This is a genomic window from Rothia mucilaginosa (genome assembly GCF_001548235.1).
In the GTDB taxonomy this organism is placed as follows: Bacteria; Actinomycetota; Actinomycetes; order Actinomycetales; family Micrococcaceae; genus Rothia; species Rothia mucilaginosa_B.
On record NZ_AP014938.1, the window covers coordinates 749,730 to 807,400 of the forward strand.

Sequence of the window (57,671 nt, forward strand, 5' to 3'; positions counted from 1 at the left end):
GACACCCCCGAAATTCAGCCGATGGTCGACACCCCCACTCCGGCCTTCCCGGTGACGTTCAAGGATTTCAACGGCACTGAGGTGACCGTTAAGTCCGCTGACCGTGTGCTGGCGCTGGACCTGTACGGCACTCTGGCTCAGCAGATGATTGCGCTGGGTCTGGGCGGCCGCCTGGTTGGTCGTGTCACCTCCTCGACTGAGCAGTCGCTGGCTCATCTGCCGCTGGTGACGCAGAACGGTCACGACCTGAACGCTGAGGCGATTCTGGCGACCTCCCCGGACCTGGTGCTGTGGGATAAGAGCAACGGCCCGATTGAGATTGTGGATCAGCTGCGCGCTGCGGGTGTGACCGTCGTGGCATTCGATCATGAGCGTCGTATGGATAAGATCATTCCGCAGCTCAAGGCTGTTGCGCAGGCGCTGGGTGTTCCGGAGGCGGGCGAACAGGTTGCTGCCCGCGTGCAGAAGGACCTGGATTATGCCCTGCAGGTGCTCAAGGATGTTGCCCCGAAGGGTGAGCAGCAGGTGTCGTTCGCGTTCCTGTACGTGCGCGGTACCGCTGGCGTGTTCTTTGTGCTCGGTAAGGGTTCGGGCGCTGATGATTTGATTCAGGCTATTGGCGGCAAGGATGTGGCGTCTGAGCAGAACGCGACGAATATTATTCCGGCGACCAGTGAGGCGCTGGTGAAGCTGAACCCGGACGTCATTCTGACCATGAGCGGCGGCATTAAGTCCACTGGTGGTTTGGATGGTTTCTTGGCGCGCCCGGGTGTGGGTGAGACGACTGCCGGTAAGAATAAGCGCATTATCGATATGGGTGACGGCCAGATTCTGTCCTATGGCCCGAATACTCCGGCGGTTTTGCTCTCGCTGGCTAAGGCTGCGTACTCGACTCCTGCGGGAGCCCAGTAGTGGCTGCGGTGAAGAGTGCGGCGAGTGCACGGGATTATCGTGCTTCGCGTCGGCGTCGTGCCGGTCTGACGTTTACGTTTTTGGCGGTGGCGCTGTGCGCTGTGATGGTGCTGTCTGCGGGTTTGGGCCAGTACAATATCCCGGTTGATCAGGTGGTTGCTTCTGTGGGCCGCCGTCTGGGTCTTGCACCGGAGAACCCGGCGATGCAGCTGGCGGATAGCACCCTGTGGAATATCCGTTTCCCGCGTGTGCTGTTGGGCGTGCTGGTGGGTGCCGCTTTGGGCACTTCCGGCGCGGTGATGCAGTCGGTGTTTGGTAACCCGTTGGCTGAGCCGGGCGTGATTGGTGTTTCTTCGGGTGCGGCGGTTGGCGCGTGTTTGTCGATTGTGTTGAACCTGCAGTTCTTCGGTATTTTCACGACTCCTGCATTCGCGTTTGTGGGTGCGTTGGCGGCTACCGCGCTGGTGTACTTCCTGTCGCGTTCTTCGGGCCGCGCGAAGGTTCTGTCGATGATTTTGACGGGTATTGCGGTGACTGCGGTGGCGAATGCGATTATTGCGTTCCTCATGTTTATTGCTGATACGACGAGCCGCGATCAGATTGTGTTCTGGCAGATGGGTTCGCTGAACGGTTCCACATGGAAGGCTGTGGCGAGCGTGTGGCCGGTTATTCTGATCGGCTTGGTAGCGTGTTTTGTGATGGCGTCTTCGCTGGATGTTCTGGCGTTGGGTGAGCGTGCGGCGCAGCATTCGGGCGTGAACGTGGAGCGTCTGCGTGCGGTGTCTATTGCGGCGACGGCTTTGTTGACGGGTGCTGCGGTGGCGTATGCGGGCATTATTGCGTTTATTGGTCTGATTATTCCTCACCTGTTGCGCATGATTTTGGGTCCGTCGAATCGTGTGTTGTTGCCGGCTTCGGCGTTGGGTGGCGCCTTGTTGATTGCGCTGTCTGATTTGGGTGCGCGTACGCTGGTACCTTTTGCTGATTTGCCGATTGGTATTTTTACGGCTTTGGTGGGCGGCCCGACGTTCTTCGTGTTGTTGCGTCGTTCCCTGGGTCAGGGCGGAGGTGCTTCGTGAGCGAGTTGTTGAGCCTGTCCGGTGTGTGTTTTAACGCTGGTGGGCGTCAGATTTTGAATGATGTGTCCCTGTCGGTTTCTGCGGGCGAGGTTGTTTCGCTGATTGGTCCCAATGGTGCCGGTAAGTCGACTCTGTTGGGTGTGATTGCTGGTGATATTGCGCCCAGTAGCGGCGAGATTCTGTTGGATGGCGCCCCTCTGGGTTCGATTCATGCCCGTCAAATGGCGCGTCAGCGTGCGATGCTACTGCAGAAGTTGAATGTGGCGTTTTCGTATACGGTGCACGAGGTGGTTCAGATGGGCCGTACCCCGTGGAAGGGTACGGAGCGCGCTGAAGAGGATGACGCCGTGGTTGCTTCGATGATGGAGCGTACGTCGGTGACTCATTTGTCTGATCGCGATATTACGACTCTGTCCGGTGGTGAGAGTGGTCGTGCGCATTTGGCGCGTGTGTTTGCTCAGCAGACTCCGCTGATTCTTTTGGATGAGCCGACTGCGGCGTTGGATATTACGCATCAGGAGCAGACGTTGCGGGTGAGCCGTGAGTTGGCTGCTGAGGGTGCCGCGGTGCTGACGGTGCTTCATGATCTGGATGTGGCGGCTGCGTATTCTGACCGTATGGTGTTGTTGCGTGGTGGTGAGGTGGTTGCTTCGGGTTCCCCTGAGCAGGTGTGTTCGGCGGAGTTGTTGTCTGAGGTGTATCAGCATCCGATTGAGGTGTTGAGGCATCCGGTGACGAATCGTTTGTTGATTCTGCCAGAACGCTGAGTCTGCTAGCGCGTTGAGTTTGCTGGCGCGCTGATTTTATAGGGCGTTAGCGAACCATCCCGCAAACACTTTCCACCTCAAAATATGCCAATATTCGCATATATTAAATCTCCGTTCTGGAATGGCTGTAAATATCAGTTCATTACAGGGCGGAGATTATCTTTATCCCCTCCTGCACGGATACACTGAAAGGTAGTGTCCGCAATACTGAACTCTATTCAGTTCAGCATTCCATCCATTCGAGAAAGAGACCCCCGCATGGATCCTCAGCAGAAAACGGCAGCGCCTGCCGTTGCCGGCTACATTCCCGAATATTCTGAAACACCGCATAGCGGATCTTTCGATATTGCCCAGCACGGTTTGAGCAGCGATGATGTTGCTCGCCTGACTGCTGAGGGCAGGGTCAATACCCAGAACAATAAGTCTTCTCGCACGCTGTGGAGCATTATGCGTGCGCACCTGTTCACGGTCTTCAACTTTGTGTTGGGTGCCTGTGGTGCCGTGGTGATCATGTACCAGCGTTGGGCTGATTTGCTCTTCCTGGCGGCTGTTATCGCTAACGTGGTGATTGGTTTTGTGCAGGAGTACAAGGCGAAGCTTGAGCTGGACCGCATCTCCCTGCTGGACCGCTCCCCCGCTACTGCCGTGCGTGACGGCAAGAGCGTTGAGGTTCCGATGGAGCAGCTGGTTGAGGGTGACGTTGTCATCCTCAAGCGCGGCGATCAGGTTCCCGCGGATGCTGTTGTGCTCACCTCCGATTCTTTGGAGCTGGACGAGTCCCTGCTGACCGGTGAGAACGACCCGATTGCTAAGCGCCCCGGCGATATGGTGCTGTCGGCGTCGAGTGTGCTGGGTGGTACCGGCCGCGTCCTGCTCTCTCACGTGGGTGCGAATTCTCGTGCAAGCAAGATTTCTGATGAGGCGCGTCAGTTCTCGCGTATTCAGTCTGAGCTGCGTGATGCACTGAACCGTGTGGTCCGCTGGATTACGGTGGGTCTTGCGGTCATTATTCCTGTGGTGTCGTGGGGTCAGATTCAGGCGGCTGGTGGCCTGGAGACCGTGCAGCAGAACCACCTGTGGGAGCAGGTTTCTATTGCTGTGGTGTCCTCGGTTGCTTCGATGATTCCGCAGGGTCTGGCGCTGATGACTACTCTGGCATTTGCGGCGGCGGCTGTGGCGCTGGGTCGTAAGCACAACATCCTGGTGCAGGAGCAGCCTGCGGTTGAGGTTCTGGCTCGTGTGGATGTGGTCTGCTTTGATAAGACCGGCACCCTGACTGAGGGTGGCGTGATTTTTGATTCGGTGCGCCCGCTGGACACCGTTGCTGAGGCTGAGGGCCCGGATGCTGACTCGGCGGAGCACACTTCTTGGCGTGCTTCTCTGCCTGCCGGTTGGAATGAGGCGCTGGCGTGGTTTGGTCACGATGAGAACGCGAACCCGACCGCTGCGGCTCTGACCGGTGGTTTCTCGGATGCTTCCTCAGCGTCGGTGAGCGGTATTGTGCCGTTCTCCTCGGCTCTGCGTTTTAGCGCGATTGAGTTTAAGGATTCGGGTGCGTGGCTTCTGGGTGCTCCGGAGGCGCTTCTCGCCAAGGGCACCGCTGAGCGTGAGCGTGCCGCTGAGCTGGCGGCGCTGGGTCTGCGCACGATGGTTTTGGCGCATGCTTCTGCGGTGGTTCGCAATGAGAAGGATGAGCCGATTCAGAAGATCCCGTCGGATGCTACCCCGGTTCTGTTCGTAATTTTCCGTGAGAATGTGCGTGCGGATGCGCCTGAGATTGTGGAGTATTTCCACCGTCAGGGTGTGACTTTGAAGGTCTTCTCGGGTGATAACCCGTTCACTGTGGCTGCGGCTGCGAAGACTGCGGGCATGGATACGTCTGCGGGCGCGGTTGATGCTTCGACTCTGCCTGAGGACGGTCCGGAGCTTGCTGAGGCTGCGGCTACTCACAATATTTTCGGTCGTGTGTCGCCCGAGCAGAAGAAGAACATGGTGATTGCTCTGAAGGAGCGCGGCCATGTGGTGGCGATGACCGGTGACGGCATTAACGATGCTCTGGCGCTTAAGCATGCAAGCTTGGGTATTGCGATGGGTAACGCGGCTCCTGCGACGAAGGCTGTTTCTCGCCTGGTTCTTCTGGATGGTAAGTTCTCGTCTCTGCCGGCTGCGTTGGAGCAGGGTCGTCAGGTCATTACGAACATTGAGATGGTGGCTAACCTGTTCTTGACGAAGACTGGTTTCGCGATTCTTCTGGGTGTTCTGTTCAGCCTCTTCGGTTTGACCTTCCCGTTCTTGCCGCGTCAGTACTCGACTGCGGACTTCTTGATTGTGGGTGCGTCGTCCTTCGCGTTGACTCTGTTGCCGAATTCGCGCCGTTACGTGCCGGGCTTCTTGCGCCGCGTGCTGAATTACACGGTTCCGAACTCGATTATTGTGGTTGCGATGCTGTTGGCGGTGACGTTCACGGCTCGCGGCATGGGTGTTGAGGATATCCGTCAGATTCAGACGGCTTCGTTCATCACCCTGGTGATGATGGGTCTGTGGAACTTGGCTGCGGTGGCTCGCCCGTTCAACCGTGCTCGTGTTCTGCTGTTTGGTGCGTTGCTTGCGGTGTTCTTCGCGGCGTTGTTCGTGCCGATTCTGGTGGAGTACCACCAGTTCGTTACTGTGCTTCCGCATCTGCTGTGGACGGCTCTGGGTGCCGGTGCTCTGGGTGCCGCGCTGATTGAGGTGAATGCGCATCGTAATCGCCGTTGGCAGAAGCGTAATTACCCTGAGCTGGAGGTTGCTCCGCTGAATTTCTTCCCGGCTAAGTAGTTAGTCGGAAGGTAGCTGCTTCGGTAGCGTGTGGGCCCCGTATCCTGTGGATGCGGGGCCCTTTCGTGTCTTCATGAGCGCCGTCTTCGAAAGCACCCGGTCCGGGGGCGTATCTGGGCGTACCGGAGGGCTCTGGAACCCTGCCCGAGCCCTACCCGAACCCTGCTGGAGTTCCAGCCGGGAGGCGCCCCGCAATCAGTGCCGAGAGCGTGTCTCAGCTATTCTCAGCTATCACTTGGGTGAAACATTTAACAGCTTCTGATAGCTTTTGCCTCTCACCTTGCTCTTAACCTGGGAAAACCCTTAGAGTTACAGGGAACTATTTGAGAAGGGAAACCTTCTTCAGGGTTGTTACTGGTTTGGCAGGCAAGACCTGAGTTACTCAACACCGTATGGGACGGCAGCATATATCTGCCGAGAATCCCCTCTATTTGCTGTACCGAAGCTCCATAGTGGGCACGAGTGTAGTGCTTCCGGTGGTCGAGAGACTCGGGTCTTTTGTGTTTTCTGGCCGTGTTTTCCGGGGCTTTTTCGGCCACCGCAACGTCAGGTAGGCACAGCCTCCGGCAACAACCGTATAGACATTGACCGCATATCTAAGGAAGTATCGTGAATAACCGCGAACTTGGCGAGAAGATTCTTGACGGCCTGGGTGGCCCCGAGAACATCGCGCACATTACTCACTGTGCAACCCGCCTTCGTGTCACTCCTGTGTCTAACGATGCAGTGCAGAACAAGAAGATTGAGAGCCTGCCCGGCGTTCTCTCTGTGATTGAGCAGTCCGGCCAGACTCAGGTTGTTCTGGGCGAGCGCGTTGAGGCTGTGTACAACGAGATCAACGCTCTGCCTTCTATGTCCGGCCACGCTGAGGGTGACACCAAGGTTGAGGCTGAGGGCAAGAAGTCTGGCTGGCTTACCAACGTCTTCGACGTTCTGTCTGACTCCTTCCGTCCTCTGCTGTGGGCACTTCTGGGTACCTCGATGATTCTGACCCTGATTGTGTTCCTGCAGCAGCTGGGCTTCTTCGGCCAGTACACTGACTTGACCGGTCAGAGCGTGAACATCGACATCATTAACGGTGCTCGTGTGGCTGACCCGGAGGCTGCTAAGGCTCTGAACAACCAGTGGATGCAGCAGTTCGCTTTCTGGTACATCCTGAAGGCTGCTTCGCTGTCGGTTCTGAACTTCATGCCCATCATGCTGGGCGCTACCGCTGCTAAGCGTCTGGGCGCGAACATGTGGGTTGGTGCGGCTATCCCCGCTGCGCTGATGACCGGTACCTTCACCGATCTGACCGCTCTGGCTGACCCCGCCACCAAGATTCTGAATGTTCCGTTCTTCGGTCTGGATCTGCCGCTGTACGCATTCAGCTACACCGGCCAGGTCTTCCCCCCGCTGCTGGCTGTTGCTCTGCTGGCTCCGTTTGAGCGCTTCCTGAAGAAGGTTATTCCTTCGATGCTGCAGATGGTGTTCGTGCCGATGATTTCGGTCATCATTCTGGTTCCGGTGACCGCGTTCCTGGTTGGCCCCATCGGTATTGGTGTGGCTATGGGTATCTCTGACTTCCTGAAGATGGTTAACGACCAGGCTCCGGCTCTGGTTGGTGCTCTGATTGCTGGCCTGTACCTGTTCATGGTTCCGCTGGGTCTGCACTGGCCGCTGAACGCTGTCATGATTAACAACCTGCAGACCATGGGTACTGACTTCATTCAGTCCCCCATGGGTGCTTACAACTTCGCTGTGTTCGGCCTGGTCACCGGTGTGGCTATTAAGGCTAAGCACGACCGCGAGCTGCGCCAGACCGCTGTTGGCGCGTCGATGTCCGGTCTGCTTGGTGGTATTTCTGAGCCGTCCCTGTACGGTGTTGTGCTCCGTTACAAGCGTGTGATTCCGATTATTCTGGTTCCCGCTGTTATTGGTGGCGCTACCATTTCCTTCCTGGGCGTTAAGTCCTACGCATTCGCGTTCACCTCGCTGCTGTCGATTCCGGCTATGCAGCCTTCCTACCTGTACGTGATTGGTCTGGCTATTGCGTTCTTCGGCGCTATGACCGGTGTTCTGATTTTCGGTTACGAGTCGAAGGCTGACGCTGTAAGGCACGCTGCGGAGCGTAAGGCTGAGGATGCTGAGGCCGCTCCCAAGGCTGAGGCTGTTGCTGCTAAGGCTGCTCCGGCTGCTGCTGCGTCTACCGCTGTTGCTGCTGAGGTTGCTGCACCCGCTGCTTCCGCCGGTGAGGTCATTGAGCTGCACTCCCCGATTGAGGGTACTGCTGTGGCTCTGTCTGATGTTCCGGACCCGATCTTCGCTGCGGGCAAGCTGGGCGAGGGTGTGGCTATTGAGCCGACCGGTACCACCGTGGTTGCTCCCGCAGCCGGTAAGGTTGCTGCAACCTACCCCTCGGGCCACGCTGTTGGTCTGAAGCTGGAGAACGGCATTGAGCTGCTGATTCACGTTGGTCTGGATACCGTGAACCTGGACGGTAAGGGCTTCAGCGTGAAGGTTGCTAAGGGCGACGTTGTTGCTGCTGGCGATGCTCTGATTGAGTTCGATCCCGAGGTCATCAAGGAGGCGGGTTACCCGCTGATTACCCCGGTTATCGTGACCAACACCCGCAAGTTCGCTGAGGTGAAGGGTCTGCCGGGCGTTGCTCACCAGAACCTGAGCACTGTCCTGAAGGTGACCACTAAGTAGTTCCCTTTATAGGCTCTAAGGGGCCCCACCATTATGGTGGGGCCCCTTTCCTTATGCCTCCCTTTCCTGATGCCCTGCTTCCTGATGTGCTGATTCTTTAGGCAGGGTTTGCTGGGCAGGTTTTGCTGGGGTTTAGGCACTAGCCGGGGGGGGTATTTCTGCTAGTGTGATAATAAGCTCAACAAGGAAGTTCTCACGTGATAGGGAGTACGATGATGTCTTCTGATACTAGGGTATGGGATACCGAGGTGTGGGAAGAGCAGCAAAAAGAGTTGCGTGCTCTATCTCCTGTTCGGCGCCTGATGCGCCGGCTCAATCTTGAGGCGCTCGTCTACGAGTCCGCGCCGTTTCCCGTTCTGCTGCGCAAGCTCTCCGCGTTAATTCCCGCGTGCCTTCTGTGGTGGGTTATCTACGAGCCGCACCGGCTTGCTTCCTCCGCAAACCTCCCCGAGGGCACTCACGCTATTACGTTGCTCCCCGGAGCCTGGGGCGACCCCGCTACGGGGGCTTATGGAGGTCTTCCTGAGCTGCCGGGGGTCCTCGTGCGCTGGGTACTGTGCATCGCGGCAATGGTGGCTGTCGTTCATCTCTGCGGCGTCAAGGCGAAGGGCCAGAGCTTCACCATTCCTCACGATGCGCGTTCACGGTTGATTGCACTGATGCAGGCGCTGGGCATTTTCGGTGCTTTTGCGCTGGTCGTCTGGATCGAGTACATGATGACTCCGCTGACCCTCATGTTTGAAACCGTGTACGCGGGCCCGACCGCCGTCTATAGCGGCGATGGCATGATTCCCCTGCACCTGTTCCTGTCCTCGTCGTTGAGCGCTATTTTCTTGGGCTATTTTTGTGTGAACATTCTTGCCTCGCTGAATATCCCCGGGTACCTGGGCATCCCCGCAATTATTTACGTGGGGGCGCTCCCTTGGGCTCAGGCGGAGCGGCACCAGTTCACGTTGGCGCTGGCGTGGGTCATTGCGGTGGCACTGGTGAGTTGGCTCGTGCGCGGCATGTGGGGCACTCTGCTCGCCTGCGTTGGCTATTCTCTCTGGATTGTGCTGGTGGCAACCAGCGGTGATCCGTTTGATCTGTCCGCCAATATGAGCCGTGTACTCGTGATTTTGGGTTTCCCGCTGGCTTTCATCGTTGCTGGAGGCGGCATTTACCGCATCTTCTATCTGCGGCAGAACCCGAAGATGTTGAGGTACCTGCAGGAGCGTGCCCTGTACCTGGGCGAGTGGTAGCAACCGGTTAGGGCGGTGTTCCCCTAGTTTTTGTAATTACATATCCCGCTAAAGGGCACAAAAAATCCCGGGCACTCTCTCGTGAGAGTACCCGGGATTTTATTGTCCTATAGGACGGCTAGAGCGTTACCGTAAGCGGTACTACTCCTGCCAGCCAACGTTGACCCAGTAGTCAGCGCTGGTGTAGCTCTGCTTGAACAGGGACGGACCGTAGTTCGCAACCTTAGCCTTGACAGCGGCGTACATCGGGCCGTTTGCGTAGGGCAGGTACACTGCGACCTTCTCGTAGTAGAGCTTCTCCGCCTCGTTAGCGATCTTGATGCGCTCGTCTTCCTTCTCGGTGTTCTGCAGCTTCTCGATGAGCTTATCAACTTCGGGGTCACCGACTCCGAACACCTCGGTGGTGAAGAAGTAGGGTGCCGAGGAAGCCAGGTCGGGCAGAACGCCCCAACCGGTGAAGATTGCTTCGTAGCTCTTCTGGCCGAGCACGGAGTTGGAGTTCGACTGCGGCTGGTTGTCAGCGCTCAGGCGGATACCTGCGGACTTCAGCTGCTGCTCCAGAATCTGGTAGACCGCCTGGTAGACAGCCTCGGAACCGAAGGAGGTCAGCGCGAAGCCAGCAACCTTGCCGTCCTTAGCGTAGTAGTCGCCGGACTTGGAGTAGCCTGCTGCCTCCAGAATCTTGCCAGCTGCCTGTGCACCGGTGTCACCAGCGTAGTTGTTCTGGTAGCCCTTCTGGAACGGCATTGCGATGATGGAGCCGGGCAGCGGCTCGGTCCAGCCGAGCTGCGAGAAGTATGCCTTAGCAATCTGCTCGCGGTCCACAGAAGCGAGGATTGCGCGGCGCAGTGCCAGGTCCTCGATGCGCTTGGGGTTCAGCTGAATGATGTTGACGTTGGTGTTCTGGCTCTGGCGAATCTCGGTGCCTGCCTGGCCCTTCACAGCGTTGTAGCTGGTTGCGCCAACGAAGGTAAAGGCGTCCAGTTCGCCGTTCTTGAAGCTTGCACGGATTGCTTCGGAGTCCATCTGACGCCAGATGATGCGGTCCAGCACCGGCTTCTCGCCCCACCACTTGTCGTTCTTGACCAGGGTGAGCACCTTCTGGGAGGAGTTCCACTCGCCAACCTTGAAGGGACCTGCCCAGTACTGGTCGAGGGGCTTGTCAACGAAGCCTTCGTTGAAGAGGTTGACGTCTTCCAGGGCGGGGTGGATTGCGAAGGCGCACAGACCCTCGGAGGGGTAATACGGAGCCTTCATGGTGACCTTGACGTGGAAGTTGTCGCCGTCCACAGCCTCGATGCTCTCAACCTGCTGCCACATGGTGTTATCGGTGATGTGGTAGGGGTTGTCGGTGGTTGCGCGGTAGACCTTCCACACGGCGCGAACAGCGTTCACGTCCATGGGGGTGCCGTCGTTGAAGGCAGCCTTGGGGTTGATCTTGAAGGTCGCGGTCTGCACGCCATCGACGGTCTCGGTCTTGTGCTCGGTGCAGAACTCGGGGTTGAGGGTACCTTCGCCTTCGGGGCTCATGGTGTAGAAGCCCATCACGGCGGGAATGTTGCAGGGTGCCAGAGCGTCCAGGTTGCTGGAGGTGTAGCCGCTCTGGGTCTGCAGGTTGAAGTTGGGGCCCAGGGCGGTAGCCGCGAGGGTCAGGGTGCCACCCTGCTTGAGGGAGGAACGGTCCTGCTTGTTGACCTGAAGGTTCTTCAGAATATCTTCAGCGTTGTTAGCGGCGCTACCGCCAACCTTTTCCTTCGAGCTGCCGCAGGCAGCCAGTAGACCAACGGTGCCGAGGGCAACGGTGCCGGTCAGGAGGGTACGGCGAGAGACAGACATGCTCTTCATGGAATTTCTCCTAGAGTATTCGCAGTGTTGTGGAGGCGGTACGCGAACGGTGCGCAACTAACACTCCAACCCGGCGGGAGGACAGTCTCTGCCGGGGTTGCGGGCAGAATGCCCACATTTGTTTTAAGTATATCCGTGCGACTCTCTTAGGAACGGGAAAGCGGCGTGCTACAGAAGGTTTTAATCCTTTTGTAACACGCCGCTGTAGCGCTTTTACCCCTTATGGAGTGTGTGAGCGGTGCTCAACGCTTAGTTTTGCTTCTCCCAACCGACGTTGATCCATACGTTCGGGTTGTAGTAGGGCAGGCCGAAGAGCATGGGGCCGTAGTTCGCCAGGCCCTTACGGCACGCCTTGAAGTTCGGGCCGTTGTGGGTGGGCACGTAGATGGCGACCTCGTCCAGGTGGCGCTTCTCCAGCTCGTTCATGATCTTGAGCTGTTCCTTCGGGTCCTCGGTGGACATCATGGTTGCTGCCAGCGAGTCCAGATCCTTACCGTGACCGTTGTTGGTCTCGGAGATGTAGAAGTAGTTCGCCGCATCCACCGGGGAGGTGGTGATGCCGTAGCCACCGGTCTTAATCGCGAAGTTCTTCGAGGAGATGATGCTCGACATTTCAGAGGCACCGTGGTTCTCGATGGTCAGTTCAACGCCGATTTCCTTCATCTGCTGGACGAGGAACTGCGCGGTGGAGCTGACAACCGGGTCGCTACCGAAGGTGATGACCGGGTAGGAGACCTTAGCGCCGTCCTTGGTGTAGTAGTCACCGGACTTGGTGTAGCCTGCGTCCTCAAGGATCTTGGTAGCGACGTCCTTGCCGAGCTTGGTCGGGTAGTTGTCCTGGTAGCCTTCCTGCATGGGCAGCATGCACATGGAGCCGGGCAGGGTTTCCTTCCAGCCGAGCTTCTCGTAGCGCAGCTTCTGCAGCTGCTCACGGTTCAGGGCTGCAACGAATGCGCGGCGGACGGGCAGGGGCACCTTTTCGGGGTTGATTTCGTAGTTGCCCACGCTGAGAGCGCTACCCTTGCGAATGTCGGTGTTTGCCACGCCGGAGAGCTCGTTGTAGGAGCTGAGGGTGCTGGCGTCCACATAGTCGATTTCGCCGTTCTTGTAAGCTGCCTGCTCTGCCTGGGAGCTCATTTCACGCCAGGTGATGCGCTCAAGAGCGGGCTTGGTGCCCCACCACTTCTCGTTGCGGACGACGGTGAGCACCTTGGAGGAGGAGTTCCACTCGCCGACCTTGAAGGGGCCTGCCCAGTACTGGTCGAGGGGCTTGTCGTTCAGGCCGTCGTTGAAGAACTTGGGTTCGACGAATGCCGGGTGCAGGAAGGAGGTGAAGCTGCCTTCGATGGGGTACCAGGGCTTGGACATGGTGACCTTCACGTGGCGGGTATCGCCGTCCACAGCCTCGACGCTTGCGACCTGCTCCCAGATGGGCGAGGGGGTGATCTGGTAGTCCGAACCGGATGCCGCGGCGGTGTAGATGGTCTGGTAGCTCTTGACGGCGTTCACGTCGATGGGGGTACCGTCGTTGAAGGCTGCCTTGGGGTTGATCTTGAAGGTCACGGTCTGCACGCCATCAACGGTCTGCGCCTTGTACTCGGTGACGTAGTCCTGGTTCATGTGCGACTCGCCGCGGAAGTCAGCGTAGAAGCCGCCGGTGAAGGCGGAGTTGATTGCCGCCTGAATATTCAGGTTACCGGCGGTGTAGCCGTTGGTGTTGAGGATGTTGAAGTTCGGGCCAATGCCGTCTGCGCTCAGTCGCAACTCGCCGCCGTCCTTGAGGGCGGAGCGGTCCTTCTCGTTGTAGGAGACTGCCTTGGACAGGTCGTCGCCGGCGGAGAGAGCGCTGTTCTCGTTCTTGGAGGAGTTGCCGCCGCAGGCTGCGAGCAGGCCGACGGTGCCCAGGGCAACGGTGCCGGTGAGCAGGGTACGACGGTTGAGGGTGAAAGTGGTCATTAGTTTTCCTCAGTTAGGTGGGATGCTGCTTTGCTGTACGCGGGGGAACACAACCCGCACACCTTTGTGACAGCACGCACATTTTGCATTGGCAATAGTATACACACATTTCCCACCCACTATGACCCAGTTCACCGTTTTAGGGGAAATATTTCAGCAGAAACTTTTCTTTCCCCAATCTCAAGCAGTCCTCCCCGGGAAACAGAAAAGTCCCACGGTACCCCACCTCTAAGGCGGAATACCGCGGGACTTCGCCCTTCCGAAGCCTATGCCGGCGCCTCCAAAAATTCAGAAACTACCGAATAGGAATCCAGAAAATTAGCCTGTGGCTTTAGTTCTGCCAACCCACATTGGTCCAGCGCTTGGGGTCGGTGTAGCTGGTTGCGAAGAGGGAAGGACCGTAGTTAGCCAGCTTCTCCTTCACAGCTGCGTAGCTGGGGCCGTTAGCGTAGGGGAAGTAAATAGCAACCTTCTCCATGTGCTGCTTCTCAGCCTCAGCAGCCATCTTCAACTGCTCCTCGTGAGATTCCTTCTCGTAAATGGACGCGATGAACTTATCCAGCTCGGGATCGCCCACACCTTCGTTGATTTCGCTGGTGTAGAAGTACTGAACGCTGTCTGCAGGGTCAGCACCAATACCCCAACCGGAGAAGGCGCAGTCGTACTGCTTAGCACCCATCACGGAGTTGAACTGGGACTGCGGCTGGTTGTCCTGCTCGAGCTTAATACCTGCTGCCTTGAGCTGCTGCTCGAGGTTCTGGAACTGAGCCAGAGAGGTTGCATCCGAACCGAAGTAGGTGATGGAGAAGCCTGCAGTCTTGCCATCCTTGGCGTAGTAGTCGCCATTCTTGGAGTAGCCTGCTGCTTCCAGGATCTTTGCCGCAGCCTCGGCACCGGGGTTAGAAGGCATAGCGTCCTGGTAGCCCTTCTGGAAGGGCATAGCAATCATGGAGCCGGTCAGGGGCTCTTCCCAGTTGATCTGGCCGAACTTGACCTTAGCCAGCTGAGAGCGGTCAACCGCGGCGAAGACTGCACGGCGCAGGGCGGTGTCGGTCACGCGGGTCGGGTTGAACTGCAGGTTGATCACGCCAACGCTCTGGCCGGAGCGAATCTGAACACCGGGCTGACCCTTGACAGCGTTGTAGGTTGCCAGGCCAGCGAAGCCGATGCTGTCCAGCTCGCCGTTCTTGAACGCTGCGCGCTCTGCTTCGTCGCCCATTTCGCGCCAGATGATGCGATCCAGCAGCGGCTTCTCGCCCCACCACTTGTCGTTGGGCACAAGGGTGAGGGTCTTAGCCGAAGAGTTCCACTCGCCAATCTTGAAGGGGCCGGACCAGTACTGATCCATGGGCTTGTTCACGAAGCCGTTGTTGAAGAGCTCCTTGTCGGTCAGTGCGGGGTGCAGACCGAGCAGGCCGAGGGTCTCAGCGGGGTACAGGGGCTTGGACATAACAATCTTGACGCGGGTCTTGTCGCCATCCACGGGGTCGATGGACGCCACCTGCTGCCAGAAGGGAGCGGCGATAACGTTGTAGCCGTCATCGGGGTTGCGGTAGACGGTCCACGCGGCGCGGATTGCCTCAATGTCAACGGGGGTGCCGTCGTTGAAGACAGCCTTAGAGTTGAGCTTGAAGGTGATGGTCTGCACGCCGTCAACAGTCTCAGCCTTGTAGTCGCTGACGTAGTCGTCGTTGAGGCTGTAGTCGCCGGCAGGGCTTAGGGAGGTGAAGCCGATAGCGGAGGGGATGTTGCAGGCGCCACCGAATGCGGTGAGGTTCTCGGTGGTGTAGCCGCTCTGAGTCAGAATGTTGAAGTTCGGGCCGACTGCAGAGACGCTACCGCGGAACTCGCCACCCTGCTTGAGGGAGGAGCGGTCCTGCTTGTTGATTTCGAGGTTCTTGACGATTTCCTCGGTGCTCGAAGCAGCCTTACCGCTGATCTTCTTGTCAGAGCCGCCGCCGCATGCAGCGAGCAGGCCGACGGTACCCAGGGCAACGGTGCCGGTCAGCAGGGTACGGCGATTAATACGTAGATGAGTCATGTATTCTCCTCATGCCGGAGGGCTCAGGTGCTATTCGATAAGCGCACCGTGTTGTGCGCCGATTTTGCGGGAGCGCCGAAGCTCCCGCCCATCACCTTTGTGAGAGCCCCCACATTGTTTGTGGTTGAAACACAGTATACCCCCAAAAGAAGCGACGCAGACCACAGTCCAATCCGTGGAAGAACTATACACCGTCTAAAAATCACGGGTTCAGCGCCTGAACCCGCATCATCACGCGGAAGCCGCGTGCGAAAACTAAAAAATGAAATATTATGTCGCATTGGCGCGCGAGCGCGTCACACCCGGTACTTTGAGAGTCGTTACAAGTTACAAGCACAGCGTCGGGGCAACTAAAGCGCGCTGAACCCTCCACAAGAAAAAGCTCCCCACCCCTATACGACACTGCGAAAACGTATAGGGGCGGGGAGCTTAAAACTGCGGCTTACGCCATCCAGCCAACCGAAGACCAGTCGGTGCTCTTGAAGAGGAACGCACCGTAGTTAGCGAGCTTCGGGCGGCATGCCTTGAAGTCCGGACCATTGAGGAACGGGATGAAGAGGCAAACCTCGCTCATGTGCTTCTTCTCAATTTCGTTGCACTTCTCGGCGCGCTTAGCGTCGTCGAGGATGGTGACCATCTCGTCGACCATAGCGTCGATTTCGGGGGTGCCGACGCCGTTCCAGTTCTTGGAGTGGTAGAAGTACTCGGTAGAGCTGGTCGGCTCGGAGCTCACACCGAAGCCCGAAATGCTCACGTCGTACTCGCGGTTACCAACGACCTTCGAGAATTCAGACTGTGCACGCGAATCGAGCTCGAAGTTAATGCCGATTTCCTTCATGCTCTGGATGAAGGTCTGTGCCTGGCCCTTGGTGGTGGCGTCATCACCGAAGGTGGTCAGCTTCAGGGTGATGGTCTTGCCGTCCTTCGCGTAGAAGTCGCCGGACTTGGTGTAGCCTGCCTTCTCCAGGACCTTGCGTGCTTCCTCCGGGTTACGTGCCGGGTAGTTGTCGCGGTAGTACTGGGAGGAACCCAACAGAAGCATCGAGCCGGGAACTTCTTCTTCGTAGGGCAGACCCTGGAAGCGAATCTTTGCCAGAGCACCACGGTCAATACCCAGGAAGATTGCCTTACGGACAGCAACATCGGTGATGTGCTGTGCGTTCAGGTTCATGCCGCCGGCGAAGAGGCGGCGACCGCGGCGGATTTCAGAGTTCGCAACGTCCTTCATCTCGTTGTAGGCGCTGAGGGTACGTGAGTCGACGACGTCCAGCTCGCCGTTCTTGTAGGCGGCGCGAGCTGCGGCGTCTGCCATTTCACGCACGACGATGCGGTCCAGCTTGGGCTTCTCACCCCACCACTTGTCGTTGGGGACTGCGGTGAAGGTCTTCTCGGAGGAGTTCCAGCCGTTGGGTGCCAGGGTGAAGGGGCCGCAACCGAGCTCGGGGTGGGGGTTGTCGACGAAGCCTTCGTTGAAGAGGTTTACGTCGAGCATCGCCGGGTGCAGAATGCCCGTGAAGAGCAGGCCCTTGACGGGGTTGTGCGCGGTCTTGAGGACAACGCGTGCGTGGTAGCGGTCGCCGTCGATAGCTTCAACGCTTTCGATGAATTCGTAGATACCTGCTGCGGCAATCTTGTATTCACCGTCGGGGTCACGCTGAATCTGCCAGGTTGCCTTGAGGGCGTCGATGTCGATGGGGGTGCCGTCGTTGAAGACTGCCTTGGGGTTCAGGCGAACCTCTGCGGTAATCTTGCCGTCTACTTCCTTAGCTTCGAAGCCGAGGCAGTAGTTGGGGTCGAGCTCATCTTCACCCTTGTAGGTGCTGCGCCAGATGCCGGCACCGGCGATAATGCCCATGGTTTCGGAGACGGAGGTGCTCGAGCCATTCTGGGAGAAGCGGTTGAAGTCCGGGCCGAGGGAGTAGGTGCTCAGGTTCAGGGTACCGCCCTGCTTGAGCTTCGAGGCATCCTGCTCGTTGATTTCATAGAACGGGGTTTCGCTTGCCTTGTGCTCGGTCTTGGAGGACGAGGAGCCACAAGCGCTCAGTACGCCGGCAGCAGCGACGGCGGTTGCGCCGCCGAACAGTACGCGGCGGCTCATGATCGGGTTGAATCCGGAGAGGGAGGGGATGGGGTGAGGGCTCATGATGGGCTCCTTGTGGGTGTGGACTGCGCTGATGCAGTGTTTGCAGTGTAGAGTGGGTGGCTCGCATGCTCTGGAGGCGGGGTTTCCGCCTACAGGAGCGTCTGCCATCTGCGGTGATGGGCGGGCAGGTCAAGCCATGCAAAATAATGTGACTTACAGCTATGTTCTAAGCCACATTTAATATTTTTAGTAGTGTACACCACACACATCACTACAAGTGCGCAACACGATAAATATTTCTTAATTATTACGACAGAGCTTAAATCCGCATCGGCATCACCCCCCACCACCTCTCATGCAGCACCCCTCCCCCGCCCCCCACAACCCAGCCTCCCAAAATAGCAAACGGGCACAGCAAAGCGGGCCGAACGCGCATATACGCATTCGACCCGCTCATAGGGTAGGAACCCCTAGGAGTTCATCCAGCCCACAGCAGTCCAGTCCATCGACTTATACAGGCGCGGACCGTAGTTAGCCAGAGCCTTCTTGACCATCACGAAGTCAGGACCGTTCGTAATAGTACCCAGGAAGGCGAACTCAGCCATGTGCTTCTTCTCAATCTCATTGCAGGCAAGGTTACGTTCCTTGTCATCTTCAATGAGAGTCATGGCATCAATAAGGGCGTCAATTTCCTTGCTGCCGATACCTTCATTGTTCTCGGAGTAGTAGAACTGCTTGGTACCCTCAGTTGCGTCAGCAGAGACCGAGTAGCCGCTGAAGGAAATATCGTAGTCCCAGTTGCCCAGAATGGTGGCGAACTCACTATCGGAGTGCTGATCAATCCGGATCTCGATACCGACATCCTTCATCTGCTGAGTGAAGGTCTGAGCCTTACCCTTGGTGGTCGGATCATCACCAAAGACCACCACAGCGCAGCCAGCCTTTACGCCGTCCTTCTCGTAGTAGTCGCCATTCTTGGTGTAGCCGGCGGCCTCCAGAATCTTCTGCGCCTCCGAAACACTATTATTCGGGGTCGGGTAAGAATCCTGGTAGTAAGGCGAGAAGGGCATGTGAATCATCGAACCGGGAATGGTTTCCTCGTAGGGCAGGCCCTGGAACTGAATCTTCGCAAGTGCTTCACGGTTAGTGCCAGCGAAGATTGCCTTACGCAGGGCAGCGTCCTTGACGCGGCGGGGATTAATATCCAGACCGCCCGCGTAGAGGCGGGTACCCTTACGCAATTCGGTACCGGCAATATTCTTCACCTCGGCATAGGTGGAGGCGGTGCTTGCACCGATAGCGTCAATTTCGTCGTTCTTGAACGCGGCACGTGCAGCGCTGGACTCCATCTGGGTAAAGACAATCTTGTCCAGCAGGGGCTTGGCGCCCCACCACTTGTCATTGGGTACAACACTGAAGGTCTTCGCGGTGGAGTCCCAACCCTTATCCGCCAGGGTAAAGGGGCCAGCCCAGTACTCGGGGTGGGGTGCATCCACAAAGCCATTATTGAAGAGCTCGACATCCTCCAGGGCGGGGTGCAGAATCTCGGAGAAGAGGCTCTGCAGCGGATAGAAGGGCTTGGAGAAAGTGACGATTGCACTGTAGTCATCTTCGCCCTTTTCTACAGATTCAACGAATTCGTAGATGCCGCTGGTGACAATGTTGTAGCCATTATCCAGGCTCTTGAAGATGTTCCAGGTGGACTGGAGCGCTTCGTAGGTGATGGGGGTGCCATCGTTGAAGACAGCCTTGGGGTTGAGCTTGACGGCAACCTGAATCTTGTCGTCCTTCTTGCTGTGCTCGAAGGAGACAGCGAAGTCGGTGTTTAGCTTGTAGGTGCCGTTAAAGTCGAGGTTCCACAGGCCAGCCTGGCTGATGGTGCTCATAACGTTGACGTTATCGCTGGTGTTACCGCTCTGGGTATAGAAGTTGAAGTTCGGGCCGATGGATCCGGCGGGCAGGCGCAGGGTGCCACCCTTCTTCAGGCTGTTTACGTCCTGAGCGTTGATGTTGTAGAGGTCTTCGATGTTGGCACCGGCGCCGGCTGCCTTGGTCTTTTCGGAGCTTGCACTGCCGTTGCCGCAGGCACTGAGCAGGCCCACAGCTCCCAGAGCCGCGGTGCCGCCAATGAGGGCGCGGCGGCTGAAGCTGTTCTTGGTCGCTTCGTGGCTACTCGCGGTGTATGCGGTGTTGGCGGTCATGGGAGTGGTTTCCTTCTGTCTTATGCGGGTGGGTGTATCCCGTATCCCCGAGTAATGATTATTTATGCAGAACACTGCATAACTTTGTATGACTCCACTGTAGCGCGCCTCCGGAACAAAAACCAAGGATTTTCACAATATTTCTTAATATTTATCGTGTTATTTGAATATTCATACTACGCATACGCTGTTTTTGTGCGATTTTTTCGGATTTTGACGGATAGCTATACCACCACTCCCCCGCATCGGTATACAAAAGCACCCAAAACCCCCTCCAGATATGCAAAAAGTGTCCACCCGGATAATCCGGGTGGACACTTTCAATAGCTCTAGGCTATTCACCTAGCAGGTGAAGGGATGAGGACTTACTTAGCCCAACCAACCTTCTCCCAGTGAATACCGGTGCCCTGGAAGAGGGACACACCGTAGTTGTGCAGACCCTTCTTCACGAACTTGTACTCGGGGCCGTTGATGAGCGGAATCAGCACTGCGAACTCAGCCAGGTGCTTCTTCTCGATCTCGTTGCAAGCCTGGTTGCGTTCCTTGTCGTCAGCAATGAGCTTCATCTTTGCAATCATCTCATTGATCTCATCGGAACCGGCTTCCTCGGGCTTACGACGCATGTAGAACTGCTCGGTGGCTTCGGTAGCATCCGGGGAGGTCGGAGCGAAACCGGAGGAGGTTGCGTCGTAATCCTTGGAGGCCATGGTCTTGTTGAACTCGCTAACAGCACGCGAGTCGAGCTCAGCATTAATGCCTACGGACTTCAGCTGCTGAACCAGGGTCTGACCGACAGCCTTGGAGGTGGGGTCCTCACCGAAGATGGAGAACTTGAAGGCAGCCTGCTTGCCGTCCTTCTCGTAGAACTCACCGTTCTTGGTGTAGCCTGCCTCTTCCAGAATCTTGGATGCTGCAGTAGCATCGTTGTTCGGGGTCGGGTAGTCGTCCTGGTAGTACTCGGTGAAGGGCATATGAATAACCGAGTTGGGGAGCTTCTCTTCGTAATCCAGACCCTGGAAACGAACCTTAGCGAGAGCCTCACGGTTCAGACCAACAACCACAGCGCGACGCAGAGCAACATCCTGCATGCGGGCGGGGTTCATGGTCAGACCGCCGGCGAAGAGGCGAGCACCGCGACGAATCTCGGTGTTAGCAACTTCCTTGAGCTCCTTGTATGCAGAAGCGGTGGTAGCGCCAATCGCGTCAAGCTCATCGTTCTTGAATGCCGCGCGCTCAGCAGCGGTATCCATCTGACGGAAGACGATGCGCTCCAGAACGGGCTTCTCGCCCCACCACTTCTCATTGCGGGTCAGGGTCAGGGTCTTCTCGGTGGAGTTCCAGCCACCTTCAGCAATGGTGAAGGGGCCAACCCAGTACTCGGGGTGCGGCTTGTCAACGAAACCAGTGTTGAAGAGTTCCTTGTCCAGCAGAGCCGGGTGCATAATGCCAGCGAAGAGGGTATCCAGCGGGTAGTAAGGTGCGGAGAAAGTTACCTTCACCTTGAAGTCATCACCGTCGCGCTCCACGGAAGCAATGCTGCTGTAGATGCCGCTGGTACCAATCTTGTAGCCGCCATCGGTGCTCTTGAGGACCTCCCAGGTAGCCTGCAGAGCCTTGTAGTCGATGGGGGTACCGTCGTTGAACTTAGCCTGGGGGTTCAGCTCAATGGAGACAACGGGCAGACCGTTTTCTTCGGAAACATCGAAGCTCTTCGCGAAATCGGGAGCCAGAGTGCGCTTACCCATGGGGTCACCCTGCCACAGGCCTGCGTAAGCCACGGGGCTCATAGCAGTCTGGGTGTACAGGGAGTTGCCGTCCGCGCTGAAAAGGTTGAAGTCCGGACCAATACCGGGAATAGCCAGGCGCAGAGTGCCGCCATCCTTCAGCTCAGATACAGCTGCCTCACCAAGGTCATAAAGCTCCTTGGCATCGGTGCCCACGGTTGCACCCTGGGTGGTTGCCTTGGAGTCCTTGGACGAGCCGCACGCAGCCAGTACGCCCACGGTACCCAGTGCTGCAGCGCCACCGAGAACGGTACGACGGTTCAGGATGAAATTCTTCTCCATGAGAGTGTCCTCTTATACGTTTGACCCTCAATAATCCCGCAGGAAAGCGTCAAGGATTCCCTGCTCATGCGCCGCAATTAGGGTGCGGTGAGCGATGAATTAGTGCCGGTCTATGAATGTGTTCCTTGAGGCACGCCCCTAGCGGCGCACCCACAGGCTTAATTATGGCTTACCCGCGGTATAGAAGCTCGCCTATAAATATTCATATCTTGAATGGTGAGAAAGGTTACGCCTAGTCAGTGCAGTTTTTCCTGTTTTCTTGCTGGTTTCAGTGCCAAGCGCCACATTCTGAGGCTCCCGCCGTCTCACCAGGTGACAATCTCAAGCTGCACGCGCCTCACCAGTACCGGGCATTAAAAAACCCGAGGGGCGAATATTCAACGAATATTCGCCCCTCGGCACACATGCGACTTATTCAGCCGACTCTAGAGCTACACCGTAGCGGCCTCAGCCTCCGGGAAGTAGCAAGCATAACCGTGATCCTCACCCTCAACGTGGGTCAGCTCCGGCATCTCCTCCAGGCAACGACGCTTCTTGTCCTCAGGCAGCAGCTTGAAGACCGGGCAACGGCTCGAGAAGCCACAACCCTTAGGCGCGTTCACCGGAGTGGGCAGGTCGCCCTCAAGCATAATGCGGTGGCGCTTTGCCTCAACCTCGGGATCCGGAACCGGAATTGCCGAGAGCAGTGCACGGGTGTACGGGTGGATCGGGTTGTCGAACACCTGGTCGACGTCACCAATCTCAACAATACGACCCAGGTACATCACTGCAACGCGGTCGGATGCGTGGCGAATCACCGCGAGGTCGTGAGCAACCATCAGGTAGCTCAGGCCCAGGTTTGCACGCAGCTCCTCCAGCAGGTTAATCACACCAGCCTGGACGGACACGTCCAGTGCGGACACCGGCTCATCCAGAACCACGAGCTTGGGGTTCACAGCAAGCGCACGAGCAATACCGATACGCTGACGCTGACCGCCAGAGAACTGGTTCGGGAAGCGGTTCACGTGGTCAGGCTGCAGACCCACAATGTGCATCAGTTCGATGACGCGCTTCTTGATGTCTGCCTTGTTCATGCCCTGGTTTTCCAGCGGCTCGGCAAGCACCTCGTAAACGGTGAAGCGCGGATCCAGAGCACCGGTGGGGTCCTGGAACACCATCTGCTGGTTCTTACGCAGCTCAAGAATCTCACCTGCGGACTTGCCGTCCTTGGTGGAGGTTCCGTTGATCAGAATCTCACCGTCGGTGTTCTTGTTGAACTCCATGATTTCCAGCAGGGTGGTGGTCTTACCACAACCGGACTCACCCACGATGGAGAAGCACTCGCCCTCGCGAATGTCGAAGGACAGGCCGTTCACAGCCTTCACAGTGCCCACGCGGCGCTTAATCAGCGCACCCTTCATGAGCGGGAAGTGCTTCTTGACGTTGCGGACCTCCAGGACGGGGGCACGCTCCTCACGCGGAATACCGTCGTACTTCGATACCGGGGGCTCCGGAACCGGGTACAGCTCGTCAGCGGTCTTACCGACCAGCTCCTGAGAGATGGTGCAGGAGGAGTAGTGGCCCTCGCCAACGCCTTCCAGCAGCTGCAGATCGGGCTCGCCGTTGGAGTCCTGGCAGCACTGGCCACCGCTCTTAGCGATGGGGCAACGCGGGCGGAAGGAGCACGCGGTCACCGGGTTAATCAGGTTCGGAGGGGTACCCTCAATCGGAACCAGGGAGACCTTCTCGGAACGGTCCACACGCGGGACCGCACCCAGCAGACCGATGGTGTACGGGTGGGAGGGATGCTTGTACAGGTCTTCTGCCTTCGCAATCTCCACCGGCTTACCGGCGTACATCACCAGAATGTCGTCAGCCATACCAGCCACAACACCCAGGTCGTGGGTAATCATGATGGTCGCTGCGCCAGTCTCTTCCTGAGCCTTCTGCATAACCTCCAGCACCTGCGCCTGAATGGTCACATCCAGTGCGGTGGTGGGCTCATCGGCGATGAGCACGCGGGGGTCATTCGCAATCGCCATAGCGATCATGATGCGCTGACGCATACCACCGGAGAACTCGTGCGGGAAGGAACGCAGGCGGTCAGCCGGCGAGGGAATACCCACCATACGCATCAGTTCGATGGAACGGTCCTTGATAGCCTGCTTGCTCATGCCCTTGTTGTGGACCTTGAGCACCTCAGCGATCTGATCACCAATGGTGTACACGGGGGTCAGCGAGGACAGCGGATCCTGGAAGATCATAGAGATCTCCTTGCCGCGGTATGCGCACATTTCCTTATCGCTCAAGCCCAGCAGCTCGGTGCCGTTGTACTTGACCGAACCAGTGATGTCAGCGGTAGTCGGGTGCAGACCCATAATCGCCATGGAGGCAACGGACTTACCGGAACCGGACTCACCCACAATACCCAGGGTCTTACCGGGGTACAGGTCAAAGTTCACACCGCGAACAGCATGCACGATGCCATTCTCAGTGTTGAAGCGGACGTTGAGGTCCTTAACGCTCAGAACGGGAGAGGTACTCATTAGTTCTTCGCCTCCTTTGCAGCGGCAGCGGGTGCCTCTGCCTTCTCGTTCTTCTTGGACTTCTTGATCTTACCGACCGACATCGAAGTCGGGTCGAATGCGTCACGCAGACCGTCGTTCATGAGGGCCAGCGGACCAACCAGCAGGAAGAAGAACAGAACCGGGAACCAGAACATGTGCGGCAGGGTGTTAATCTGCTGCGAAGCATCCGAAATCAGCGAGCCCAGCGAGTAGTTGGGGTACTTAATACCGATGCCGATGAAGGAGTAAGCGACCTCAGAGAGCACAGCGCCCATGATGCCGCTGGTGAAGTTCAGAACCAGCAGGGAGCCAATGTTCGGAACCAGGTGGCGCATCACAATCTTGAAGGGGTGCACACCCATGTAGCGTGCAGCCTTCACGAAGTCGCGGTTGATGAGGGACTGCGCCATTGCACGAATAACACGGGCGCTACCCATCCAGCCGAAGGCAATCAGCACTGCAGAGAGCAGAACCCAGGTGGGGACGCTCTTCTGAATCTGCTTACCAACCTGACCGTTGATCAGAATTGCCAGAATCAGCAGCGAGGGAACCATGATCAGGGTCTCGAGGATGAACAGCATAATCTTGTCAATCCAGCCACCGAAGTACGCCATCACACAACCGTAAACTGCGGAGATGAACACAGTGGCCAAACCGACGACCACACCAATCTGGAGAGAGGTCCAGACGGCCTCAGACATCATGGCGAACACGTCATTACCCGCGATGGTGGTACCGAACCAGTGCTCGGCCGAGGGGCCTTCACCCAGCGCCATGTAGTCAATGTCGTTGGGCTTGTACTTGGTCAGGTACTTACCGAACAGACCCATGCCGATGAACACGCACAGACCGAAGACTGCAGCCTTGTTACGCAGGAAGCGGCGCAGAATAATAACGCTCTTGTTGATGACCTTGAAGTCACCGTTCTCCTGTACCACCGGTACGGAGGAAGTTGCAGTTACCTGACTCATGAGATCCTCACTCGGGGGTCGACGATGGTGGTAGCGATATCAGCGATGATCGCACCGACAGCGAACAGTGCAGAACCGTACGCGAGGGTCACGGTCGCAGCGTTCACGTCCTGCGCGGAAATGGAGTCAATCGACCACTTACCGATACCGGGCCATGCAAAGACGGTCTCGGCGAAGAATGCACCCGCAAAAATCATCGGAATCTGGTACGCGATGGACTGTGCCACGGGGATGAAGGAGACGCGCAGTGCGTGGCGAGTAATCGCCTGGTTACGGGTCAAGCCCTTAGCACGAGCGGTACGCACGAAGTCAGCGTTCACGTTATCGAGCAGGTACTGACGCTGTGCAATCTGGTAACCAGCCCAACCGAAGATGGTCATACAGAAGGTCGGCACGACGTAGTGCGCCGCCATATCCATGGTGATTTCCCAGAATCCGGTCAGACCCGGAGTCGAAATACCGGTCACATAGAAAATCTTCTCTCCACCATTAGCAACGGCGATGTTGTTGATAGTGGTCGCGCCCTGCTGCACCACGAAGTAAGCAACGGGAGCGGGGATGATGTAGACCAGGTAGGAGTAACCGGTGATAACACGGTCAGAGAACTTGTACTGGCGAGCTGCCGAGTACACACCCAGGGCAATACCAATCACAATCGAGAGAATGGTAGCCACCAGCAGCAGGCGGGTAGAAACCCACACGCGCTGGCCAAATTCCTGGTTAATGTACGCGCCGTTGGGGCTACGGCCCCAATCGAACTTGGTGACCACATTGGTCAGCCACTGAACGTAGCGGTCCCAGGGGTTCATTTCGGGATCGAGACCCAGGGATGCGAAGTTACGGTTCACCTGCTCGGGGCTAGGCTTCGGAACCTTTTCCTGCTCCAAGAGGGCAGGCTTCAGGGCAGTAACCGCTGCAAAGTAACCCATCGTGGTCGTAATAAAGACCATGACGAGGTACGTCAGCGATCGCTGGAGGATGTACCTAAACATGGGACGGTTCCCCTCCTTGTGTAGATGTCGGTGTTAAGGCATGTGTGTCATGCTGTCCTAGCGCACTGCTTCGTGATGACTGTCACTAGGAGCATATGTACTTTATCTTATATAGCCTGTAACACTTCCACCAAACCCACATTGGGCACTTTCACCCCTTAGAACAGCCTGTATGCAAGCTAAAAGGGAGCTGGGTAAAAAAATGCCCCGGAATACCGGGGAAAAGGGGCGGATTAACAATTTTTACGAAAATTTTACATCGGAAACAATTCTCTCGACATAGGGACGTAATAACCTTTTCGATAAGCGCTTTAATGGGGCAAAACACCACGTAAACCCACTATTTAAGGGACTAAACCAACACTTCCAACCCCTAAACCAAGCACTAAGGCACACCTCTTAAGCGCGCTATTTAAGGCAACTCAGCCAAAAACGGCGCCCCGGCACGAGCACACGACTCGCACCGGGGCGCCGCTTATATAGGAAGGCAACGCCTCCGGCGCGCACCTTTTCGTTATCCCTCATTCTAAGAACGCGAGGAGCCGCCATCCTCCGAAGAACCCGCCTCAGGCGAAGCCTCCGAGCTCAACGACTCATCAATACGAGCACGAGCAGAGCCGTGCATGCTCTTCAAAGCCTGCGCGTCCTTAGCAGCCATCTCCGGAGTAATCACCGGAATCGCGCCAGTCGCCGCACGAGCAATATCAACAGCCGGCTCAGTCTCCAGGGTCGTCGCCAACGCATCCTCACGAATGAAGAACAGAAGCAGCGTAGACACCAGACCCAGCGGCACCAGGTACAGGAACAGCGGAATCAACGCATCGTTATAGGCATTCACAATGATGCCGTGCACCGGCTCCGGCAAAGACGCCACCAACTCAGGAGTCAGCGATGAAGACGCATGGCCACCCGAAGACTGAAGCGCCTGCTGCGGCATACGCTCAGAAATCAGCGAGGTCAGACGCGAGGTAAACAGACCACCCACCAGCGAGGCACCTACAGTAGCGCCCACCTGACGGAAGAAATTATTCGACGCCGTCGCCGTACCAACCACGCTCACCGGGAACGCATTCTGAACAATCAGAGTCAAGAACTGCATGGACATACCCAGACCGGCACCCATCACCGCAAGGTACATACAGAACAGCCAAGTCGGGGTATCGACATTCACGGTCGACAGCAGGAACAGGCCCAGCGCCACAATCGCGGTACCGGTCGTCACGTAACGCTTATAGCGACCGGTCTTCGACACCACGCGGCCCGTCACAATGGACACCACCAGCATGACGCCCATCATCGGGATCATCAGCAGACCGGCCACCGTAGCGCTCACACCCAGCGCCATCTGCAGATAAGTCGGGATGTACTCCACCGCACCGAACATTGCCACGCCCAGCGCCAGCGAAGCGCCCAGAGTCAGCAGGAAGTTACGATTCTTGAACAGGTACATGGGCATGACCGGCTCAGCCGCACGGTTCTCCACCGGGATAAACACCAGCGCAGCAACCACAGAGAAGACCAGCAGACCAATAATCTCGGGCGAGGTCCACTCGTACTGGTTGCCACCCCAAATCGTGGCAAGCACCAGCGCACTCGTACCCGCCATCAGAATCAGCGAACCAAGGTAGTCGATACTGTGCTTCTCACGGTCACGGAACGGGCGGTGCGGTAGCAAGAAAATCACCGCAAGAATCGACAGAATAGCCAACGGCAGATTAAGCCAGAACGCCCAACGCCAACCCGGACCCTCAGTAATCCAGCCACCAATCAGCGGACCAGCCACCGACGAGAAAGCAAAAACGCCACCGATAATACCCATGTAGCGGCCGCGGTCGCGGGGAGGGATCACGTCAGCAATCACAGCCTGAGAAAGAATCATCAGACCGCCACCGCCCAGACCCTGCAGGGCACGAGCGAAAATCAGCCAGTTCATGTTCTGCGCGAGCGCGCCAACAATCGAACCCGCCATGAAGGAGACAATCGCAAAAATCAGGAAGGGCTTGCGTCCGAACTGGTCCGATAGCTTGCCGTAGACTGGCATCGTAATCGTCGAAAGCAGGATGAAAATAGTAATCACCCAGCTCATGTGCTCCACGCCGTGAAGCTCACCAACGATCGTGGGCAGCGACGGCGCCAGAATCGTCTGGTTCAGCGAGGACATGAGCATCACAATGACCAGGCCCAGGAACATGGCGCGGATGCGGTTTTTACTTTCCTGCTTAGCCTCACCGGCTGGCGGCTGAGGTAGATTCTTTTCCTCTGTACTCATCGTTTAATCCTTAGTTACGTTCTATATATGTCTGTTGTGAGTATCCGCCGGGCTCTGGATTCGGTTACCTCGATTCGGGGCCTCCGATTCGGTTTCCGGCGGGCTTTTGTCATTTGTAGCAGTGAACCGCCGCTAGATTGCCGGTCGGTTCTGCTCAAAAAGCAGGAACTGGAAGGTCTTCACCGTCTGGCGGATATGGCGGGCGATATCCTCTTTGTCTTCCAGGTCGCGGGCAAACTCCAGCTGACGAAGCACCGCGGAGGCAAGCTGGACCTTTGCGCGCGATCGCTCGCGGAAGTGATCGGTCAGCGGGTCAGCCGGGTTTCGGCGCGGGAAGGGGCCGCGGCGACCAGCAGCATCAAAAGCCACCCAGTCGATGGTGTTCAGGTACTCGGTGAGCACCTGTTCGCACTTCATGTAGTGCATCTTCATTCGTTTCGCGGACTCGGGGAACTCCTGATAGGGAGCTCGAGGGTCCTTGCCCTTGGCGTAGTGGAAGCTCTGGAAAATGACCTCCCAGAGAAGGTGGGTTACACGAATGATCGTGTTGTCATCCTCGTGGGCACGGTCTGTTTCGAGGATTTCCTCGCTGACCACCGGTTCGCGCAGACCCAGGACGGCATCCTCTTTAGAGGGGAAGTAGTTGAAGAAGGTACGCGGGGAGACGCCCGCCTCCTGGGCGATTTCTTCAACGGTGGTTCCGCGCATCCCGTGTTCGCGGACGCGTTTGAGGGCTGCTTCGTGGATTGCCGTCCAGGTTTGTTCGCGGCGGCGTTCGCGAAGGCTCTGTTCCTTTTTCTGCATAACTGCAATTATTTCATCACTGCACACAATGCTCAAGTGCATTTTTGGCGTTAAGGCCCACAGCATAGCCAGCTAAGCTCCAGCCCCACACAAAACATCGGCATAATAGAGGGATGAACTTGTTTGCCCCCGCCTATCTCGATTTCCTGCCAGACTGGCTACGCCTCGCACTCGGCATCGCCGATATCCTCATCCGACTCGCAGCCCTCTGTTGGCTCCCCTACAACCGCAAACCCGTGGTTGCCCTGGGCTGGCTCATGGCCATCTTCTTCATCCCCTTCGTAGGGTTCATCGCATTCCTCGTCTTCGGCTCCTCGCGCCTGCCCGCCTACCGCCGCGCACGCCAACACGCCATGAACGACTTGATCCGCGAAGTCAGCGAGAACAAGCCCTTCCTCACCCGCACCGACGACCTCTCCGACCCCGCAAAGGCAGCCAGCCAGCTCAACTACACCCTGGGCTCACTCCCCCTGGTCGGCGGCAACCAATTCACCCTCCACACCGACAACCACGAGGCAATGGTCGCCATGGCGGAAGAAGTCGACCGCGCCACCAAATACGTGCACTTCGAGTTCTACATCACCGCCTACGACGAGGCGAGCGCAGTCCTCTGGGACGCCCTCTTCGCAGCCCACGAACGCGGTGTACAGGTGCGCGTACTCCTCGACCACATCGGCTCCCGCAAATACCCGTCCTATAAGAAACTCGTGAAAATGCTCAACGACTCGGGTATGCAGTGGCGCCTCATGCTGCCGCTCAAACCGTGGAAACTCAAGTGGCAGCGACCCGACCTGCGTAACCACCGCAAGGTCCTCGTCGTGGACGGACGCGTCGCGTTCTCCGGTTCGCAGAACGCTATTCACCGCTCCTACGACATGCCCGAAAACATTAAGAAGGGCTTGGAGTGGAAGGACCTGACCTTCTCCTGCACCGGCCCCATCGTTGAAGAGCTCAACGCCGTTTTCGTCTCCGACTGGTACTCCGAAACGAACCAGCTGATCCTGGCAGAAATTAACACCAATATCCCCTACTACAAGGATGGGATGCGCGCCCAGGTTGTGCCCTCCGGCCCCGGTTTTGAAACCGAAAACAACCTGCGCCTCATTAACTACCTGATCTACAACGCCGAGCGGCGTATTACCATCTGCTCGCCCTACTTCGTGCCCGAAGAGACCCTACTGCAGGCACTCACAAACGCCGCATACTCCGGTATTGAAACCACCGTGATTGTGTGCGAGAAGGGCGACCAGTTCCTGCCGAACATGGCGCAGCGTTCCTACTACGAGCAGCTGCTGCAGGCGGGCGTGCGTATTCTGCAGTACCCCAGCCCGACCGTGCTGCACTCCAAGTTCATGATGGTCGACGACGAAATCGCGTTCATTGGCTCGTCCAATATGGACCCGCGTTCCTTCTCGCTGAACATGGAAGTGTCAACGTTCGTCATTGACCGCGGCATGGTCGCGATGCTGGATGAAGTATGCGCCGACTACGAGCAGGTCTGCACCGAGCTGCTGTACACCCAGTGGGCGGAGCGCCCGCGCCGCATCAAGATGGCGGAGAACCTCTGCCGACTGTGGTCATCGCTCCTCTAAACTATTTTTCACGCACTAGCTTCACCCGCTAGGGCGCACAAGATAAAAGCTCCCCCTGAGTTCGACTGAATCAACGCTCAGGGGGAGCTTTTGTATGCCTCGCGCCATCGCAGGATACGCCAGGCCACAAGCTAGAGCAGCGCCACACGCCAAAGCGGCGCTACACGCCAGCCGCGCACAAGCGCAGGCAGAAACAGCAAAAAGGGCAAAAAGAAACACGCGACACCTCCGACATCGCATACCTTCGTATGCGGCGAATGCATCGCGCGTTCATTTCTACCCTGGACTAGTTTAGCGCCATAAACGGTTTCCCGTGTGGATTGAAGAAGGTTTAATCTGCAACCACTCCGGCGCAAGCAAGCGAACAGCCTTCGCACAACCCGACAAAGCAGTAATAATCGACTCGCAACGCTGATTAAACTCGCTCTGGTGACGTTTATCCACAATCTGCCCCGGAAAATGGCGATGCATCTTCGACACAGAGTCGCTACTCTCCTGCAAACCGTGGCCTGTATGGCCCGGAACATGCTTCACCAGCACACGCTTCTCGCGGATAGCCTCCGTCAAAGCACGCATCTGAGCCACCACGCGCTCATCCTGAATACCCTCAGAAACCCACGCCTCAAAAGCCCAACGGCTATGCGCCAAACGCAACACAAACGTCAACGCACCCAAAGAATCCGTATGAATAATCAGGCGGCGCGAACCGCTATGGAACACCGTATAAGCCGCCAACATCGCAGACAGCTCACCGGTCATAATATTCACGCCATCATAGTGGGCATGAAAATAGAAGCCGTCCTCACTCACGCCGGCGATGCCCATACGGCCGCCACGCTGATACTTCTTATTGTGAGTCGAACGGAACGAACAATCCGTGAAAACGCTATAGTCCTGCAGCTGATCCAGCGGTCGAGGGGTCAGCGCCTCCTCCACCATCTCATCCACCGCGGTACGTGCCGCGCACACCTCAGCCTGCATCCGCTCATACGCGGGCGTGCCAGCAAGCTTCACATGCACTTCACCCAAAGAATGGTTATCGTACGGGTCCAGCACCTTCTCAAAGGCGCGGTACTCCATAATCCCCTTCAACTGGTCGCAATCACGGAAAAGATGCTTCAGATTCTTACGGTCAGCAGCAATCGTCACCAGGTTCTGACGGTACTGCTCAGGAACCACATCCCACGCAGAAAGCACTGCACGACCCAGCAGACGCGGATGCACCTCATCGCAGCACTCCATCAGGGAATGAACGTGAGTGAAAAGCATCAGCTCCTCATTCACCACCGTGCGGGTGCCGTCCTGCTTAGAAATAAAAACCACCGTCGACAACGCCGAATAGCAAAAACCCTGCGCCGTACGATGCTCCTGAGCCACCGCAATCACAGCAACGCCCTGATCCGTGTACCCGGCAGGGTACGAGGCGCTATAGTCGGGAGCCTCCCAAGTCAGGGTGCATCGTTTGATATGCGCCGGTGAAAATCCCATGAGTGTCACCCCCCATGTGTGCCATACCGCTTCTCCTTCCATTCATGCGGTGTATCGTCCTCATTCTTTTATAGGTCGAAAAGAAAGGGGCACGCAAATATAAAACACCTTTTTTACAGTTAGCGAATGGCTCAGCCGAAAATCCTCTCACCCGCCGCCACGACACAAAACCCAGCACAAAACACAGTGCACAACACAGCGCGAGAAACCCCCGCGCATACCTCACCGAGGCGCGAGGGAAGGTGTACGGTAAAAGAGTCATATACGACGCGGCAACCGCCGCACCACCCCACAAGGAGAGCCCCATGATTGGTGTTTACGCCGGAGTATCCGTCAAGCCCGAGCACGTCGAAGAATTCCTCAAGACCATCGAACCGCTCGTGACCGCAAGCCGCCAAGACGAAGGCAACGTCAGCTACGACTTCGGTGCCGTCTCCGACACCGACTTCGCATTCATCGAGCGCTGGGAATCCCAGGCACTGCTCGAAAAGCACATGGGCACCGAGCACTTCCAGAAGGCTGTCGCCGCATGGGAGCCGCTGCTCTCCTCCGAGCTGGACGTTCGCATCGTCAACTTCCGCTAAGCAACGTTAAAGACCGAGGTGCCCGGCACCCCCTACGTGAGGGGTGCCGGGCACCTTCGTATTGAAAATCCTGGAGGCGAGCGCGGCTACCCGCGGTGCGCCTTCATGCTCGCCAGGTTTATCGGCGTTCTACGCCAACCTCCACCGAATCAAGCGTGAAACCATTCGTCGCGCTCACGCAATGCACCTTACCGCTATTCACCGACTTGCAGGTGTAACCATACGCAGTCACCACCTGACCGGCAGGCAGCGCAGTAATACCCTCGGTATTCACCGGCTCCGGAGTGGCGGTCTGACCGACCAGGCTCACCGCAGGAGCCTGGTCCTGCACCATGTGCACGCGCTGCTGCGCCTTACCGGAGGCGGCATCCCAACCCTCCAGGGTCACGCCCACCAAAGCCTGGCAATCCACGCCCGACGGGGTCACCGAGCACGCAACCTTAGAGTCCGGGCTGGTGAAACGCAGCGCCTCAACAGTCTTCGCCGAATCGCCCTGACCGAAAGTGCCGCCGCCGTACGCTTCAGCGAAAGTCAGCGTACCCGACAGCATGCGGGTCTGCGCCGGAATCAACGCCAGGCGAGGCTTCTCAACGCTACCGCCCTGCATGAAGCAGGCACCCGTAATGTAGTCGCGGCCCTGCACCTTCGTGGCGCACTGATACCACTCAACACTCGCCGAACCGTCCTGGTTCTTGCGGCTGTTGAAGAGACGCACCGCCTCCTGAGCCTTCGCACAATCCGAACCGTCATACACGTAAATACCGGCAGAACCACCCAGCAGACTCGTCACACCGCAGCGGGTACCCGCATCAATAATGTTCGCGGAGCCGCTCGCGGAAGCGTATGCCGCCGCGTACTCGGCGTCCGTGCTCGGCGTATCGGTCGGGGTTGCTACAGCATCAAAAGTTGCCGGCGCATCCAGACCAGCAGAAATCTGCACAGTATTCGGCTTCCAGGAGCCGTCCGCCGCCGTAAACAGCGCCTTCGCATCAACGGATGCCGAGGAAGTCGCGACCTTCATCGGAGTGGTTTCAGAATCATCAGCCTGCGGCTGAGCAGAGCAAGAACTCAAAGCGAGCGCGCCAATGCAGGCAAGAGCCGTCAGGGCACGACGAGTAAAGGCACGCTGTGCGCGTGCGGGCAGGGTAATCATGAGTGCGTCCTCGTGAGGGTTGCGAATTACGTTGTGTTTGAGTGGTTGTGCTGAGTCGGTGAATAAGTATAAAAATACCTCCTTACACCCTACTGCACCGCAACTGACAAGGCAATACGCCGCACCGGGTATCCCACGACGGCAGACAAAGAAGCGGGCAAAGAACAGCGCCCCGCCCGCAGAAAAACTGCGGAACGGGGCGCCAGCCCATCAGGGCAAATATTAAATTCTCACACGATACGTGAGGGGCTTATGCGTCCTCGGGCAGGATGCGCACGCCGCCCTTATCAGCCGAAGCAGCCAGCATGCCGTACACCTTCAGGGCGTTCGACACCTGGCGCTCACGCGGCTTCGTCGGACGCCACGGTACAGCGCCCTTCGCCTCGCGGCGAGCAGCAAGCTCCTCATCCGAAACGTTCACACGCAGGATGCGGTTGTTCACGTCAATCTCAATCTCGTCACCGGTCTGCACCAGGCCGATCGCGCCGCCAGCGGCCGCCTCCGGGGAGACGTGACCGATAGAAATACCGGAGGTACCACCGGAGAAACGACCGTCAGTAATCAGTGCGCACTTCTTACCCAGGCCCAGACCCTTCAGGTAGGAGGTCGGGTACAGCATTTCCTGCATACCCGGGCCGCCCTTCGGGCCCTCGTACTGGATGACGACAACATCGCCTTCCTTCACGTTCTTCGACAGGATCTCGTACACAGCCTCGTCCTGCGACTCAACCACGAACGCGCGACCCTTGAAGTGGAACAGCTCCTCATCAATACCAGCAGACTTGATGATCGCACCGTTCTGGGCGATGTTGCCGTACAGGACCGCCAGACCGCCATCCTTGGTGTACGCGTGCTCCACGGAGCGGATGCAGCCGTTCTCAGCGTCAGTCTCGTGGGACTCGTACTTGTTCGCGGTGGAGAACGCCTGAGTGGTGCGCACGCCGCCGGGAGCCGCGAGGAACAGTTCCTTCGCCTTCTCGCTCGCCTTGCCGCTGCGGATATCCCACTCGTCCAGCCACTCGTCCAGCGAATCAGCGTGAACAGAATGAACGTTCTTGTGCAGCAGGCCGGCACGGTTCAGCTCACCCAGCAGGGCGGGGATACCGCCGGCACGGTGCACGTGCTCAATGTGGTACTTGGTGGAGTTCGGGGCGACCTTCGCCAGGCAGGGAACCTGACGGGAAATGCGGTCAATATCCTTCAGGGTGAAGTCAGCGCCCGCCTCATGGGCAATCGCCAGGGTGTGCAGCACGGTGTTGGTCGAACCGCCCATCGCAACATCCAGCGCCATAGCGTTCTCGAACGCCTCCTTGGTCGCAATGGAGCGGGGCAGAACCGACTCGTCATCCTGCTCGTAGTAGCGCTTGGACAGCTCAACGATGCGGCGGCCAGCATCCAGGAACAGCTCCTTGCGAGCAACCTGAGTAGCCAGGGTGGTGCCGTTACCGGGCAGTGCCAGACCAATCGCCTCATTCAGGCAGTTCATGGAGTTCGCGGTGAACATACCCGCGCACGAACCGCAGGTCGGGCACGCGTTCTTCTCAACCTGAGCAAGCTCAGCGTCGCTGACGTTATCATCAACAGCCATCACCATGGCGTCAATCAGGTCGAGGCGGTGCTCAACAATGCCCTCAATGCCCTCGCCGGACTCCATGGGGCCACCGGACACAAAGATAGTGGGGATGTTCAGGCGCATAGCCGCCAGAAGCATACCGGGGGTGATTTTGTCACAGTTAGAGATGCAGACCAGCGCGTCAGCACGGTGCGCGTTGACCATGTACTCCACCGAGTCAGCAATCAAATCGCGGGAAGGCAGTGAGTAGAGCATACCGTCGTGGCCCATCGCGATACCGTCATCAACGGCGATGGTGTTAAATTCCTTGGCAACGCCGCCAGCCTCTCGAATCGCGCCGGCGACCAGTTCACCCATGTTCTTCAGGTGCACGTGGCCGGGCACGAACTGGGTGAAAGAGTTCGCGATAGCAATAATGGGCTTGCCGAAATCATCATCGCCCATGCCGGTGGCACGCCACAGGGCGCGGGCACCAGCCATGTTACGGCCGTGAGTTGAAGTACGTGAACGCAGTTCTGGCATTGTTTTACCTTCCGTAGTGATGCAAGTACTGATTTTACGCGCGGCGTCCAACGCTTCTCAGCTCAGGGTCACTTTGGTTTCATGCATCGAAACGCGCACGAGCCTGCAACCGCCTATCGGTGGGAGGGTTGAGGCCACGGGGATTGTGCCGGATCTGCGGCAGAATTGCCCCCTTTGGGGTAGATGGGGGACACCACCCCATTATGCCCCCTAATCTGGAATGAGCCCAGGCTGCGGGCGGCGATATTCAGTCGGCGAACGCCCCGGGAGGCGGCGGGCTGCTGTGTCTGCCGCGTACGGGCCTCGCTGTGCACACATAACAGCACACGTAGCAGCATACGTAGCACCGGCGCGGTTCGTTTCCAACACACTGATTTATACGCAGATTTATACGCACTGAACCCTGCATACGATTCAGAAGGTTTCCATGACACAGGCACCCACCGCATCGCTCGCCCTCACACCGGCAACCACCCTGGCAGGCGGCAAGGATTTCGCGTCCTCCGTCATCTACCAGGTGTACCCCAAGTCCTTCTACTCCTCGGCCGGTGGTGCCTACGGCGACCTGCGCGGCATCATCGAGAAGGTGCCCTACATTGCCTCCCTGGGCGTGGACATGGTGTGGTTCAACCCGTTCTTCGCCTCCCCGCAGAACGACAACGGCTACGACATCTCCGACTACTACGCCATCAACCCCGACCTGGGCACCATGGAGGACGTCGAAGAGATGATTGCCGCCCTCGCCGAGCACGGTGTGGGCGTCATGTTCGACATGGTCCTCAACCATGTTTCGACCGAGCACGAGTGGTTCCAGCGTGCGCTCGCCGGTGAGCGCGAGTACTGGGATTACTTCTATATTCGCCCCGGTAGGTACACCGAGGCCGGTCAGCTGCGCGAGCCGACCAACTGGGAGTCGAAGTTCGGCGGCTCCTGCTGGTCCCGCTTTGGCGAGTACACGGATGAGCACGGCACTCCCCTGTTCTATATGCACCTGTACGACCGCACCCAGGCGGACGTGAACTGGTACAACCCGACTGTGCGCGATGAACTGTTTAAGGTGGTGAACTTCTGGTACGAGAAGGGTGTGCGAGGCTTCCGTTTCGACGTCATTAACGTCATCGGCAAGGGTGAAGAGCTGCTCGACGCCCCCGAAGGCACCGTGGACAAGGCACAATACACCGACACCCCGATTGTGCACACCCGCATTCAGCAGCTGAACCGCGCCTCGTTCGGTCAGTATGATGACACCGTGACCGTGGGCGAAATGTCTTCGACCAGCATCGAAAACTGCGTGGGCTACTCCAACCCGGCAAACCACGAGCTGGATATGGTGTTCAGCTTCCACCACCTGAAGGTGGACTACGAGAACGGCGAGAAGTGGTCAAAGGTGCCGTTCCGTTTTGCCGAGCTGAAGCAGATTCTGAACGATTGGGCGCTGGGCATGCAGGCCGGCGGCGGCTGGAATGCGCTGTTCTGGAATAACCACGATCAGCCGCGCGCGCTGAACCGTTTTGGTGACGTTGAGCGTTACCGTGCCGAGTCGGCGACCATGCTGGCGACTGTAATTCACCTACTGCGCGGCACCCCGTACGTGTACCAGGGCGAGGAAATCGGCATGATTGACCCGGTCTACTCCTCAATCGAGCAGTACGTGGATGTGGAGGCGCACAACGCCTACGCGATGCTGCGTGAGCGCGGTCTGAGCGAGCAGCAGGCTCTGGAGATTGTGGCGTCGAAGGCTCGCGATAATTCGCGTGTGCCGATGCAGTGGACCGCAGATCCGGCGACCGCCGGGTTCGGTTCCACGTCGCCGTGGCTGGCTCCCGCCCCAGTACGTGATGCGGCGACCGGTGCCGGTATTTCGGTTGAGGATGAGGAACGCAACGGCGTGATTCTGCCCTACTACCGCAACCTGATTGCCCTGCGTAAGCAGTACCCGGTCATCTCTGCCGGTTCGTACGCGCCCTACGCGTTGGATCACGAGCGGGTTTTTGCGTACCTGCGTGAGCTGCCCGCTGAGGCTGGCTCCGAGGACGGTAGCCCGGCACAGCGTCTGCTGGTGCTGACGAACTTCTACGGTGAGCCGACCGAGGTTGAGGTTCCGGCTGAGTTCGTTCGTTCCGGTCGCGTGCTGGTGTGTAATTACAAGAATTCCGCAGTGGATTCCATTGCGGTCGATTCCACCGTGGCGGACTCTGCCGAAACGGTGACGCTGAGCCTGCGCCCCTACGAGGCTTTGGCGCTGCTGATTGAGGGCTAAAAGCTACTGTATGCCTCTCCCCTAGCCTGTGGGGCGGGATGATATAAACTGACCTGGCAATATTCTACTTCTAGAATATTCCCAGGTCGGTTTTGTTTATATCCATTCCTACAGAGGAATTTATAGGGATTGTTAGGCGGACTCTTAGAAGCCGTGCTCGTTCAGCCAGGTAGCAGCCGCCTGCGCGGGCTCCTGCTTGGATGTACCCGAAACGCGGTCATTGAGAGCGCGCAAATCGGCGGTGGTGAGCTTCGCCGAGACACGGTTCAGAACCTCCGCCGCGGAGTCGGGAACGCGCGACGTATTGATAATGGGTAACACCTGCTGAGCCAAAATCATATTCTTCGGATCCTCCAGCACCACCAGCTTGTTCTGCTCAATCGCGGGGGTGGTCGAGTAGAGGTCAACCACCTGCACGGTGTCATCCAACAGTGCTTTGACGGTCAGCGCACCACCTCCATCCGAGAGGGGCACGAACTCGGCGGGGACGCATCCGTACTTCTCTTTCAGGCCCGGGATGCCGTAGGCGCGCTCGGCAAACTCCGGGGCCGCGCCGAGCTTCAGATTCGTACAGCGGGAGGCGAGGTCTTCAAGGCTTCGCAGACCGTATTTCTGAGCGGTCTGCGCGGTAACGACCAGGGAGTCCTTATCCTCCGCCTCGGAGGCGTTGAGGGCACGAATTTCAGCCCCGGAGGTGCCGGCTGTGAGGGTGCCGAGGGCGGCGGGTAGCGCCTGCAGAATCTGCTCGGCGGTTGAGGCGGTTGCCTTCGGGTCCAGGTAGAGCAGCAGGTTTCCGGAGTAGTCCGGGATAACGTCCACCGCGCCGGAGGCGAGTGCCCCCAGGTACGCCTCGCGGGCGCCGATGCTCAGCTGGGTGCGGGCGTTGAATCCCGCCCGGGCGAGGGCTCCGGCGTAGATTTCGGCGAGGATTTGGGATTCTGCGAAGGCCGCTGAGCCGACGATGATTCCTTCGTGTTCGCCGCTGAAGACTTTGTCGCCGCTGAGCCCGCAGGCGCTGAGAATACCCGCCATGCCGAGCGCTCCGGCGGCGGTGAGTGCGGCGCGACGAGATACGGTACGGCGCGTGAAGGTTTTAGGCGTCTGATTCATCGGGTTCATGCCTTCTTCCGGTTGATGGTGAGCCCTGCGGGAGTGAGCGCGCGCTGCACAAGACCCATGAGCGCGTCCACGGCGAAGGCGAGAAGCGCCACGAGCAGGGTTGCGACGAGCATGCGCGGGTAGTCGCGCACGGCGAGCCCGTCGAAGAGGTACCTGCCGAGGGTTCCGCCGCTCAGGTAGGCGACGATGGTCGCGGTCGCAATGACCTGCACGAGTGCGGAGCGGAGCCCACCGAGCATCATGTTGGCGGCGAGCGGGATTTCGAGGCGGGTCAGGATCTGCCATTCGGTCAGGCCTTGGGCGCGGGCTGCGTCCACAAGGTCTTCGGGCACGGCGGCGAGGCCTTCAAGAACTCCGGCGAGCAGGGGTGCCGCCGCAATAATAATGAGCACGATGAGCGCGGGCAGGGTTGAGACGCCCAGCCAGAGCGCCAGGATGGTCAGCAGACCGAGCACGGGCAGCGCGCGGGTAGCGGCAACGGCGCTCATGAGCAGGTTGCTGCGGCGGCGGTTAGTGCCGCCAGAGGGCCGGTGGTGTCCAGCCCAGAGGCCGAAGGGCACGACGATGAGTGCCGCGCAGGCGGTGGCAAGGGCGGTGACACTCAGGTGTTCAAGCAGGCGCACGAGGATTCCGCCGCTTCCCTGCCAGTTGGCGCCATCCATGAGGTAGGCGAAGGTTCGTTCTATGACGTTCACGGGTTACGCCCTCCTTTCAGGGGTGCGGCGGTTCGCAGCCGTGGCTGCCTGCCAGGGCGTCAGCACCCTCGTCAGAAGGATAAGGAGCAGGTCGAGAAGCAGCGCCAGTAGCAGGCTAAGAATTACGCCAGCCAGGATCTCCGAAGGGATATTGCGCGCAAGACCGTCGGTAAAGAGCGTGCCGAGCGAGGGCACACCGATGAGGGCACCCACGGACACCATCGCAATATTTGCCACGGTTGCCACACGGATTCCCGCCATAATGACGGGCACGGCGAGAGGCAGGTAGAGCTCCATCAGCGCCTGTCGGGGCGTGTATCCGAGAGCGCGGGCGGATTCGTGCACGCTATCGGGTACGGAGTCGAAGGCGTCCACACCGGAGCGCACCATGAGCGAGAAGGAGTAGATGCTCAGGGCGACGAGCACGTTCAGCGGGGAAATAATGGAGGTTCCCAGAATGAGCGGCATCAGCACGAACAGTGCAATCGAGGGGATGGTGTACAGCAGTGAGGAGAGGTGCATGAGGGCTCGCGCACCGATGCGGCGTTCGGAACCGCGGTCGCGGCGACGACTCGCGTAGTAGGCGACCGGCAGCGCGACGAGAGTGCCAATCGCGACGGGCACGACACCCTGGTAGAGGTGGCTGAGGGTCAGTTCGAGGATGCGCTGGCTATTGGTTGCGACCCATTCCCAGTGCATATCGCTTGCGGCGAGGGGCTGCACGGTGAGAGGTTGCGCAGCGTGCGGTGGTGCCGCGAGCACAATATTTTCCGGAAGGCTCATTCGCTTTTCTCGCCTTCTACCTTGCTTCTCTGTGCTTCTTGGGAGGCGGCAAGTCGGCGTGTGCGCGCCTGGCGCACCGTCTGCTCATCCAGCAGACCGGCAACGGAGCGGCTGACGAAGGAGCGTACAAAATCATCGGCGGGGCTGTAGAGAATCTCTTCGGGAGTGCCAAACTGCGCGAGGCGGCCGCCCTCCGCGAAGACGGCGATTGTATCGCCGAGCAGGAGCGCCTCATCAATGTCGTGGGTAACGAACACAATCGTCTTGGCGAGTCGACCCTGCAGGCGCAGCAGCTCTTTCTGCAGGTCGGTACGCACCACCGGGTCCACCGCGGAGAACGGCTCGTCCATCAGCAGGACGGGCGCATCGGCGGCGAGAGCACGCGCCACACCAACGCGCTGCACCTGACCGCCCGAAAGCTGGGAGGGGTAGCGCTTCGCATACGAAGAATCCAGACCGACCACTTCGAGCAGTTCGAGGGCGCGCGCCTGCGCCTGCCTGCGGGAGGCACCGAGCAGGCGCGGCACGGTGGCAATATTCTGCGCGACGGTGCGGTGCGGCATGAGACCGCCCTGCTGCATCACGTAGCCAATACCACGGCGCAGCTCGTAGGGGTTCTTCTCGTGCACGTTCACGCCGTCAATGGTGATGGTGCCGCTATTGGGCTCCACCATGCGGTTAATCATGCGTAGACTAGTGGTTTTACCGCATCCGGAGGGTCCGACAAACACGGTAATCTGCCCGGCGGGGATGTGCAGGTTCAGGTTCTGCAACACCGTGGTGGGTTCACCGGTTCGGCTCGGGTAGCTCTTGGTGATGCTATCGAAGCGGATTCCGTCTGCCTGAGCGCTGACAGCAGCATTTTTTGCCCAGGGAATTTGGGGTGAGCTCGGAATCTGAGGTGAGCTCTGTGGAGGCTGTGTACTGGAATTCTGAGCGGTCATGGGTGCGGGATGCTTTCTAGAGTGAGCGGGCGTTGTTTCCGTATACAAAAAGGCGGCACCTCGGGGTTTTATTCCCAAGATGCCGCCTTTTCGACGGGTTGCAGTATCTGCAGCCCTCAAGTTTTTTAAAAACAAAACCCGCCCCACTGTAGAAGCCTGGAGGCGGATTTCGTGGCTCCGACCGGCGTCGATCCGGTGACCTTACGATTTTCAGTCGTACGCTCTACCAACTGAGCTACAGAGCCTTGCGTATTTACTTTTAGATACGCAATGACCGCGTCTTCGGATGAATAATCATCTGAACTTACGCGGCCAGAGCGACCCCGACGGGACTTGAACCCGCGACCTCCGCCGTGACAGGGCGGCGCGCTAACCAACTGCGCTACGGGGCCTTGTTGGAATCAACAGAAATAAATTCTATATCATCAAACTTGGCTTTGCAAATCGTGAAATTTGCAAGTACCCCCAACGGGATTTGAACCCGTGCTACCGCCGTGAAAGGGCGGCGTCCTAGGCCGCTAGACGATGGGGGCCTAGTCGATCGAACAGGTTCAGTTTTCTTCATCCCGTCGTTCGAACCTCCACTAGTCTATGACAGGTTTGCGGAGGCGTGCAAACCGTTTTGTTCGATTTTGCCCGATTTTGACCCCCATTTTCGACCATTTATTGCCTGGCACATATGCGTTTAAGCTTGTCAATGATGATTCAGAAAAACTTCAAAAAATTTTAAAATTTCTTCACAACACCCCACATCAGGGGCTTTTGGAGGGGTTTTAGCGGCTTTTGGGCACCCGTAGAAGCTTCGAGGAAGCCCTATTTTCTCCTCTGACTTCTACAGATTTTCTTCAAAATCTTCCAAAATTTTGCTTCGAAGAGAGCCCAGAGGTAGCCCGAAGGTCCTTGAACAGCCCTTCGCAAGAGTTCCAAAAATCCGCCACCCCCTCTCACTCACCTCACGGCAGCCTAAACGCGCGCAAAATATCTCCAAAAATTTTCAGTAATTTCTACAGCGCCTATATAAGGTGCACAAGCAAGCACCATCCAGCAAGCACTGCCCCGCCCATCTAGCACCACCCAGCAGGCACAGCCCAGCTTCACCCCCCCGGGGGGAGCCCAAAAAAACGTGCCATGCAAAGCAACTACCCGTCAAGATGCACCAAAATGAAAATATTCACTCCGGGGAATACAATAAAACGGCTTGTCAGACGCGTATTTTTCACTTTGTGCAAGTAAATACAGAATTATGACAACACAGAAATATAAAGATTTGATAAACCTCTAGCGATTGACAAGGAGAGATGAAAGCCAGCTGAAAATACCCCCTGAACTGGCTTGAAGCCCCCTCTTTGAGCACCGTACTATAGAGGGCGTGAGGTCACTTCCGGACCTTGCACGGGGCCACTTCCGGAGCCCCAGACGTAAAGTCACCGCACATTACAGCACCGATAAACCGAATAGAGATCCGAAGGGGGATCCAGTGTCCGCAACGATGAACCGTCGCACGGCATTCCGCGCGCTTGGCGTAGGCACCGCAACCATCGCTCTCGGCTGTGCAGCTGCACCCGCAGCGCAGGCACAGCAGATGGCGCACCCGCAGAAGGCAATGACTGCCGACCAGCAGCTCAAGCTGATTCTGCGCCGCCTCGAGCAGGTACCTGCCCGTTTGAAGTATGCGAAGCCTGGATCCTCCAACCGCGTTAATAGCGGCATTGAGAGCGCACTGGGCAACCTGACCACCGTCCAGGGCACTGACGCAGGCCGTCAGATTGCAAGCGCGAAGGCCGCTGTCCGCAAGTCTGATGGACGCGCCCACGCAGCGCTCTCCCCCGTTGGTGTTATTGCCTGCGTTGTCAGTATTGCAAAGTTTGTCATTCAGCTGGGCATCGCCATTTACAAGCTTATTAAGGCACTCGTTAACGCCTTCAAGCAGTGGAAGACCTTCAAGAACATCGTGAAGGCCGTCATTTCTGGTGAAGTCCGCAAGAAGCTGGGTACTGAAACTGAAACCGTACTCAAGGCCATTTTGGGCATTGAAGACGTCCTCAAAAAATGTGCATAGCCTACACACCGTACGGCTATGCGCTTGTTTAGAGAGCTAATCTTGGTGTTTCTTTAGCTTTCTAGACCCCGTTAAGGGATGCGCCGCACGTGAAGCCACTGCATGGGCTCGCTGCGCGTCCGGGTAGCCGGAGGGTATGTCCTCGAGTGTCTTCGGCACCTACCCAGCCCACCCCGCATGACCTCATGGTGCGGGGTGGGTTTCTTTAACCGCTCTTTCGGGCGAGCGCTTCTCGAGCTTCCTTCCTTCCGCCCCCCGCCTCCTTATGTTCCTTATATATAGACAAAAATCGACCCCGCACCGGCTCACGGTACGGGGTCGATTTCTATGCTCTACGTACTACACGTAAGGATTACTCGCCACGGGAGATGTTGATCATCTCATCACGATCCACAACCTTCACGCGGGCGCGAGGCTCACCGGCTGCATCCTTGGATGCTGCGCCCAGTGCCTTCTCGTGATCGTCCAGGCGGTGCCAGCCTTCCCAGGTGGTGTACTTGATGCCCTTGGAGTCCAGGTATGCGCTGAATGCCTCTGCCTCCGGCTCGGGTGCGGTGTAGAGGTTCTCGCGGTCCTCGAGCAGGTGGGTGATGGTCTCGAGTGCGTCAGACTTGGTGGAGCCGATCAGACCGACGGGGCCGCGCTTGATCCAACCGGATGCGTACAGGCCGGGAACGACCTCGCCGTTCTCGTCCACGACGCGACCCTCAACGTTGGTGATGACGCCGCGCTTGTCGTCGTAACCGATTTCGGGCAGTTCGGAACCGAAGTAACCGATTGCGCGGTAGACAGCCTGTACGGGGTAGTCTACGTACTCACCGGTGCCGATGATGCCGCCCTTGCCGTCGAGCTTGTTGCGCTCCATGCGCAGGCCCACGACCTTGCCGTCTTCGCCGAGAATTTCGTGCGGGGACTGCAGGAAGTGCAGGTGCAGGCGGCGGGATGCGGTCTGTTCGTTGGTCTTCTGGTCTTCCAGCCAGCCGCGCAGGGTCTTCATCATGACCTTGGTCTGTGCGTTCTTCTCCATTGCTTCTTCGGAAGCCTCGTCGAACTGGAAGTCCTCTTCGTACAGGACGATGTCCACGTCGCGGGAGTGTGCGAGTTCGCGCAGCTCAAGCGGGGTGAACTTCATCTGTGCGGGGCCGCGGCGACCGAAGACGTGCACGTCGGTCACGGGGGAAGCCTTCAGGCCCTGGTAGACGTTGTCGGGGATTTCGGTGACGAGCAGGTCGTCAGCGTGCTTGGAGAGGATGCGAGAGACGTCCAGGGCGACGTTGCCGTTACCGAGCACTGCAACCTGCTCAGCTTCGAGCGGCCAGGTGCGGGGGTAGTCGGGGTGGCCGTCGTACCAGGAGACGAAGTCTGCTGCGCCGTAGGAGCCGTCCAGGTCGATGCCCTTAATGTTCAGGGGTGCATCAAAAATCGCGCCGGTTGCGAAGATGATGGCGTCGTAGTGTTCGCGCAGGTCGGCGAGGGTCAGGTCCTTGCCGTATTCGACGTTGCCGAAGAAACGGATGTCGCCGCGGTCCAGGACCTTGTGCAGTGCGGTAATAATGCCCTTGATGCGGGGGTGATCCGGTGCCACACCGTAGCGGATCAGGCCGAAGGGGGCAGGGTAGCGGTCGAAGATGTCGATGGCGACCTCGACGGCGCCGGTGCGGACCTCTTCAGACTTGGTGAGGATGTCGGCGGTGTAAATACCGGCGGGACCTGCACCAATAACGGCGACGCGCAGGGGGCGTGCTGCTTCAGACACGAAAATCTTCCTTTCGAAGTTCACCGGCCGGCGCCCGGTGCGGCGCGAACAGGCGGTGAGCTTAGTGTTCACTTCCTGCCTATTTTACCGGGGATTGACGGGTGTTCGGGGGCTTATATGTCTTCGCCCACTAAATAGGACAATTTTCTGTCACCTAATCCGGGCGGGGTGGTACATCCAGCCCCGGGGGCTATGTATATAGGGCCTGAACGTACAACCCGCACAGGGCTACCCGGGTTAGGAGGCGGGGGCTAGGAGGCGGGTACCGCCTCAAAGGTTACAACCAGTTCGTCGCGCTCACCGAAGCGGACCAGGTGGCGGTCCAGCACATCCGCCAGGCGGGCTGCCTGCTCGTCGCTTTCAGCGCGCACCTCCATAATGAGGGCGCCCTCGGTTTCGCGCAGGTCGCCGTAGCCGCGGAAGATGCCGTCGCGGTTGAAGATGAGGCGGATGCCGTCGGGCAGTTCTGCGGTGCCGAGCTTGCGGCCCATGTGGGAGCCGAGCTGCTTGATGTAGCGGGCGGGTCGGTCGGTTGCTACGATAGCCCGCTGGCGTACCGGCAGGGATTCAGCGGCGGGGTAGTTTTCGGCGGGAACGGCGGTGTTTTCCTGCGGGGTTTCAGTCACGGTGGACTCCTTACTTATAGGTGCCGAGAAAGGCTCACCACACGGAACCCTGCATTCGGCGACACATTATTTCACCTCGAATATAGCAGGAACTTAGGGTTCACTAACCTGATATGTCATCGTTGTTCGCGCAGGGGCGATAAACAACCACCGTTCTTTACACGCCTACCTCTTGAGCTTAATCTCAGCAGCAGCACCCAACTGTGCCGAAGTCACCGCATCGTCCAACCGTTTAAAATCCGACCGGTCAGTATACGTAATCGTCAAAACAGCCTTCTGCCCATCGCACAGAAGCGTCTGGGAGAATTCAACATTCTTCGCAGCCGAACGAATAGCATTAAGCTCTTCGGTCCGCGCAAGAGCTTGCTGCACATCCTCCGGTGAAGAAGCTGTTGCACAAGCTGGTGTAGTGGTCGAATACTCATTCAGCCATGGCTCAAAAGCTCCACCCCAGTACAGGCCCAGAAGAGCACCAACGAACACCACGCAAGATACTAGAACGCCCACCACTTTTCGCGGCAGATGCCGCAATCCGTTTTTTCGAGGGGTGTCACCTCCTGAATTTTCCGGTACACGATCATACTCATCACGAGCTAGAGGACTCCTGGTCGTCATGATTCATTCTCCTTCCGAAGAGAATTTACGTTTACATCCGCCAATCCCGAATCGGGAATTCTGGTAGGGCTTTCAAGACGGCATAGCCTATCGCAGGCGGCCATCATATCCGCGTCATGAGTCGCCACGATAACTGTGGCTCCACGACGAGCAGCAGAGCTCAAAAGCTCAATAACCAATGCCCGGTTCTCAGCATCGAGACTTGCCGTCGGCTCATCCGCAAAAATGTAGCGCACACCCTTGTGGATTGCCCGAGCAATGCCCACTCTCTGCTTCTCACCACCACTCAGCAGGGCAGCCGAAGTACGCTCCTTCCCTTCAAGACCAATAATGCTCAGAAGCTCGCGGCTCTCATCCGTAATTCGGGCACGGCCAAAGGTCTTACGGTCAAGCAGAATATTCTCGATAACGCTCCATTCCTCAATAATTCCGTAATCCTGAAAAACGAAGGAAGCTTCATCAGCCCAGAACGCAAGACGCTCCTTTTCACGAGCGCGCTCCATATGGCGACCCCCGATAACCACCTCACCCTCATGAGGCGGTATCAGCAGACCCAACACATTCAGAAGCGTCGTTTTACCACATCCGCTCGGACCCACAATTCCAGTTACTTCCCCCGCATATGCCTCAAAGTGGGGACTCTGGAGAATGGGCTGCCCTTGCGCATACACCACAATATTGCGGGAGGCGATAGTTACCTCAGGGTTTTCCGCATTACTAGAGGGATAAACAGTATTCCTCATCATTCACTCCTATACGTGACGACGGTGAACCGTCGCGGTGAAGATACGGTTAAAACTCAGTCTCAGCACCAGTGCAAGAATAGTGCCGTACAACAGTGGTGCCGCCAACGCTGAAAAAGCGTACTCTGCTCCCTGCACCAGAAGAAGTACCAACGCCGCAGCAGAGCAAAGGCACACAATGCAGGTTTCTTTCAGAAGGTAGCCGCTAAAAATTGTTCTGAGAGGCAGACCAGCAGTGCGCAAAACAAAATCATTACGGGCACGAGCCGCAAGGGTAATGTACGTATTAATTGCTGTACCAATAACGAGTGCCGCACAGAGAATTGCTAGGCCCACAAGATGCGCAACATACCGGTTACGTTCCAGCTGCGCGATATAGAGGTGTTCTTCTCCCGCACGGTCCACAGAAAGTAGGGTTTGCTCAATTCCCTCAGCGTTGTAGGCAGCCCGTACAGACGCAGGCTGAGAAACCATGACGTTACCGGTAGTCAAGGCCGCAGAAATAAAGGCAGGTTGTAGATTCTGAGTCGCCGATTCGGTCACCACAAGAACAGGCTTTTTATAGTTCAGAAGCCGTGAATCCTGAGAGCTCAAAGCAGGCACCGTTACCCCCGACGAGTTGGTTTTGTCCTCCACAGTGAGCAGAGTAAATCCGCGATCCTCCCGGTCCTTCTGATGGAAAGAATACTCTGCACGCAAAGACTGAGATCCAGGGAAGCTGCTATCCTCAACCTTCTTGAACGACAAGCCAAGACGCTGCTGAAGAAGGTCCACATAGGCGCGGTTCACCATAAGAGCGCCATCGTATCCGCTGCCCTCCAAACCCTTAACGTTTTCCAACGCATAGGACAGGAGGACGCCGTTCCGTGATTCAAGAGAACCTAAAGCACGCACTGTGGCCTGGTCGTAGGAGGCGAGCGCCTGTTCATCCCGTATCGTCGCTTCAGGCACGTTCACCCGTAAGGTGTACTGGTCAGAAAGAAGAGACCAGCCAGCCGCCGAATCACTCCTACCCAAACTCACTTGAGCGCTTGAGACCAGACCCGGAATAGTGCACGCCACTAAAACCACCACAGCATACTTAGCGATTGCACTCGGAACTGTAAAACGTCGATACGCCGGTTCCCTGCGTCCCACAGCATTGATGCTCGGCCAAGTCATGAGGTTGATAAGCAGGAGAGCAACCAGCATGAGAACGGTAAACACGGCAAAAATCAGCGCTGTAACCCCCATCAGTTGAGGAAGATGCGCCACGCCGTACACGAACCCCTCTACGCATCCCATGCACAATGCTGTTACCGCTGCAGGAGGTAGCGCCAGGAGCAGGAGGTCTTGTGCATCCCTTCGCTGCAGACGATGCGGGGAGTATCCGTTCAGAAGCAGAATATTCTGAGTTCGCGAACGGACCGACAACCACCCCATGATTGCGGTACAGAAGAGCACAGCCAGGCAGATAAGGCTCGTCAGAGAGCCCGAAGAAGTAACCGCCCCGTAGACAACACGCACCGGGTTAACGGAGGTAACTTTAACATCCATGCCTTGTTCACGGGCAAGGTTTTCAAAAGCACGCACAAATTCTTGGCTACCCGCTAACGCATATTGGCCGTCAAGCGAGGAATCCCCCAGTGCTCGTGCCGGATATTTTTTCCCGTGCTTATCCGGGTCGAACCAATCGATAGTTTCACCGTCAGAGCTCAGTGAATTCGTCCCAAACACGTAGACGGATTTTCCGTGCCAGAAATCTTCGGGGTCGGCGACCACCTTGAGTAGCTGGGCACCATCGGCAGCGTAGCGATCCACCAGAGCATCAAAGTTCTGAATCAGCTCAGACTTAGACTGTTGCGAAGCACGCAGAGAAAGCTGTACCTGCACATTGGTACCCAGAGGGGTCTGCGTCTCCAGGACAGAGATGAGGGCGCTACCCAGCAGAAAGGTCAGAACCGTACACAATACTGCGCACACTCTCAGAGCATTTTTCATCGTTGAATCCCCGTCTGTAGCGGGTGGGTCTAAACTTCACCACCGCAGGCCTGGTGCTAGAAGACTACCACCTTCACAACCTAAATGGTATAGATTTTCGAATTATTTAGATTCAAAACATATATTTTTTTGCTAGTCAGCGGATTTTATAGTTTCTACAGTGCCTTTTCAGGCTTTCTGAACGAAAGCTGGGAGTTTCCTGGATTAACGCTTAGAGAAACTTTAACCGTAGAATATTTCGGTACAACAGTGTCACCTCCCCAACACACCGGGAAGTGGCACTTTTTTATGCGGGCTCGGAACCCCGGTGCCCGCCCCGACTATGAGTATCTACGGATTTTCACGAATGTCTTCTGAGAACACCGCGGCTCCCCAGACCCCCAAGGCAGAAGCCAAGGGCGCACTGGACCGTTACTTCAAAATCACTGAGCGAGGCTCCACCATCGCCGCCGAATTCCGCGGCGGTCTCGCCACCTTCTTCGCGATGAGCTACATCGTCGTGCTGAACCCCCTCATCATCGGCCTCGGCAAGGACGCATCCGGCAACGCCCTCGGTGTACCGCAGGTCGCAGCAATGACCGCACTGGTCGCAGGCGTCATGACCATCCTCATGGGTGTTATCGCCAAGCAGCCCTTCGCCATGGCGGCAGGCCTCGGCGTGAACGCACTGCTGGCAACCACCATCGCCTCCACCCCCGGCCTGACCTGGCCCGCCATCATGGGTCTGGTCGTATGGGCTGGTGTGCTGATGACCATCCTCGTGCTGACCGGCTTCCGCACCGCAGTGTTCAACGCGGTCCCCGAGTCGCTCAAGGTCGCAATCGTCGTCGGTATCGGCTTCTTCATTGCGTTCATCGGTCTCGTCAACGCAGGTATCATCCGCCGTATGCCCGACGCAGCAGGCACCACCGTGCCCGTCTCCTTCGGCGTGAGCGGCCACCTGCTCGGCTGGCCCACCCTCGTCTTCCTCTTCGGCCTGTTCCTCACCATTGCGCTGTTCATCCGCAACGTGAAGGGCGCCATCCTCTACGGCGTGCTCGCCTCCACCGCCCTCTCCATCATCCTGGAGAAGGTCGTGCCCTCCGGCAGCTCGCTTCAGTCCCCGACCGGCTGGTCCCTGAACGTCCCCGTCTGGGACTCCAACACCAGCAAGCTGCCCAACTTCTCCCTGTTCGGCTCCGCTGACCTGTTCGGTGCCTTCGGCACCCTCGGCGGCATGGCTGCAGTTCTGCTGATCTTCACCATCCTCATCTCCGCGTTCTTCGACGCAATGGGCACCTCCGTCGGTCTCGCAACCGAAGCAGGCACCATCAAGGACGGCCAGATTGAGAACGTCGACAAGGTCCTGCTCGTGGACGCCCTCGGCTCCGTAGTCGGCGGTGGCACTTCCTCCTCCTCCAGCCAGATTTTCGTGGAGTCCGCAACCGGTATCGGCGCGGGTGCACGCACCGGCTTCGCGAACGTCGTCACCGGCGCACTGTTCCTCGTCGCAATCTTCCTGTCCCCGCTGGTCACCATCGTGCCCTTCGAAGCTGTTGCACCCGCAATGGTGTTCGTTGGCTTCCTGATGATCCGCCAGGCAGTGAACATCGACTGGAACGACTGGGGCCTGGGTATCCCCGCGTTCATGACCATCATCTTCATGCCCCTGTCCTACTCCATCGCGGACGGTATCGGCGCAGGCTTCCTGTCCTACGTCTTCATCCGCCTGGTGCAGGGCCGCGGCAAGGACGTGCACTGGCTCATGTACGTGGTTTCCGCAGTGTTCCTCATCTTCTTCGCTAACGGCCTGATTACCGGCTGGATGCACTAAATACATCGGGTGCCGAACCCTCCACACGTGGAGGTGCGGGCACCAGCTGGGCGGGGTATCGGCACCTTTGGTGTGCCGGTACCCCGCCCTGCGCTATTCTTCCCCTGCAGCCGACCTAACTACAGGAGCGGGGAAACACCACGTCACCGACTGGATCGCCGCACACAACGCGTTTTAACGGCACAAGCTACGCGGCGGCGCCTACAATGGTTGAACCATTGTGGCGCCCGACCCGGGATCTACCCCGTGAGCCTGGCCCGTGAAATTCACCCCGGACTTCACCCGCGAGCTTTGCCCGCGAAACCGGCGGCGCAACAGTACACACCGAACAACATCAACGGATCCTCACATGTCTGAACCCCAGAAGGCGGCAGCGCCCACCGGTGCGCTCGACCGCTACTTCAAGATTTCCGAACGCGGCTCCTCCATCGCCGCAGAATTCCGCGGCGGCCTCGCCGCCTTCTTCGCCATGAGCTACATCGTGGTGCTGAACCCCCTCATCATCGGCCTCGGCAAGGACGCATCCGAACGCACCCTCGGTATCGCACCCGTCGCGGCTGTGACCGCACTGGTTGCCGGCGTGATGACCATCCTCATGGGTGTTATCGCCAAGCAGCCCTTCGCGATGGCGGCTGGCCTGGGCGTGAATGCGCTGCTCGCCTCCACCATTGCCACCACCCCGAACCTGACCTGGGCAGACATCATGGGCCTGGTCGTTCTTGCCGGTCTGATCATGACCGTTCTGGTGCTCACCGGCTTCCGTACCGCGGTGTTTGAGGCGGTCCCCGAGTCGCTCAAGACCGCGATTGTGGTCGGTATCGGCTTCTTCATTTCCTTTATTGGTCTGGTCGACTCCGGCATTATCCGCCGCATGCCTGACGCTGCCGGCTCCACCGTGCCGGTGACCCTCGGCGCGGGCGGTCACCTGCTCGGCTGGCCCACTCTCGTCTTCCTCTTCGGTCTGTTCTTCACCATCGCCCTGTTCATCCGTAACGTGAAGGGCGCAATCCTGTGGGGCGTGCTCGCCTCTACCGCACTGTCCCTGATTCTGGAGGCGCTTGTCCCCTCCGGTTCCGTGAAGGAGGCGGCAACCGGCTGGTCCCTGAACGTGCCCTCCTTGGATGACATGAAGTTCACCACCCCGAACTTCTCCCTCATTGGTTCCGCTGACCTGTTCGGCGCATTCACCCACATTGGCCCGCTGGCTGCTTCGCTGCTGGTGTTCACCATTCTGCTGTCCGTGTTCTTCGACGCGATGGGCGTTTCGGTCGGTCTTGCCACCGAGGCTGGCACCATGAAGGATGGCAAGGTTGAGGACATCGACAAGGTCCTGCTCGTGGACGCTTTCGGTTCCGTTGTTGGTGGTGGCGCGTCCGGTTCGGCGAACCAGATTTTTGTGGAGTCCGCTACCGGTATTGGTGCGGGTGCACGCACCGGTTTTGCGAACATTGTGACCGGCGTGCTGTTCCTGCTGGCGATTTTCATCTCGCCGCTGGTCACCATCGTGCCCTTCGAGGCGGTTGCTCCGGCGCTGGTCGTGGTCGGCTTCCTGATGATTCGCCAGGCTGTGAATATTGACTGGACTGACTGGGGTCTGGGTATTCCGGCGTTCTTGACCATCATTTTCATGCCGCTGTCGTACTCGATTGCGAACGGTATTGGTGCCGGCTTCGTGTCCTACACTTTCATTCGCCTGGTACAGGGCCGGGGCAAGGACGTGCACTGGCTGATGTACCTGGTCTCCGCGGTGTTCGTGATCTACTTCGGTATGGGCATCATTAACGGCTGGACTAGCTAAGTCCAACAGTCTACATATTTGCTGAGGGCAGGTTCCTGAGGCGGCTGAGAACGTAAGTTTTCAAGCTGTCGAAGGACCTGCCTTTTGTGTATCCGGTTCGCTCATGCACGTTCCTTATCGTGCCTGGATGCGGGCGCAATTTTATGGCAGAATCATTCCGTTTCCGGTATGATTCTGCCATGATGTCCGTTCAAGAGTATGCCCAAGAAGCTCAGGTTTCAGAGCGAAGCGTGCGCGCCCGCCTAGAACGCGGGATGCTCCAGGGGCGTAAATTGGGAAGCCGCTGGGTTGTCGACGCCCTGCCCGCTGCGCACCGCAGTAATGCTGGCCGCCCTATTTCCTTCGATGCGTTCAACGCTTTGGCGCGTTACTGCGATGGCCAGTCATCTGTTCTATCTGCTGAGGAACGCCGCAGGGCGAAAGAACGCGCCTCAGCAATTCAGATGCAAGGACCTGCGTCTGTTGAGCGATACCGAGCCCGCCGCGGGCTGAAAGTACATCATCTGCAGGCTCCTCCCGCTGAGATTCCGGCAATTTTGGAAGACCCTGCATTGTCACTTACTGGCATCAGTAGCGATATTTCGCAGGTGCACGGCTCAATGGTTGATGCATACGTCTCGCATCAGGATTTGGGGAACATCATTTTTCTCTACAATCTGCTTCCGGCTTCCGCGGATTCAGCGAACGTCATTTTGCGTGAATGCGATGAGCCGCCCCATATTCTGCCCCTGCACGTGGCGGTGGATCTTCTAGATTTAGGTGACCCGCGAAGCTCCGCTGAGGCAGAGCGTATTCTTCAAGATTCTGTTTTCAAGGAAGCGTCTTAGTCATGAACGCATCACCTATTTTGATTCCTGCTATTGGGGCAGAACGCGCCTCATGGCTTGGTCTGGCTGATATTTCAGAGATTATGCCGCAAGGATGGTCCCTGGCTGGCGGAAGCATGATGCGTCTGTTGGCTGCAGAACGAAGCTACGCAGGTTCTCGCTCCACCCACGATATCGACGTTATTCTTGATATCCGCGCTTCCCGGGCGCATATTCGTCAGTTCCATGAGGCTCTTAGCAATGCCGGATTTTCAATTGCCGGGTTCAATGCATCCGGCCAAAATCACCGGTGGGTTCGCGGCGAAGCTCAGATAGATATCCTCATCCCTTCAGGGCAGTCAGAGGTCGCTCGCACCTATGAATACCCGGGGTTTGGCCGCCTACTAGAAACTCGTGGCGCCCAGTTTGGGCTTGAACGCACCCGTAAAGCATCTGTACTCTGCGCTAACCGCCAATTTACAGTCAACGTTCCTGATGGTTTGGGCGCTCTGTACGAGAAAGTATCGGCTCTGCTCAACAATGGAGATTCCGATAAAAATCGACATTTCCGAGACATTATTCTTTTATCTTCGGTTCTTAATTCTCAAGAACGTCGAGATATCCTGACACTTTCTGGAAAACAGATATATCGCCTTTATGACGGTCTCTCAAGATCGATTCACGAACACACCGGCATTATTTCTGACCGCGAGCTAGAGGTAGCCTCGCGCTTAGAGAACTATCTTGAAAAACTGCTAAAAAGCAGAAGCTAACCAAAACAAGAAATGGCAGAATCGTTCCGGTTTCGGAATGATTCTGCCATTTCTTTTATGCCCGCACTATGCATGTGTATAAGGGGCGTTAGCGGACGTCACCATCCACATAGAACCAGGCGCCGCCCATCTTCTCAAAGCGCGACAGCTCATGCATGCTGCCCTTCACCCGCTCCTCCGCAGGAACACCCGGCACCGAACGGTAATACGCAACGAACTCCACCGTACCGGACGCATCAAACGGACCACCCGAAGAGGCCAGAACATCCAGGCGATACCAGCGGATATCATCCTCCAACTCCAAGGCGGCCGGGCGAGTACTCGGATGCCAGCTCGCCAGCAGATACGCCGCATCCCCGGTCGCAAACGCGGTAAAACGCGAGCGCATCAGCTGCTCCGGTGCGGGAGCAGTCAGTGTGCCGGAGGCGGCAAACTCGCCCAGGAACCTGCCGCAGCAGGCGCCGTACACCTCGCCGCTCGAGCAGGGGCAGCGGTCATCATGGTTCAGTTCAACCTGGTTCAGTTCAGTCATGCCACCCAGTATAAAGAAACGCCCGCTCCGCCGGGGATACAAATCCTCCAGCAGAACGGGCGTTCTTGTTTTCAATCGTTAAGTTTGAGCGAACCTACACGGCACGCATCAGCGGCAACGCTTATTCAGCGATTGCGCGAGCCGGGGTGTCAGCAGCCGAAGGCTTGCCCACGTATGCGCCGCGGTACTTAGCAGCCGGGTGGGAGTCAGCGACCTTGGTGTGGCCCTTACCGAAGATGTTCTCACGCAGGGTGTTGCCCTCGTACTCGGTGCGGTAGCGGCCGCGCTTCTGCAGCTCGGGAACAACGTACTCGATGAAGTCCTCGAAGGAACCCGGGGAGACGTGGTACGCCAGGTTGATGCCGTCCAGGCCGCCCTCGTCGATCCAGCGCTCCAGCTCGTCAGCAACCTGAATCGGGTCACCAACAATGACCTCGCCCATGCCACCAATGGTGGTGTGCTCGGCGATAGCCTTGCGGGTCCACTTCTTGTCCTTCGCCTGCAGGGTGAAGGGGGTCAGGAAGGACTGAATCGACTCGGTCTGCACGTAGTTCAGGATCTCGTCCTCGTCGAACTGGGACAGGTCAACGCCGGACCAGCCGCCGATAATAGCCTGTGCAGATTCGAGGTTGATGTACTTCTTGTACTCCTCGTACTTTGCCTTTGCCTTCTCTTCGGTCTCATCCACGATGACCGAGAGCATCGCGAGGATCTTCACGTCGTCGCGGCTACGGCCCTGCTCCTCAGCAGCGGCACGAATACGGTCGGTCACGACGCGGGTCAGGTCGGGGCGCAGGGCGCTGATGAACACAGCCTCAGCGTGCTTGCCGGAGAACTTCTGGCCGCGGCTGGATGCGCCAGCCTGGAAAATCACGGGGGTGCGCTGCGGGCTCGGCTCGGTCAGGGAGATGCCGGGCACGGAGAAGTACTTGCCCTTGTGGCCAATCGGGTGGACCTTGGAGGGGTCAGCGTAGATGCCGCGTTCGCGGTCCTTGATGACTGCACCGTCTTCCCAGGAGCCTTCCCACAGCTTGTAGCAGACGTCCAGGAACTCGTCAGCAATGTCGTAGCGCTCGTCGTGCGGAATCTGGGTGGGCAGGCCCTGGTTCTCAGCAGCCGAAGGCAGGTAAGAAGTCACAACGTTGAAGCCGACGCGGCCCTCGGTCAGGTGGTCGAGGGAGGCGTAGCGGCGAGCCAGGGTGTAGGGCTGCTCGAAAGTAGCGGCAGCAGTCACGCCGAAGCCGAGGTGCTCGGTCACTGCAGCCATTGCAGAAATCTGGGTTGCGGGGTCGTTCACGGGAACCTGAGCGGCACCCTCGATAGCGGGAGCGGCAGAGTTCTTGTACACGTCGTAGATGCCGACCACGTCAGCGATGAACACGGCGTCAAACAGGCCGCGCTCAAGGGTCTTAGCCAGGTCAGTCCAGTACTTGATGGTGTTGTACTCGGTTGCGCGGGAGCGCGGGTGACGCCAGAGGTCGAAGCTCTGGTGACCGATGCAGGTCATCTCGAATGCGTTAACTACGATGCGCTTCTTCTGCTCAGCCATCGATTTTCCTTTCGCGAATGATCGGGGACGATCGGGTTTGTACCCTGCACCCCGCGCGCCGCCTCCTGATGCCTTCTGCGTTCGGTGGTGGCCTTCGTGCAGGTGGCGCGTTCGCGCCGTACTTGCCTCATTCCATTGAGGCCAGATCATCATCTGGGGCACCCCGCTACGGGAGAGGGTTGCCGCCCGGCTAGCCAGAGCTTAGCGCCGGGACTCATGATCTCGTTGTTTGAGTGTACGGGGCGCGCGGGAGGGAGGTCACCTTTGTGACGAAAAAATCTTTTTGTGACGTGGACCCGAAATATTTCGTGACAAATGCGAAATAAAGAGTCATAGAAATTCACACGCGCCCGCTGGGTTGATTGAGGCGTGGCACAGCCCATAGGGTTGAAGGAGCAAACCATCCAGAGCGACTGAGAGACCTGGCTCCACGACGTCGCAGCAACCGGCGCGGATTCTTCCGCCTCCCGGTGCTAACGCCAGGAACGATGGAAGTGACATGACACTCAACAGTGCAGTAACTGACGTACCCACCAGTGAAAACACCGGCCGACACGCCGTATCCACCGCCGCAGTCCCCCTCAGCTTCGAAGACGTCGGACAATCTTTCCCCGTGCCCGGCGGAAC

Annotated in this window: 40 protein-coding genes, 3 tRNA genes and 2 riboswitches (2 of these 45 cut by a window edge); of the genes, 15 read left to right on the top strand and 28 right to left on the bottom strand. The window is 57.9% G+C overall.

All coding sequences use genetic code 11. The annotated features are described in order from the left end of the window. The 6 genes from RM6536_RS02880 to RM6536_RS02905 form a co-directional block, all read left to right on the top strand. A protein-coding gene (locus RM6536_RS02880; RefSeq protein WP_060823963.1) for a heme/hemin ABC transporter substrate-binding protein crosses the window boundary here: on the top strand, positions 1-912 show its 3' portion. Its footprint begins 252 nt before the window's first position; the window shows 912 of its 1,164 coding nt (coding positions 253-1,164); its start codon lies off the left edge, out of view; its stop codon occupies positions 910-912. Continuing rightward, positions 912-1,991 carry a FecCD family ABC transporter permease gene (locus RM6536_RS02885; protein WP_060823964.1) on the top strand — a complete coding sequence of 360 codons (1,080 nt, stop codon included), beginning with the start codon at positions 912-914 and terminating at the stop codon, positions 1,989-1,991. Before RM6536_RS02880 ends, RM6536_RS02885 begins: the two co-directional genes overlap by 1 nt. Continuing rightward, positions 1,988-2,758: a heme ABC transporter ATP-binding protein gene (locus tag RM6536_RS02890; protein ID WP_060823965.1), complete on the top strand. Its 771-nt coding sequence runs from the start codon at positions 1,988-1,990 to the stop codon at positions 2,756-2,758. Before RM6536_RS02885 ends, RM6536_RS02890 begins: the two co-directional genes overlap by 4 nt. Positions 2,759-3,016: 258 nt before the next feature. Further along, on the top strand, positions 3,017-5,575 hold the full coding sequence (locus RM6536_RS02895; RefSeq protein WP_060823966.1) for an HAD-IC family P-type ATPase: 2,559 nt from the start codon (positions 3,017-3,019) through the stop codon (positions 5,573-5,575). A gap of 609 nt (positions 5,576-6,184) precedes the next feature. Continuing rightward, the gene (locus RM6536_RS02900; RefSeq protein ID WP_060823967.1) at positions 6,185-8,266 is read left to right on the top strand and encodes a glucose PTS transporter subunit IIA; all 2,082 of its coding nucleotides are present in this window, start codon (positions 6,185-6,187) and stop codon (positions 8,264-8,266) included. A gap of 212 nt (positions 8,267-8,478) precedes the next feature. Further along, the gene (locus RM6536_RS02905; RefSeq protein ID WP_231917987.1) at positions 8,479-9,507 is read left to right on the top strand and encodes a dihydrodipicolinate synthase; all 1,029 of its coding nucleotides are present in this window, start codon (positions 8,479-8,481) and stop codon (positions 9,505-9,507) included. Between the two features lie 141 nt (positions 9,508-9,648). Here the strand turns inward: RM6536_RS02905 and RM6536_RS02910 are convergent, their stop codons facing one another. The 11 genes from RM6536_RS02910 to RM6536_RS02960 form a co-directional block, all read right to left on the bottom strand. Beyond that, complete coding sequence (locus RM6536_RS02910) at positions 9,649-11,352, bottom strand: ABC transporter family substrate-binding protein (protein WP_060823969.1); 1,704 nt, start codon at positions 11,350-11,352, stop codon at positions 9,649-9,651. Between the two features lie 249 nt (positions 11,353-11,601). Continuing rightward, positions 11,602-13,308 carry an ABC transporter family substrate-binding protein gene (locus RM6536_RS02915; RefSeq protein ID WP_060823970.1) on the bottom strand — a complete coding sequence of 569 codons (1,707 nt, stop codon included), beginning with the start codon at positions 13,306-13,308 and terminating at the stop codon, positions 11,602-11,604. A 331-nt stretch (positions 13,309-13,639) separates the two neighbouring features. Further along, a complete protein-coding gene (locus tag RM6536_RS02920) occupies positions 13,640-15,349 on the bottom strand; it encodes an ABC transporter family substrate-binding protein (protein WP_060823971.1) in 1,710 nt (569 codons plus the stop codon). 442 nt (positions 15,350-15,791) lie between these two features. Further along, a complete protein-coding gene (locus RM6536_RS02925; RefSeq protein ID WP_060823972.1) occupies positions 15,792-17,492 on the bottom strand; it encodes an ABC transporter family substrate-binding protein in 1,701 nt (566 codons plus the stop codon). A gap of 410 nt (positions 17,493-17,902) precedes the next feature. Beyond that, positions 17,903-19,633 (bottom strand): ABC transporter family substrate-binding protein, encoded by a 1,731-nt coding sequence (locus RM6536_RS02930; protein ID WP_060823973.1) that lies wholly within the window; start codon positions 19,631-19,633, stop codon positions 17,903-17,905. Between the two features lie 365 nt (positions 19,634-19,998). Beyond that, complete coding sequence (locus tag RM6536_RS02935; protein WP_060823974.1) at positions 19,999-21,699, bottom strand: ABC transporter family substrate-binding protein; 1,701 nt, start codon at positions 21,697-21,699, stop codon at positions 19,999-20,001. A 431-nt stretch (positions 21,700-22,130) separates the two neighbouring features. Continuing rightward, entirely contained in the window at positions 22,131-24,224 is a 2,094-nt protein-coding gene (locus tag RM6536_RS02940; protein ID WP_060823975.1) for an ABC transporter ATP-binding protein, read from the bottom strand. After that, positions 24,224-25,216 (bottom strand): ABC transporter permease, encoded by a 993-nt coding sequence (locus RM6536_RS02945; RefSeq protein ID WP_060823976.1) that lies wholly within the window; start codon positions 25,214-25,216, stop codon positions 24,224-24,226. The genes RM6536_RS02940 and RM6536_RS02945 overlap by 1 nt, the downstream gene beginning before the upstream one ends. Continuing rightward, positions 25,213-26,208, bottom strand: coding sequence for an ABC transporter permease (locus RM6536_RS02950; RefSeq protein WP_005507218.1), 996 nt, complete (start codon positions 26,206-26,208; stop codon positions 25,213-25,215). Before RM6536_RS02950 ends, RM6536_RS02945 begins: the two co-directional genes overlap by 4 nt. A gap of 526 nt (positions 26,209-26,734) precedes the next feature. Continuing rightward, positions 26,735-28,477, bottom strand: coding sequence for an MDR family MFS transporter (locus tag RM6536_RS02955; RefSeq protein ID WP_060823977.1), 1,743 nt, complete (start codon positions 28,475-28,477; stop codon positions 26,735-26,737). A 132-nt stretch (positions 28,478-28,609) separates the two neighbouring features. Next, complete coding sequence (locus RM6536_RS02960; RefSeq protein WP_230457276.1) at positions 28,610-29,281, bottom strand: TetR/AcrR family transcriptional regulator; 672 nt, start codon at positions 29,279-29,281, stop codon at positions 28,610-28,612. Positions 29,282-29,394: 113 nt separating this feature from the next. Between RM6536_RS02960 and cls the strand changes: the two genes are divergently transcribed. Continuing rightward, positions 29,395-30,873 carry a cardiolipin synthase gene (gene cls, locus RM6536_RS02965; protein ID WP_060823978.1) on the top strand — a complete coding sequence of 493 codons (1,479 nt, stop codon included), beginning with the start codon at positions 29,395-29,397 and terminating at the stop codon, positions 30,871-30,873. A 291-nt stretch (positions 30,874-31,164) separates the two neighbouring features. Here the strand turns inward: cls and RM6536_RS02970 are convergent, their stop codons facing one another. After that, complete coding sequence (locus RM6536_RS02970) at positions 31,165-32,361, bottom strand: RNase H family protein (protein WP_060823979.1); 1,197 nt, start codon at positions 32,359-32,361, stop codon at positions 31,165-31,167. 305 nt (positions 32,362-32,666) lie between these two features. Here RM6536_RS02970 and RM6536_RS02975 point away from each other — a divergent pair, with 305 nt between their 5' ends. Next, entirely contained in the window at positions 32,667-32,945 is a 279-nt protein-coding gene (locus RM6536_RS02975) for a putative quinol monooxygenase (protein ID WP_005509231.1), read from the top strand. 118 nt (positions 32,946-33,063) lie between these two features. On the opposite strand, the gene RM6536_RS02980 is transcribed toward RM6536_RS02975, so the two are convergent. Together RM6536_RS02980 and ilvD are read right to left on the bottom strand one after the other, a co-directional pair. Continuing rightward, a complete protein-coding gene (locus RM6536_RS02980; protein ID WP_060823980.1) occupies positions 33,064-34,098 on the bottom strand; it encodes a hypothetical protein in 1,035 nt (344 codons plus the stop codon). 250 nt (positions 34,099-34,348) lie between these two features. Then, the gene (ilvD, locus tag RM6536_RS02985; RefSeq protein ID WP_060823981.1) at positions 34,349-36,193 is read right to left on the bottom strand and encodes a dihydroxy-acid dehydratase; all 1,845 of its coding nucleotides are present in this window, start codon (positions 36,191-36,193) and stop codon (positions 34,349-34,351) included. Positions 36,194-36,620: 427 nt separating this feature from the next. Between ilvD and RM6536_RS02990 the strand changes: the two genes are divergently transcribed. Then, positions 36,621-38,453 (top strand): alpha,alpha-phosphotrehalase, encoded by a 1,833-nt coding sequence (locus RM6536_RS02990; RefSeq protein WP_060823982.1) that lies wholly within the window; start codon positions 36,621-36,623, stop codon positions 38,451-38,453. Between the two features lie 144 nt (positions 38,454-38,597). Here RM6536_RS02990 and RM6536_RS02995 read toward each other — a convergent pair whose 3' ends face one another. The 7 genes from RM6536_RS02995 to RM6536_RS03025 form a co-directional block, all read right to left on the bottom strand. Then, complete coding sequence (locus RM6536_RS02995; RefSeq protein WP_060824879.1) at positions 38,598-39,563, bottom strand: ABC transporter substrate-binding protein; 966 nt, start codon at positions 39,561-39,563, stop codon at positions 38,598-38,600. A gap of 5 nt (positions 39,564-39,568) precedes the next feature. Next, a complete protein-coding gene (locus RM6536_RS03000; protein ID WP_060823983.1) occupies positions 39,569-40,267 on the bottom strand; it encodes an ABC transporter permease in 699 nt (232 codons plus the stop codon). A gap of 3 nt (positions 40,268-40,270) precedes the next feature. Then, the gene (locus tag RM6536_RS03005; protein ID WP_060823984.1) at positions 40,271-41,050 is read right to left on the bottom strand and encodes an ABC transporter permease; all 780 of its coding nucleotides are present in this window, start codon (positions 41,048-41,050) and stop codon (positions 40,271-40,273) included. Next, positions 41,047-41,994: an ABC transporter ATP-binding protein gene (locus RM6536_RS03010; protein ID WP_060823985.1), complete on the bottom strand. Its 948-nt coding sequence runs from the start codon at positions 41,992-41,994 to the stop codon at positions 41,047-41,049. Before RM6536_RS03010 ends, RM6536_RS03005 begins: the two co-directional genes overlap by 4 nt. Positions 41,995-42,166: 172 nt before the next feature. Further along, positions 42,167-42,239 (bottom strand) — tRNA-Phe (locus tag RM6536_RS03015). Positions 42,240-42,312: 73 nt separating this feature from the next. After that, positions 42,313-42,386: transfer RNA gene (locus RM6536_RS03020), tRNA-Asp, on the bottom strand. Between the two features lie 68 nt (positions 42,387-42,454). After that, positions 42,455-42,527, bottom strand: a tRNA-Glu gene (locus RM6536_RS03025). A 944-nt stretch (positions 42,528-43,471) separates the two neighbouring features. On the opposite strand from RM6536_RS03025, the gene RM6536_RS03030 reads away from it, so the two are divergent. Then, complete coding sequence (locus tag RM6536_RS03030) at positions 43,472-44,053, top strand: hypothetical protein (RefSeq protein ID WP_060823986.1); 582 nt, start codon at positions 43,472-43,474, stop codon at positions 44,051-44,053. 352 nt (positions 44,054-44,405) lie between these two features. On the opposite strand, the gene RM6536_RS03035 is transcribed toward RM6536_RS03030, so the two are convergent. The 5 genes from RM6536_RS03035 to RM6536_RS03055 all read right to left on the bottom strand — a co-directional run bounded on the left by RM6536_RS03035 (position 44,406) and on the right by RM6536_RS03055 (position 49,773). After that, a complete protein-coding gene (locus tag RM6536_RS03035) occupies positions 44,406-45,809 on the bottom strand; it encodes an FAD-dependent oxidoreductase (protein ID WP_060823987.1) in 1,404 nt (467 codons plus the stop codon). 251 nt (positions 45,810-46,060) lie between these two features. Next, entirely contained in the window at positions 46,061-46,435 is a 375-nt protein-coding gene (locus RM6536_RS03040) for a DUF2218 domain-containing protein (protein WP_060823988.1), read from the bottom strand. A gap of 165 nt (positions 46,436-46,600) precedes the next feature. Next, positions 46,601-47,050 carry a hypothetical protein gene (locus RM6536_RS03045; RefSeq protein ID WP_231917988.1) on the bottom strand — a complete coding sequence of 150 codons (450 nt, stop codon included), beginning with the start codon at positions 47,048-47,050 and terminating at the stop codon, positions 46,601-46,603. Further along, positions 47,047-47,796 carry an ABC transporter ATP-binding protein gene (locus RM6536_RS03050; RefSeq protein WP_060823989.1) on the bottom strand — a complete coding sequence of 250 codons (750 nt, stop codon included), beginning with the start codon at positions 47,794-47,796 and terminating at the stop codon, positions 47,047-47,049. Before RM6536_RS03050 ends, RM6536_RS03045 begins: the two co-directional genes overlap by 4 nt. Positions 47,797-47,802: 6 nt before the next feature. Beyond that, positions 47,803-49,773 carry a hypothetical protein gene (locus RM6536_RS03055; RefSeq protein WP_060823990.1) on the bottom strand — a complete coding sequence of 657 codons (1,971 nt, stop codon included), beginning with the start codon at positions 49,771-49,773 and terminating at the stop codon, positions 47,803-47,805. A gap of 346 nt (positions 49,774-50,119) precedes the next feature. On the opposite strand from RM6536_RS03055, the gene RM6536_RS03060 reads away from it, so the two are divergent. The 4 genes from RM6536_RS03060 (at position 50,120) to RM6536_RS08925 (ending at position 54,963) form a co-directional block, all read left to right on the top strand. Beyond that, entirely contained in the window at positions 50,120-51,586 is a 1,467-nt protein-coding gene (locus tag RM6536_RS03060; RefSeq protein WP_060823991.1) for an NCS2 family permease, read from the top strand. 349 nt (positions 51,587-51,935) lie between these two features. Next, the gene (locus RM6536_RS03065) at positions 51,936-53,384 is read left to right on the top strand and encodes an NCS2 family permease (protein ID WP_060823992.1); all 1,449 of its coding nucleotides are present in this window, start codon (positions 51,936-51,938) and stop codon (positions 53,382-53,384) included. 143 nt (positions 53,385-53,527) lie between these two features. Beyond that, on the top strand, positions 53,528-54,211 hold the full coding sequence (locus RM6536_RS03070; RefSeq protein ID WP_060823993.1) for a hypothetical protein: 684 nt from the start codon (positions 53,528-53,530) through the stop codon (positions 54,209-54,211). A gap of 2 nt (positions 54,212-54,213) precedes the next feature. Then, positions 54,214-54,963: a hypothetical protein gene (locus RM6536_RS08925; RefSeq protein WP_081094644.1), complete on the top strand. Its 750-nt coding sequence runs from the start codon at positions 54,214-54,216 to the stop codon at positions 54,961-54,963. 88 nt (positions 54,964-55,051) lie between these two features. Here RM6536_RS08925 and RM6536_RS03075 read toward each other — a convergent pair whose 3' ends face one another. Both RM6536_RS03075 and RM6536_RS03080 read right to left on the bottom strand, forming a co-directional pair. Next, positions 55,052-55,495: a YchJ family protein gene (locus RM6536_RS03075; protein WP_060823994.1), complete on the bottom strand. Its 444-nt coding sequence runs from the start codon at positions 55,493-55,495 to the stop codon at positions 55,052-55,054. Between the two features lie 121 nt (positions 55,496-55,616). Then, positions 55,617-57,044 (bottom strand): LLM class flavin-dependent oxidoreductase, encoded by a 1,428-nt coding sequence (locus RM6536_RS03080; RefSeq protein ID WP_060823995.1) that lies wholly within the window; start codon positions 57,042-57,044, stop codon positions 55,617-55,619. 113 nt (positions 57,045-57,157) lie between these two features. Next, a riboswitch (SAM riboswitch) is annotated at positions 57,158-57,266 on the bottom strand. A gap of 175 nt (positions 57,267-57,441) precedes the next feature. Beyond that, positions 57,442-57,539: riboswitch (SAM riboswitch) on the top strand. Positions 57,540-57,543: 4 nt separating this feature from the next. Here RM6536_RS03080 and RM6536_RS03085 point away from each other — a divergent pair. Then, positions 57,544-57,671, top strand: the 5' end (the start) of a protein-coding gene (locus tag RM6536_RS03085; protein ID WP_060823996.1) for an ABC transporter ATP-binding protein. The gene runs 709 nt beyond the window's last position; the window shows 128 of its 837 coding nt (coding positions 1-128); it begins with the start codon at positions 57,544-57,546; its stop codon lies off the right edge, out of view.

What these genes read in the sequence shown, in the direction of transcription:
- RM6536_RS02895 (WP_060823966.1), top strand. Translation starts at nt 3,017, where the DNA reads ATGGATCCTCAGCAGAAAACGGCAGCGCCTGCCGTTGCCGGCTACATT.
- cls (WP_060823978.1), top strand. Translation starts at nt 29,395, where the DNA reads ATGAACTTGTTTGCCCCCGCCTATCTCGATTTCCTGCCAGACTGGCTA.
- RM6536_RS03010 (WP_060823985.1), bottom strand. Translation starts at nt 41,994, where the DNA reads ATGACCGCTCAGAATTCCAGTACACAGCCTCCACAGAGCTCACCTCAG.
- RM6536_RS02975 (WP_005509231.1), top strand. Translation starts at nt 32,667, where the DNA reads ATGATTGGTGTTTACGCCGGAGTATCCGTCAAGCCCGAGCACGTCGAA.
- RM6536_RS03045 (WP_231917988.1), bottom strand. Translation starts at nt 47,050, where the DNA reads ATGACGACCAGGAGTCCTCTAGCTCGTGATGAGTATGATCGTGTACCG.
- RM6536_RS02960 (WP_230457276.1), bottom strand. Translation starts at nt 29,281, where the DNA reads ATGCAGAAAAAGGAACAGAGCCTTCGCGAACGCCGCCGCGAACAAACC.
- RM6536_RS02955 (WP_060823977.1), bottom strand. Translation starts at nt 28,477, where the DNA reads ATGAGTACAGAGGAAAAGAATCTACCTCAGCCGCCAGCCGGTGAGGCT.
- RM6536_RS02995 (WP_060824879.1), bottom strand. Translation starts at nt 39,563, where the DNA reads ATGAATCAGACGCCTAAAACCTTCACGCGCCGTACCGTATCTCGTCGC.
- RM6536_RS03050 (WP_060823989.1), bottom strand. Translation starts at nt 47,796, where the DNA reads ATGATGAGGAATACTGTTTATCCCTCTAGTAATGCGGAAAACCCTGAG.
- RM6536_RS03070 (WP_060823993.1), top strand. Translation starts at nt 53,528, where the DNA reads ATGGCAGAATCATTCCGTTTCCGGTATGATTCTGCCATGATGTCCGTT.
- ilvD (WP_060823981.1), bottom strand. Translation starts at nt 36,193, where the DNA reads ATGCCAGAACTGCGTTCACGTACTTCAACTCACGGCCGTAACATGGCT.
- RM6536_RS02915 (WP_060823970.1), bottom strand. Translation starts at nt 13,308, where the DNA reads ATGACCACTTTCACCCTCAACCGTCGTACCCTGCTCACCGGCACCGTT.
- RM6536_RS02925 (WP_060823972.1), bottom strand. Translation starts at nt 17,492, where the DNA reads ATGAGCCCTCACCCCATCCCCTCCCTCTCCGGATTCAACCCGATCATG.
- RM6536_RS03060 (WP_060823991.1), top strand. Translation starts at nt 50,120, where the DNA reads ATGTCTTCTGAGAACACCGCGGCTCCCCAGACCCCCAAGGCAGAAGCC.
- RM6536_RS02970 (WP_060823979.1), bottom strand. Translation starts at nt 32,361, where the DNA reads ATGGGATTTTCACCGGCGCATATCAAACGATGCACCCTGACTTGGGAG.
- RM6536_RS02990 (WP_060823982.1), top strand. Translation starts at nt 36,621, where the DNA reads ATGACACAGGCACCCACCGCATCGCTCGCCCTCACACCGGCAACCACC.
- RM6536_RS02910 (WP_060823969.1), bottom strand. Translation starts at nt 11,352, where the DNA reads ATGAAGAGCATGTCTGTCTCTCGCCGTACCCTCCTGACCGGCACCGTT.
- RM6536_RS03075 (WP_060823994.1), bottom strand. Translation starts at nt 55,495, where the DNA reads ATGACTGAACTGAACCAGGTTGAACTGAACCATGATGACCGCTGCCCC.
- RM6536_RS02945 (WP_060823976.1), bottom strand. Translation starts at nt 25,216, where the DNA reads ATGAGTCAGGTAACTGCAACTTCCTCCGTACCGGTGGTACAGGAGAAC.
- RM6536_RS02920 (WP_060823971.1), bottom strand. Translation starts at nt 15,349, where the DNA reads ATGACTCATCTACGTATTAATCGCCGTACCCTGCTGACCGGCACCGTT.
- RM6536_RS03005 (WP_060823984.1), bottom strand. Translation starts at nt 41,050, where the DNA reads ATGAGCCTTCCGGAAAATATTGTGCTCGCGGCACCACCGCACGCTGCG.
- RM6536_RS03055 (WP_060823990.1), bottom strand. Translation starts at nt 49,773, where the DNA reads ATGAAAAATGCTCTGAGAGTGTGCGCAGTATTGTGTACGGTTCTGACC.
- RM6536_RS08925 (WP_081094644.1), top strand. Translation starts at nt 54,214, where the DNA reads ATGAACGCATCACCTATTTTGATTCCTGCTATTGGGGCAGAACGCGCC.
- RM6536_RS02950 (WP_005507218.1), bottom strand. Translation starts at nt 26,208, where the DNA reads ATGTTTAGGTACATCCTCCAGCGATCGCTGACGTACCTCGTCATGGTC.
- RM6536_RS02980 (WP_060823980.1), bottom strand. Translation starts at nt 34,098, where the DNA reads ATGATTACCCTGCCCGCACGCGCACAGCGTGCCTTTACTCGTCGTGCC.
- RM6536_RS02935 (WP_060823974.1), bottom strand. Translation starts at nt 21,699, where the DNA reads ATGGAGAAGAATTTCATCCTGAACCGTCGTACCGTTCTCGGTGGCGCT.
- RM6536_RS02940 (WP_060823975.1), bottom strand. Translation starts at nt 24,224, where the DNA reads ATGAGTACCTCTCCCGTTCTGAGCGTTAAGGACCTCAACGTCCGCTTC.
- RM6536_RS03065 (WP_060823992.1), top strand. Translation starts at nt 51,936, where the DNA reads ATGTCTGAACCCCAGAAGGCGGCAGCGCCCACCGGTGCGCTCGACCGC.
- RM6536_RS03080 (WP_060823995.1), bottom strand. Translation starts at nt 57,044, where the DNA reads ATGGCTGAGCAGAAGAAGCGCATCGTAGTTAACGCATTCGAGATGACC.
- RM6536_RS02930 (WP_060823973.1), bottom strand. Translation starts at nt 19,633, where the DNA reads ATGACCGCCAACACCGCATACACCGCGAGTAGCCACGAAGCGACCAAG.
- RM6536_RS02905 (WP_231917987.1), top strand. Translation starts at nt 8,479, where the DNA reads ATGATGTCTTCTGATACTAGGGTATGGGATACCGAGGTGTGGGAAGAG.